Source organism: Clostridium sp. LS (assembly GCF_002760435.1).
GTDB lineage: Bacteria > Bacillota > Clostridia > Clostridiales > Clostridiaceae > Clostridium.
In genome coordinates this window covers 57,672-115,342 of record NZ_AUUU01000028.1, presented here as the reverse complement: position 1 = coordinate 115,342, position 57,671 = coordinate 57,672, and the positions used below count along the sequence as shown (strand labels likewise).

General features: G+C 29.8%; 47 protein-coding genes, 2 tRNA genes and 1 riboswitch (2 of these 50 cut by a window edge). Of the genes, 39 read left to right on the top strand and 10 right to left on the bottom strand.

What is annotated here, in order from left to right; all coding sequences use genetic code 11:
• Positions 1 to 456, bottom strand: the 5' end (the start) of a protein-coding gene (locus tag COL3_RS07485) for a sigma-54-dependent transcriptional regulator (protein ID WP_008418769.1). It extends 2,343 nt beyond the left edge of the window; 456 of the gene's 2,799 nt are visible here — the first part of the coding sequence; the start codon lies at positions 454 to 456; the stop codon falls past the left edge of the window.
• Positions 457 to 728: 272 nt separating this feature from the next.
• Between COL3_RS07485 and COL3_RS07480 the strand changes: the two genes are divergently transcribed.
• The gene (locus tag COL3_RS07480; protein WP_008418771.1) at positions 729 to 1,244 is read left to right on the top strand and encodes an Hsp20/alpha crystallin family protein; all 516 of its coding nucleotides are present in this window, start codon (positions 729 to 731) and stop codon (positions 1,242 to 1,244) included.
• Positions 1,245 to 1,398: 154 nt separating this feature from the next.
• On the opposite strand, the gene COL3_RS07475 is transcribed toward COL3_RS07480, so the two are convergent.
• Positions 1,399 to 2,979, bottom strand: a complete 1,581-nt coding sequence (locus COL3_RS07475; protein WP_008418773.1) for a DEAD/DEAH box helicase — start codon at positions 2,977 to 2,979, stop codon at positions 1,399 to 1,401.
• 227 nt (positions 2,980 to 3,206) lie between these two features.
• Positions 3,207 to 3,920, bottom strand: coding sequence for a lysophospholipid acyltransferase family protein (locus tag COL3_RS07470; protein ID WP_008418776.1), 714 nt, complete (start codon positions 3,918 to 3,920; stop codon positions 3,207 to 3,209).
• Positions 3,921 to 4,152: 232 nt separating this feature from the next.
• On the opposite strand from COL3_RS07470, the gene COL3_RS07465 reads away from it, so the two are divergent.
• The 9 genes from COL3_RS07465 to COL3_RS07430 all read left to right on the top strand — a co-directional run bounded on the left by COL3_RS07465 (position 4,153) and on the right by COL3_RS07430 (position 13,406).
• Positions 4,153 to 6,540: a cation-translocating P-type ATPase gene (locus COL3_RS07465; protein ID WP_008418779.1), complete on the top strand. Its 2,388-nt coding sequence runs from the start codon at positions 4,153 to 4,155 to the stop codon at positions 6,538 to 6,540.
• Between the two features lie 188 nt (positions 6,541 to 6,728).
• Positions 6,729 to 6,875 (top strand): hypothetical protein, encoded by a 147-nt coding sequence (locus COL3_RS28625; protein ID WP_008418781.1) that lies wholly within the window; start codon positions 6,729 to 6,731, stop codon positions 6,873 to 6,875.
• Between the two features lie 323 nt (positions 6,876 to 7,198).
• Complete coding sequence (locus tag COL3_RS07460) at positions 7,199 to 8,431, top strand: MFS transporter (protein ID WP_008418783.1); 1,233 nt, start codon at positions 7,199 to 7,201, stop codon at positions 8,429 to 8,431.
• Positions 8,409 to 10,310, top strand: a complete 1,902-nt coding sequence (gene abc-f, locus COL3_RS07455) for a ribosomal protection-like ABC-F family protein (protein WP_008418785.1) — start codon at positions 8,409 to 8,411, stop codon at positions 10,308 to 10,310. Before COL3_RS07460 ends, abc-f begins: the two co-directional genes overlap by 23 nt.
• A gap of 204 nt (positions 10,311 to 10,514) precedes the next feature.
• A tRNA-Arg gene (locus tag COL3_RS07450) sits at positions 10,515 to 10,589 on the top strand.
• A gap of 302 nt (positions 10,590 to 10,891) precedes the next feature.
• Entirely contained in the window at positions 10,892 to 11,560 is a 669-nt protein-coding gene (locus tag COL3_RS07445; RefSeq protein WP_008418787.1) for an accessory gene regulator B family protein, read from the top strand.
• 283 nt (positions 11,561 to 11,843) lie between these two features.
• Positions 11,844 to 12,038 (top strand): DUF1778 domain-containing protein, encoded by a 195-nt coding sequence (locus COL3_RS07440; protein WP_008418788.1) that lies wholly within the window; start codon positions 11,844 to 11,846, stop codon positions 12,036 to 12,038.
• Between the two features lie 215 nt (positions 12,039 to 12,253).
• Positions 12,254 to 13,147 carry a ParM/StbA family protein gene (locus COL3_RS07435; RefSeq protein ID WP_008418790.1) on the top strand — a complete coding sequence of 298 codons (894 nt, stop codon included), beginning with the start codon at positions 12,254 to 12,256 and terminating at the stop codon, positions 13,145 to 13,147.
• Positions 13,140 to 13,406: a hypothetical protein gene (locus COL3_RS07430; protein WP_008418792.1), complete on the top strand. Its 267-nt coding sequence runs from the start codon at positions 13,140 to 13,142 to the stop codon at positions 13,404 to 13,406. The genes COL3_RS07435 and COL3_RS07430 overlap by 8 nt, the downstream gene beginning before the upstream one ends.
• 35 nt (positions 13,407 to 13,441) lie before the next feature.
• Here the strand turns inward: COL3_RS07430 and COL3_RS07425 are convergent, their stop codons facing one another.
• Positions 13,442 to 14,014, bottom strand: coding sequence for a hypothetical protein (locus COL3_RS07425; RefSeq protein WP_008418795.1), 573 nt, complete (start codon positions 14,012 to 14,014; stop codon positions 13,442 to 13,444).
• Positions 14,015 to 14,192: 178 nt separating this feature from the next.
• Between COL3_RS07425 and hcp the strand changes: the two genes are divergently transcribed.
• From hcp to COL3_RS07390, 7 genes are all read left to right on the top strand, one after another.
• Positions 14,193 to 15,896, top strand: coding sequence for a hydroxylamine reductase (gene hcp / locus COL3_RS07420; RefSeq protein ID WP_008418797.1), 1,704 nt, complete (start codon positions 14,193 to 14,195; stop codon positions 15,894 to 15,896).
• A gap of 361 nt (positions 15,897 to 16,257) precedes the next feature.
• Positions 16,258 to 16,731, top strand: a complete 474-nt coding sequence (locus tag COL3_RS07415; protein WP_008418800.1) for a hypothetical protein — start codon at positions 16,258 to 16,260, stop codon at positions 16,729 to 16,731.
• Positions 16,732 to 17,077: 346 nt separating this feature from the next.
• Positions 17,078 to 18,433 (top strand): sucrose-specific PTS transporter subunit IIBC, encoded by a 1,356-nt coding sequence (locus tag COL3_RS07410; RefSeq protein ID WP_008418802.1) that lies wholly within the window; start codon positions 17,078 to 17,080, stop codon positions 18,431 to 18,433.
• Positions 18,434 to 18,681: 248 nt separating this feature from the next.
• Positions 18,682 to 19,674, top strand: a complete 993-nt coding sequence (locus COL3_RS07405) for a LacI family DNA-binding transcriptional regulator (RefSeq protein WP_008418804.1) — start codon at positions 18,682 to 18,684, stop codon at positions 19,672 to 19,674.
• Between the two features lie 18 nt (positions 19,675 to 19,692).
• Entirely contained in the window at positions 19,693 to 21,150 is a 1,458-nt protein-coding gene (locus tag COL3_RS07400; protein WP_008418805.1) for a sucrose-6-phosphate hydrolase, read from the top strand.
• Positions 21,143 to 22,084: a carbohydrate kinase gene (locus tag COL3_RS07395; RefSeq protein WP_008418807.1), complete on the top strand. Its 942-nt coding sequence runs from the start codon at positions 21,143 to 21,145 to the stop codon at positions 22,082 to 22,084. The genes COL3_RS07400 and COL3_RS07395 overlap by 8 nt, the downstream gene beginning before the upstream one ends.
• Positions 22,085 to 22,306: 222 nt before the next feature.
• The gene (locus COL3_RS07390) at positions 22,307 to 22,762 is read left to right on the top strand and encodes a nucleoside deaminase (protein ID WP_008418809.1); all 456 of its coding nucleotides are present in this window, start codon (positions 22,307 to 22,309) and stop codon (positions 22,760 to 22,762) included.
• Positions 22,763 to 22,894: 132 nt separating this feature from the next.
• Here the strand turns inward: COL3_RS07390 and COL3_RS07385 are convergent, their stop codons facing one another.
• The 4 genes from COL3_RS07385 to rodA all read right to left on the bottom strand — a co-directional run bounded on the left by COL3_RS07385 (position 22,895) and on the right by rodA (position 25,460).
• Positions 22,895 to 23,452, bottom strand: coding sequence for a hypothetical protein (locus tag COL3_RS07385; RefSeq protein ID WP_008418811.1), 558 nt, complete (start codon positions 23,450 to 23,452; stop codon positions 22,895 to 22,897).
• Positions 23,453 to 23,494: 42 nt separating this feature from the next.
• Entirely contained in the window at positions 23,495 to 24,013 is a 519-nt protein-coding gene (locus COL3_RS07380; RefSeq protein WP_008418813.1) for a flavodoxin domain-containing protein, read from the bottom strand.
• A gap of 52 nt (positions 24,014 to 24,065) precedes the next feature.
• Complete coding sequence (locus COL3_RS28395; protein ID WP_143327528.1) at positions 24,066 to 24,269, bottom strand: hypothetical protein; 204 nt, start codon at positions 24,267 to 24,269, stop codon at positions 24,066 to 24,068.
• A 78-nt stretch (positions 24,270 to 24,347) separates the two neighbouring features.
• Complete coding sequence (rodA, locus tag COL3_RS07375; protein WP_008418815.1) at positions 24,348 to 25,460, bottom strand: rod shape-determining protein RodA; 1,113 nt, start codon at positions 25,458 to 25,460, stop codon at positions 24,348 to 24,350.
• 277 nt (positions 25,461 to 25,737) lie between these two features.
• A riboswitch (M-box (ykoK) riboswitch) is annotated at positions 25,738 to 25,909 on the top strand.
• Positions 25,910 to 26,142: 233 nt separating this feature from the next.
• On the opposite strand from rodA, the gene COL3_RS07370 reads away from it, so the two are divergent.
• The 7 genes from COL3_RS07370 to COL3_RS07345 all read left to right on the top strand — a co-directional run bounded on the left by COL3_RS07370 (position 26,143) and on the right by COL3_RS07345 (position 33,595).
• The gene (locus COL3_RS07370) at positions 26,143 to 27,399 is read left to right on the top strand and encodes a CBS domain-containing protein (RefSeq protein ID WP_008418819.1); all 1,257 of its coding nucleotides are present in this window, start codon (positions 26,143 to 26,145) and stop codon (positions 27,397 to 27,399) included.
• Positions 27,396 to 28,637 (top strand): Nramp family divalent metal transporter, encoded by a 1,242-nt coding sequence (locus tag COL3_RS07365; RefSeq protein WP_008418821.1) that lies wholly within the window; start codon positions 27,396 to 27,398, stop codon positions 28,635 to 28,637. The genes COL3_RS07370 and COL3_RS07365 overlap by 4 nt, the downstream gene beginning before the upstream one ends.
• 257 nt (positions 28,638 to 28,894) lie before the next feature.
• Positions 28,895 to 28,984, top strand: a tRNA-Ser gene (locus tag COL3_RS07360).
• Positions 28,985 to 29,103: 119 nt separating this feature from the next.
• Entirely contained in the window at positions 29,104 to 29,982 is an 879-nt protein-coding gene (locus tag COL3_RS07355; RefSeq protein WP_008418823.1) for a tyrosine-type recombinase/integrase, read from the top strand.
• 231 nt (positions 29,983 to 30,213) lie between these two features.
• Complete coding sequence (locus COL3_RS07350; RefSeq protein WP_008418825.1) at positions 30,214 to 30,468, top strand: hypothetical protein; 255 nt, start codon at positions 30,214 to 30,216, stop codon at positions 30,466 to 30,468.
• A gap of 372 nt (positions 30,469 to 30,840) precedes the next feature.
• Positions 30,841 to 30,999, top strand: coding sequence for a hypothetical protein (locus tag COL3_RS28620; RefSeq protein WP_008418826.1), 159 nt, complete (start codon positions 30,841 to 30,843; stop codon positions 30,997 to 30,999).
• Positions 31,000 to 31,828: 829 nt separating this feature from the next.
• Entirely contained in the window at positions 31,829 to 33,595 is a 1,767-nt protein-coding gene (locus tag COL3_RS07345; protein ID WP_008418828.1) for a methyl-accepting chemotaxis protein, read from the top strand.
• A 120-nt stretch (positions 33,596 to 33,715) separates the two neighbouring features.
• Here the strand turns inward: COL3_RS07345 and COL3_RS07340 are convergent, their stop codons facing one another.
• Entirely contained in the window at positions 33,716 to 34,486 is a 771-nt protein-coding gene (locus COL3_RS07340) for an AraC family transcriptional regulator (RefSeq protein WP_008418830.1), read from the bottom strand.
• 150 nt (positions 34,487 to 34,636) lie between these two features.
• On the opposite strand from COL3_RS07340, the gene COL3_RS07335 reads away from it, so the two are divergent.
• The 9 genes from COL3_RS07335 to COL3_RS07295 all read left to right on the top strand — a co-directional run bounded on the left by COL3_RS07335 (position 34,637) and on the right by COL3_RS07295 (position 47,718).
• On the top strand, positions 34,637 to 36,766 hold the full coding sequence (locus tag COL3_RS07335) for a glycoside hydrolase family 3 C-terminal domain-containing protein (protein ID WP_008418832.1): 2,130 nt from the start codon (positions 34,637 to 34,639) through the stop codon (positions 36,764 to 36,766).
• A 46-nt stretch (positions 36,767 to 36,812) separates the two neighbouring features.
• The gene (locus COL3_RS07330; protein ID WP_008418834.1) at positions 36,813 to 37,793 is read left to right on the top strand and encodes a glycoside hydrolase family 43 protein; all 981 of its coding nucleotides are present in this window, start codon (positions 36,813 to 36,815) and stop codon (positions 37,791 to 37,793) included.
• Between the two features lie 213 nt (positions 37,794 to 38,006).
• A complete protein-coding gene (locus COL3_RS07325; RefSeq protein WP_008418836.1) occupies positions 38,007 to 39,518 on the top strand; it encodes a sugar ABC transporter ATP-binding protein in 1,512 nt (503 codons plus the stop codon).
• Entirely contained in the window at positions 39,502 to 40,518 is a 1,017-nt protein-coding gene (locus tag COL3_RS07320; RefSeq protein WP_008418839.1) for an ABC transporter permease, read from the top strand. Before COL3_RS07325 ends, COL3_RS07320 begins: the two co-directional genes overlap by 17 nt.
• 126 nt (positions 40,519 to 40,644) lie before the next feature.
• Positions 40,645 to 41,670, top strand: a complete 1,026-nt coding sequence (locus tag COL3_RS07315; RefSeq protein WP_008418841.1) for a sugar ABC transporter substrate-binding protein — start codon at positions 40,645 to 40,647, stop codon at positions 41,668 to 41,670.
• Between the two features lie 312 nt (positions 41,671 to 41,982).
• Positions 41,983 to 43,695 carry a methyl-accepting chemotaxis protein gene (locus COL3_RS07310; protein ID WP_008418843.1) on the top strand — a complete coding sequence of 571 codons (1,713 nt, stop codon included), beginning with the start codon at positions 41,983 to 41,985 and terminating at the stop codon, positions 43,693 to 43,695.
• 152 nt (positions 43,696 to 43,847) lie between these two features.
• Entirely contained in the window at positions 43,848 to 45,086 is a 1,239-nt protein-coding gene (locus COL3_RS07305; RefSeq protein WP_242982114.1) for an extracellular solute-binding protein, read from the top strand.
• 168 nt (positions 45,087 to 45,254) lie between these two features.
• The gene (locus COL3_RS07300; RefSeq protein WP_242982113.1) at positions 45,255 to 46,871 is read left to right on the top strand and encodes a sensor histidine kinase; all 1,617 of its coding nucleotides are present in this window, start codon (positions 45,255 to 45,257) and stop codon (positions 46,869 to 46,871) included.
• Between the two features lie 43 nt (positions 46,872 to 46,914).
• Entirely contained in the window at positions 46,915 to 47,718 is an 804-nt protein-coding gene (locus COL3_RS07295; RefSeq protein ID WP_008418848.1) for a response regulator, read from the top strand.
• 69 nt (positions 47,719 to 47,787) lie between these two features.
• On the opposite strand, the gene COL3_RS07290 is transcribed toward COL3_RS07295, so the two are convergent.
• Positions 47,788 to 48,471 (bottom strand): AraC family transcriptional regulator, encoded by a 684-nt coding sequence (locus tag COL3_RS07290; RefSeq protein ID WP_008418850.1) that lies wholly within the window; start codon positions 48,469 to 48,471, stop codon positions 47,788 to 47,790.
• 197 nt (positions 48,472 to 48,668) lie between these two features.
• Here COL3_RS07290 and COL3_RS07285 point away from each other — a divergent pair, with 197 nt between their 5' ends.
• The 6 genes from COL3_RS07285 to COL3_RS07260 all read left to right on the top strand — a co-directional run.
• Positions 48,669 to 49,892, top strand: coding sequence for a maltose ABC transporter substrate-binding protein (locus COL3_RS07285; RefSeq protein ID WP_008418852.1), 1,224 nt, complete (start codon positions 48,669 to 48,671; stop codon positions 49,890 to 49,892).
• A 101-nt stretch (positions 49,893 to 49,993) separates the two neighbouring features.
• Positions 49,994 to 50,953 (top strand): sugar ABC transporter permease, encoded by a 960-nt coding sequence (locus COL3_RS07280; protein ID WP_008418854.1) that lies wholly within the window; start codon positions 49,994 to 49,996, stop codon positions 50,951 to 50,953.
• Positions 50,953 to 51,855, top strand: a complete 903-nt coding sequence (locus tag COL3_RS07275; protein WP_008418856.1) for an ABC transporter permease subunit — start codon at positions 50,953 to 50,955, stop codon at positions 51,853 to 51,855. Before COL3_RS07280 ends, COL3_RS07275 begins: the two co-directional genes overlap by 1 nt.
• Before the next feature lie 40 nt (positions 51,856 to 51,895).
• Positions 51,896 to 53,626: a glycoside hydrolase family 13 protein gene (locus COL3_RS07270; RefSeq protein WP_008418858.1), complete on the top strand. Its 1,731-nt coding sequence runs from the start codon at positions 51,896 to 51,898 to the stop codon at positions 53,624 to 53,626.
• 225 nt (positions 53,627 to 53,851) lie between these two features.
• The gene (gene mscL, locus COL3_RS07265) at positions 53,852 to 54,286 is read left to right on the top strand and encodes a large conductance mechanosensitive channel protein MscL (protein ID WP_008418860.1); all 435 of its coding nucleotides are present in this window, start codon (positions 53,852 to 53,854) and stop codon (positions 54,284 to 54,286) included.
• A 314-nt stretch (positions 54,287 to 54,600) separates the two neighbouring features.
• Positions 54,601 to 57,671 carry the 5' portion of a pyruvate carboxylase gene (locus tag COL3_RS07260; RefSeq protein ID WP_008418863.1) on the top strand. Its footprint extends 370 nt past the window's final position, so the window shows 3,071 of its 3,441 coding nt (coding positions 1–3,071); it begins with the start codon at positions 54,601 to 54,603; its stop codon lies beyond the right edge, outside the window.

The window sequence follows — 57,671 nt, the reverse complement described above, 5'->3', positions numbered from 1 at the left end:
TAAACTCTTACCAACACCAGTACTACCAATTATTAACGTGTGTAGACCATTTGGCGGATACATTAATGCGGCTTTGGCTTGTTCGATTTGATTTTTTAAGCCTGTATTAGCACCTATCAAGTAATCAAACGGCGATTGATCTTCAGTAATTACCTTTGATGATGTTGAAATTAAAGAATTTACATCGTTTATCTCATCTAAATCTTCAGGTAATTTTACTGAGAGTAAGTCTTCAAGGCATTTTCTATCAAAATACATAACAGGCCTGTTTTTTATTTTAACTATTTTCTTTTCTCTACAAAGTGTATTAAGTTCTTTTGAAACATTATTCCTTAAAATATCTAAAGTTTCTCCAATTTCTTGAGCACTGAATCCTTTTTGTTCTAAAAATTGATTTTTATTAAAACTTTTAGAATTTTCAAGGATATAATTATAAATTCTATCTATACGCTTCATGATAAATCCCTTCCTTTCAATTAATATTGTAAGGCCAAAAGAAAATATGTTCAATAGTGTATTGATACACTTGTTGATTATAATAATCAACTTAGAAAAAAGTGTATTAAAATATTGATAAGATAATATTGCAATTTAGCTTGAGTATTGCTCAGTGCTGATACACTAATCCTAACTACTCAAAAGATATAGTAAATTAAGATAATTATTTTAAACAAATTAAGATTTTAGAAATATTATATAAGTGTTAAGAAATGTATTAGGGAGATAATATGATTAAAATTTTTTCTTTTGGGTTTGGGGATATATTCAATGCTAAAAATATTGAGAAGGTAAGCGGAGTAATGCAAACTTTTCTAGATATTATTGATATAAATGAACTTTCCCAAAACAACGAAAATATTTTTCAGGGAGAATATTCTGAAGAAAACTTGGAAGGAGATAAAGAAAGTTTTATTAAGTTTGAACAATATGAAGAGATGTATTTATTATCTATAGATTTAAAAGGGATAGACCTAAGAGAATTAAGTATACGATACGATCCGGGGATTATAGAAATAAATTTAATTAGATCAGAAATACAAAGAAGTAGTTTTGGAATCTTATCAAATAACACAATTGTAAGAAGAGCATATAATAAAAAATTTGAAAATATAGAGGATATTGATACAGACCAAGTACTTAAAAGTATTGATAATGGAGTTCTCAGCATGAGAATGCCGAAAAAGTATGCATTTATTGATACTATAATAGAAGTAGATTCTTATGAGGATAATGTAGATAGTTAGGCGGCAGCTATAGATGATATGTAATATGCGTTTACGGGAAAATTTAAATTACAAGCTTGAATTTTAGAAAATAAAAAAGGGAGGATAAGCTCTAGGTGTGCACCTAAAAATAAATCTTCCCTTAAATTAAGAACAATAAAACTTTTATATTTTATTACTTCTTACGCTTATTAGCAACTTCAACATTCACTTTTTTTCTATTAATCTTTCCGCCTGGACATTTTTCTAATATTTTGGCAGATACAGTTTCATCAACTGTTACAAATGAGAAGTTTTCCATAAGGTCTATTTGACCAATCGCTGAAGCTTTAACTCGTGTCATATCTTTAATGTAGTTAATTAAAACTTTTGGTGTTAAGCCATCTTTTTTACCGACAGAGAAGAATAAACGAATATCTTCTTTTTTACTTGGTGCATCTAATTTGTTTGAACTGTAATCAAATACACTTTCATTTTCAAATTTAATTTTCATTAAAGCTGCAATAATTGAGATTGGATCGTTAGACTCAGCAAGTTCTATTGCACTTGGAATAAATTTAGTAAGTTCTCCAGTATTAATAGCTTCTTGAACTTCTGAAATCATATCTTTAAATTTTTTATTATTAATTTCTTCTGCTGTTGGAATTGGTTTTTGTGTAATGGAACTTTTAGTTACATTCTGAATTTGTTTAAGCATAGAAAAATATTTTGGAGTTACTAACGAATATGCAGTTCCACTTTTATCTGCTCTACCAGTTCTGCCAATTCTATGAACATATGATTCAACATCTTGAGGTAAATCGTAATTAAATACGTGAGTTACTCCCTCTACATCAATACCTCTAGCAGCAACATCAGTAGCAATTAATAAATTAAGGGTACCTTCCTTAAATTTATTTAAAGTAGTTAACCTATGAGCTTGTGTCATGTCTCCATGCATTCCTTCAACCATATAGCCTTTAGATTGTAACTCTTGCACTAATTCATCAACGCCTCTTTTAGTTCTACAGAATATTATGGCTGAACTTGGGTTATCTAAATCTAACAATCTGCAGAGAGCCTCAAGTCTATGCTTATTATTAATCATAAAATAGCTTTGCTCGATTTTAGATACAGTTAGCGAGCTTTTCTTTATACTAACAAGTTTAGCATCAGGCTTCATGTATCTTTTTGCAAGTTTTGCTATTGGGTCAGGCATTGTTGCTGAAAATAACAAAGTCTGTCTCTCAGAAGGTGTGTGACTTAAAATTTCTTCCATATCGTCAATGAATCCCATGTTAAGCATTTCGTCAGCTTCATCTAGTACTAAAAATTCTATACTATCTAAATGAAGGCATTTTCTCTTTATAAGGTCTAGGATTCTTCCTGGTGTACCAACAACTATATCTACAGTACCCTTTTTTAGCGCTCTAATTTGTCTGTCGATTGAATCTCCACCGTAAATAGCTAGTACTTCAGTTTTCTCGTATTTAGAGAGTCTTTCTATTTCTTCCTTAACCTGAACAGCAAGTTCTCTTGTTGGTGCTAAAATAAGCGCCTTTATTCCTTTGCTATCACTCATTTTGGTGATGATTGGAAGGCTGTAAGCAGCAGTTTTTCCAGTACCAGTTTGCGCTTGACCTATTAAGTCAGCACCGCTTAATGTTACGGGAATACTTTGCTCTTGTATTTGAGATGGTTTCGTAAAACCAAGGTCTGATATTGCTTTAACAATACTCTCTTTAAGACCTAATGTAGCAAATTGATTATCATTCATTAAATATCCTCGTTTCTTTATTCTAAAATTAATTAAATTTTATTTTAATAACTAATAGTAAAGTTTTATCTATAAGTCAAATGAGTTAATTATAACACAGAAGATAAAACTATGTCAAAAATATTATATTTATATATTATGAATATTATTCAAAAACAATTATGTAAAATAATACATGAAATGAGCTGCCTATGATTTAAAGGCAGCTCATTTTATATTAGCAAGCGTTATAATGCGTTAATTATAGTGGAATGAACAGTATTAGGAAGGTTGTCTAGTTCTTCCTTGTTTAAATTGGAAACATTTATCGGAGTATGTATTATTAATTCTATAGTTGCTCCCTTAATTCTATTATTATTTTCTTCTAATAATTTATATGTTCCATTTATAGTTATTGGAACTATTGGACATTTTGATTTTGTAGCAAGTTTAAAGCTGCCACCTTTAAATTCATCTATGGATTTACCTTTACTTCTATGTCCCGATGGAAAAATTACCATTGAATAACCAGATTTTAATAAGTTTACACCTTCTACTATTGATTCGGCAGATTTTCTTAAGTTATCTCTGTCCATAAAAATACAATTAATATACTTCATCCAAGTACTAATAATAGGCCAATTTTCAAGTTCTTTTTTGGCAATGAATCCTTTTGGAACATCAATAACACCTAATAGTAGTGGAATATCAAAGTTACTTTGATGATTAGAAACAAATAATACCGTTTGATTTTTTGGAATATTCTCTAGTCCTATAATATTAATTTTTGCACCGGCTGCTTTCATTATGAATTTAGCCCAAGAGTGGCTTACCTTATGAATATACTCTGTTCTTTTTTTTATATCGCCTTTATTAGTTAATATCCTTATTTTAATTCTATATATAGAAGAAAAAAGTAAGCTTAATACAAAGCAGAGATAAAAATATATAGTCCTTATCATTAAAAATTACACATCCTTAATATATTAATTTTTACACTAACCAGTATAATACAAAATTTACTATATTAAAAGAATAAAAAGATTAGGTGCAGATTAAAATTTGGATAAAATTAATTTAAAATTAAGAAAAATAAATGGGGAAAATAATATTAAAATATGTATAATATATATTATACTAATTAATTCTATGAAGTAGCATATATACACAATTTACATAGGTGGGAGAATTTTAATGAATTTAAACAATAAATTAAACATTCAGGAGAAGAAGGATGATCAAATAGTAGGCTTAACATCCGATGAAGTTAAGAAAAGAGTCAAAGAAGGAAAAGTAAATCACATTCCTAAAACACCTTCAAGAACTATACCTCAGATAATCAGGGCAAATTTATTTACAAAATTTAATGCAATAAATTTCATGCTTGCAGCAGTAATTATTTTAGCTGGATCTTTTAAAAACGCTATATTTGTTGGTGTAATAATAGTAAATACATTAATTGGTGTTATTCAAGAGGTCAAGGCTAAGCGCACATTAGAAAGATTATCTGTTATAAGTATGGCTCATGCAAAAGTCCTTAGGGATAGGGAGATAAAAGATATTTCAGTTGAGGAAATTGTACTTGATGATGTGATTTATTTGGAAACCGGAATGCAGATATTAGCTGATGGAGAAGTATTGCATAGTAATGGGTTAGAAGTAGATGAGTCAATGCTGACTGGAGAAGCTGATGCAATTTCAAAACATTCTGGAGAAGACTTAATGTCTGGAAGTTTTGTTGTATCTGGAGACGGTTATGCAGTAGTTACTAAGGTTGGTAAAGAGACATACTCTTCAACTTTAGCTGAAGAAGCAAGACAATTTAAAATAATTAATTCTGAGTTACAATCAGCTATTGATAAAATATTTAAAGTAATAATATGGATTGTGCCACCTTTATCGTTACTATTAATAGTAACTCAATTGAGAATTCCAGGATATACATGGCAAGAGGCATCTATTGGCGCAGTATCAGGTATTGTGGGAATGATACCTGAAGGATTAGTGTTATTAACGAGTGCGACATTTATAGTTTCAATTATAAAACTATCAAAGTACGATACTTTAGTACAAGAATTATGTGCTACAGAAGTTTTGGCAAGAGTTGATGTACTTTGCTTAGATAAAACAGGTACGTTAACGCAAGGTGATTTACGATTATCTGAAGTTAAAAGTATTAGTTCAAGAGATTCAAAAGAAATAGACAACATATTAGCTGCACTAATTAATAATCTTCCAAGTAACAATCCAACACAAAAGGCTATATTAGCAAAGTATACAGAATATGATAAAAGTATAAAGGTTATAGATAAAATTGCTTTTTCATCAAAAAGAAAATGGAGTGGGATTACTTTCGAAGAACTTGGGACATGGATTCTTGGTGCACCAGAAATAATATTAAATAAAGAATACCATTTTATTGAGGGATTAGTTAAAGAAGAAGCTAAAAAAGGGAAAAGAGTTTTATTACTAGCAAAACTTAATAATAGGTTAAATGAAAAATTAAATGGCAGTATAGAAAGCGTCGCATTAATATTAATTGAGGATATTATAAGGGAAGCAGCTCCAGAAGTGTTAGAATATTTTGATAGCCAGGGAGTAAATGTAAAAATTATTTCTGGAGATAGTCCAGTTACAGTTTCGGAAGTTGCAAGGAGAGCAGGAGTTAAGAACTGGGAAAAATACATTGATGCAAGAGAATTGCCAGAAGATGATGAAAAATTAAAGGATCTAATTAATAATACTACTATTTTTGGAAGAGTAACTCCACACCAAAAGAAGAAGATAGTTACATCACTTCAAGAAATGGGTCATACTGTAGCAATGACAGGTGATGGGGTAAATGATGTACTTGCATTAAAATCATCAGACTGTGGAATAGCAATGGCAAATGGATCTGACGCAACTAAAGCTGTAGCACAGCTGGTATTAATGAAGTCGGATTTTGCAGCACTTCCTAAGGTTCTTGAAGAGGGTAGAAAACAAATTAATAATCTAGAGAGAGTTTCAGAATTATTTCTATCCAAAACAGTTTTTTGTATAATTCTTTCATTTGTATGTTCAATATTGTTTATAGAATTTCCTATACTTCCAATACAATTATCATTAGTGGGAAGCTGTGCTATAGGAATTCCATCATTCTTTCTAGCTTTACTGCCTAGTACGGGAGGAGTTAAGAAAGGATTTCTAACTAGAATACTAACAGTAAGTATTCCAAATGGGATACTAATTGCTTTGTTTACGCTTATGACATTTATAGCATCAATGCAATTGAACTTACCAATGGAGTACAGCAGAACTTTAGCGGTACTAATGTTTGCAGGTATTAGTATGGTAGTACTATTTAGAGTTGCAAGACCATTAACTAGCTTTAAAACTGGATTATGTTTTATGATGTTTGGTGTTATAGTGCTTGCATTCTTAACTCCTATTGGAAGATATATATTCAATTTATCAGTAATACCACTTAAAGATTGGGCAATATCTTTAGCTGTAATAGTATTATCAAGCCCTTTAATCACTAAAATAGTAGATATTTTTAGAATTAAAGTTAACAAAAAATATAAGATCAAAACTATTTAAAAATGAGAAGCTATTTGTAGTGTTATTGTTTAAAATGAATTTTAAATATCATTTTAGGGAAAGTATTATTGCAATTGATGATACTAAAGTAAGAATATAATTGTACTTTAGTATCATCTATTTTTTATTGTAATTTTCCAGAGATTAGGGTATAATTAAATTAATATTTTATTAAAGGAGGGTAGATTATGGCTAATATAGTTGGTACTATTGAATTTATTTTAAATAAGCAATGGATATCTAGCAGTTCTTTTACAAAAACAGCTATTTCAGCTTTTAACGGGAGAAGTGCGTCCTTTTTTAGAATAAATACCGACTATGGTATAAATCCATGATCTATATCTTTGAGTTAGTTAATTTATAATATTTAAATTCTAATAAATAAAGATTTTATAGGATTCAAGGTTTATACTTGAATCCTTTTTTGCTGTGTTTATTCTATATTGATTAGTTTTAATATTTGATTTACTTAAATATATTATAAAGTATATGAAAACTTCTAATGTATAATAAATTTAAATATTAACAAAATAATGACGCCTTTCTTCCATAAGTCTTTCTCTAATAATTTTCTAGTTATTTAGTACTAAAAAATTATTAGAAAAGGCTTATTTTATTTGCAAAAAATTAAGAGTAGAGATTTTGGAGGATTTAAAAAATGAATATTAATGAAAAATTAAAACGAAATATTTCAGTTAGTTATATATATAGCTTCTTGTTGCAACTGAATATTACTTCAGCTATATGGGTTTTATATTTAGGCTTTAAAGGAATGTCATTGGTTGAAATAGGGATCATAGAATCTATATATCATGTAGCTAGTGTACTTTTTGAATTACCTACGGGTGCTATTGCAGATTTGTATGGAAAGAAATTTAGCGTAATTGTCGGAAGAATTATGAGTATAATTTCTTGTATTCTTATGATTATATCAAACAGCTTTTGGGGATTTGCCTTTGCCTTTGTATTAAGTGCTGCGGCCATGAACTTAAACTCAGGAGCTGGAGAGGCTTTGGTTTATGATAGTCTCAAAGAGCTGGGAGAAGACGGAAGATATAAAAAGGTATGGGGGAATTTAGCTTCTGTTATGTCAATTGGACAGGGAATAGCAGTTTTAATTGGAGGAATTTTAGCAGATGTAAAGTTTTTATATGCATATATATTTGGAACAATCATACAGGTAGCCGCTTTAATTTCAGGATTTGGCTTTAGTGAACCGCCGGTCCCAAAAGAACATGAAGAAAAGCGGCAGGGAAATTTAATATTATCTCAATTATTTGTTAGTGGGAAGGTACTAAAAAAGAAAAAAGTGGTACTATATTTAATTTTATTTTCATCTTTGTTGGCAAGTCTTCAGACAACAGTATTTTTCTATAGCCAACAATATTTTTCAGATATGAACTATTCAAAAACTATTATTGCAATAATATGTGCAGTGAGCAGTTTAATTGAAGCAGTAAGTTCAAAATATGCTTATAGGCTCGAAGGAATATTAAATATAAAAGGAACTTTGATATGTGTATCACTAATAAATATATTTTCGTTAATGGGATTAGCTTTTAAGAAAGAATTATCTATAGTATTTTTCCTCTTAATTTCAATGACAGGAGGTCTAGCTTATACCATTTTTAGTGATTATATAAATTCAAGGATACCATCAGAATATAGGGCAACAATACTATCCTTTGATAGTTTGTGTTTCAGTATATTTATGATAAGTATATTTCCTTTGTTTGGATTATTAGCAGAAAAGATAGGATTTTCAATGACATTTGGAATTATAGCATTACTATATATTCCAGCAATAATGTTTCTAATGCTAAAGCTTGCAAAGCACAAAAATAAAGAGAATATTGGGGGAATGAAAAATGATAGAATTAGCTTTGAATAAATTACAAAAATATTATGGAGCAAATATGGTTTTAGAGGATATAACTTTTGAAGTACAGACCTCTGAAAAGGTAGGAATTGTAGGAGAAAATGGATGCGGTAAAAGTACTCTATTGAAAATAATAATGGAACTTGAGAGTTATGAAAATGGTACTATATCCATTAAAAAGAATTCTACGTTAGGATATCTTGAGCAGATGCCAGCATATCCAAGTAACTTTAAGGTAATAGATGTATTAAATACAGCTTTTGAAAAGGTAGATAGTCTACAAAAAGAATTAGAATATTTAGAAGCACAACTTTCAAAAGCAAATGAGGGTAATACGGAAAAGCTCTTAAGCAACTATTCTAAGGTACAAATCCTTTATGAAGGTTTAGGTGGATATGAAAAAGAGGAAAAATTAAGTAAAGTTTGTGCTGGGCTTAAAATTAGTGAGGGATTTAGAAGCAAGCTATTTTCGGAATTAAGCGGAGGCGAAAAAACTACAGTAGTTTTAGGAAAAATACTGCTCCAAAATCCAGATATATTACTATTGGATGAGCCTTCTAACCATTTGGATTTAGAAACTATGGAATGGCTTGAAGCATACCTTAAAGCGTATAAAGGCATAGTTATAATAGTATCTCATGATAGATACTTTCTAGATATTGTTGTTACAAAGATTATTGAGATAAAAGATATGGTTTCAAAAACCTATGCTGGAAACTATACAGCATTTGTTACCGAAAAAGAAAAACAGCTTAAACTTCAAATGGATGCGTATATACAACAACAGAAAAAAATTAAAACTATAGAGCAATCTATTGCACGGTTAAGAGATTGGGGAGCAAGAGGTGATAATGAGAAATTCTTTACAAGAGCAGTAAGTATGCAAAAGCTGTTGGATAGACTTGAAAGAATAGATAAGCCAGTTTTGGAAAGAGCTAATATGAGCATAAATGCAAATTTAGGAGAAAGATCAGGGGATAATGTGGTTATAGTTAAAGGATTATATAAAAGCTACGGTGAAAAAGTTCTTTTTAATAAAGTTGATTTATTAGTAAGAAATAAAGAAAGTGTAGCATTGATAGGGCAAAATGGTTGCGGGAAATCCACATTAATTAAGATTTTGCTTGAAGAAATTAATGCAGACAGCGGAACGGCAACTCTCGGAACTTCTGTAAAACTCGGATATCTTCCTCAAAATATAAACTTTAAAGATGAAAATAAGACTATACTAGATTACTTTGGAGAAGATATAGTAATGACGGAAGGAAAAGTTAGAGAATATCTAGCAAAATACATGTTCTTCGGAGAAATGGTATTTAAAAAGGTTAGAACTCTTTCTGGAGGGGAAAGAAGCAGGCTTAAGCTGGCTATGCTTATGTGTAATGAAATAAACTTCTTAATTTTAGATGAACCGACAAATCATTTAGATATAGATTCAAGAGAAGAATTAGAAGAAGTTTTAAAGGAATTTGAAGGTACACTTTTATTTGTATCCCATGATAGATACTTTATAAATAGTATAGCAGGAAGAGTTGTAGAATTATCTCAAGGAAACTTGATTTCTTATGATGGTAACTATGAATATTATAAAGAAAAATCAACTCAATTAAAAAGTACAATGACGGTACTGAAATCCATTAATGCTAATAAAGAAAAGAAGGTAGAAAAAGCTAAAAAAGAAAAATCATCTAAGCCTGAAAAAGCAAATAAGAATGAATTTAAACAGCAAAGATTGGAAAAGGGAATAGAAGAATTAGAACAAAGATTAAAAGGAATAGAAGAGGCAATTAATGAGAATTGTAATGATTATGAGAAAGTGAATATTTTGTACAATGATAAATTAACAATGCAACAGTTGCTTGAGCAGTTGATGGAGGAATATTTTAACTAAAACTATTAATGCACCTTGAGAGCATAATAAATTCGTCAAAATGCAAAGGTTTGACGAATTTATTTCTTACTCCATTTTAGCAACTAATAGATAAATTTACGAAAGTACTCTTAATAAAATAAATATTAATTTGACAATAATAAATAATTATAATAAAATTTATGAGTAACCCATGCAAGGATTACATTAAATTATTAAATATATGCTCCTATAGTTAAATGGATAGAACAATCCCCTCCTAAGGGATAGATGTGAGTTCGATTCTCGCTGGGAGTACCAAATTAAACTACAACCAATTTAAATAGTTGGTTGTAGTTTTTGTTGCTCTAAAGAACTATTCTTATAATGGATTAGAATATGATAGAGATATTCTTGGCTGCTTGAATTAATCAAAATAAAAAATAGGGTGCAAAATTTACCTTTTGAGATTAATTGTAATATGTAAAAAAATAAGTAAATAAAGTTTTAAAAAGGAGGAATTATAAAATAAATGAAGAATAATAAACTAGATTAGGAGTAAATAAAATCTTGTATGGGGTATAATTTGTAGAAATAAATTTTTTGTTGGGAGGGGTTAAAAAATGTTTCTTACTGAAAAAATAGCAATGAAAATAGGCAAAAATGCTAAAGTATTATTAAATGTTGATGAAGATAACGAACAAATTATTATATATGGAGCAATTAATTTACTGCAAATTATATCAGCTATTTTATGGGTGATAATTGCTGGTTTTTTACTTGGAGTAGTTTATGAAGCCTTGATATTTTCAATTACCGTAAGTGTTTTCAGAAAATATTCTGGGGGTGTACATGCTTCCTCGCCAAGTCGTTGCATTATAATAGGAACAGTTGTAGCTTCGGCAGCAGGAATTGTAACTAACAAGATATTATGTAAGCTTAATATTGCTACTATAATATCCATAAGCGTGGCAGTAATAATATTGGCTTTGATAATCGTTATAAAGAAGGCTCCCGTAGATAGTGTTAAGAAGCCAATTACAAATATTGAGATGAAGAAGCAATTTAAAAAGAAATCTATTATTACAATAGTTATTTATTCAGCTATAATTTTGGTTTTATTTATGCTAAATCAAAAGATTACAGAGATTTACTATATTAATGCAATAGAATGTATTAGTCTTGGTATACTATGGCAAACAGTTACCCTTACAAAAGGTGGAATAAGCTTATTAAACAAAGTTGACTTTGTTTTAACATATATAATTGAACGAGGTGAGAAATCAAATTAATAAAGTATTTATTGCATGATATATATTCGATACAAGATTAAATGAATTGCATATGAAGAAAGGAAATTTGTAGAGAAAATGAATATAAAGATCAATGTTATTAAATAACCTAGAGTGTGAAGAAAACTCTAGGTTATTTTAATTGATACGAAAGAAGTCGAAAGATTTTATAATTATTATACCATATTATTACAAATTATACAAATGAAGTATGATAATGTATGTGATGTATATATTGTAATTACATTATATACATTATGTGAATTATACGAGGAGGTATATAATGAAGGATGCGACGATAATGCTTAGAGTTACAATGGAACAGAAACAGGCGATTAAAAGAATGGCACGAAAGCAAGGAATGACAATTACAGAATTTGTACTTTTTAATATAATGAAATCTATAAGTAAATCAGAACTATCAGAGTTAAAGGGGGAAATTGATTTAGATCTAGAATTAAAAGAAATACAGGAGTAAGTGTTTTGTGGATAGAATGCGTGGACAAGCAATACAATATACACAACTACTTCGGTATTAACATTTGATCTATAAGGCAATGGCAGTATAAATAATATACAGAAGAATAAAAAGGTATACATTTAATTGGAGAAAATAATATTTAAGAAAACTGTGGTATAAACGCCATATAAAAGTATTCGAACAGAATATACAAAGAAAAGGGGGATTAGAAAATGAGAATTAGTGCAGATATAGGGTATAATACAACTAACTTTATCGGGCACGGTATGGAAGGGTCTTTTTCATCTACTGTAAAGGAGAAAGTACATGAATTAGAAACTGCAAAATATACGGTAGAATATAATAGTAAAACGTATTTAATAGGCAATGATGATGGATTTACTAGCATTGAGCATTCTAGAGATAAGGACATAATTTTTCATATTTGCTTATATACAGCTATAGCAGCTACAATGACTTCAACAATAGATAATAATGTTAGAGTTATAACTGGACTTCCTGCTCAGTTTTTTGCTGAGCAAAAGAATTCATTGATAAAAGCTCTTGAAAATAGGCGAGTATTTATGAAACTTAATGGAGAAAATAGAACTTTTACTATTACAAAAGTAGTTGTATTTCCTCAATCGGCTGGATTATTTTTGTATGATAAATCTTTGGTAGAAAGGGACACTTTGGTGGCAGATATCGGAGGTGGCACATTAGATATAGCATACATGAGCAATGGTCAGTTTAAGGAAGGAAGAACATATCCGTTAGGAGTAAATTCTACTTATGATATTCTTCTTCAGGAATTATGTAAGTATGGAGTAAACTATTCAAATCGTATGAAGGCAGAACAAATAATTGCAGATAAAACTATATTCGCAGACGGCAGAGAAATAGATGTAAGTAAAGATATAGATAATGTACTAAGTCTTAGAGCAGGAGAAATAATAAATGCTATAAAGCAGGCATTTCCAGAGCAATCAAAATATTCGAGGTTCGTTTTTATAGGTGGAGGGGCTTTACTTCTTAAAAATTATTTGGGGGATTACAAGGTGTTAGATGATGCACAAATGGTTAATGTAAAAACCTATGACATAATAGGTAAGAGTAAGAATGTGTAAAAAATTAAAAACTACAATAACATTAGCCCCCCATATAAAGGAATATGCATCAAAAGAGGCTAGTTCTCTTGGTTTGGATTTTTCGGCATACATAACAGTATTGATAGCTGAAAAAATGAGAGGAAGTATGCTTACTTCACCTATAAAAAATGTTTCTAGTGATGAAATTAATGATATACCTAACGAAAAAGAGAGTAAAGAAATTATAAAGATAGATAGTGAGCAGGAGAATGAAATAGATAGGCTTTTACAATGGTAGAATAGATGAAGTTTTTCATCTATTCTTTTTTTCAATTACTCTTCTAAGTTATTAATAGGGTGCAATTCATTATTAAGAGGATTAATAGCGATTTCTTTTTCAAAAGTTGCCTTGGGAGTCTCAATAACTATTCTGTAATTTTTGGTTTCATTAATTAGCTCAATATTTTCGAAAACTGCATAGCCATCCAATATACTATGTGGTGAAATTTCTGTATTTTCAAGAATATTTTCAGATGAAATATTTATATTAATGAATTCAGATTCGTCTTCGTTTATCAATGAAATTCCATTCTCATTATATTCATCTCTTATTTTAAGATTAGCTGCTAAATATGATTTATCCTTATCAATTAATTGTATTCTGGAAATATTGATAGATTTAGTTGATGTGTTCTCTATGGATAAGTTTACAATTGCTAAGTTATAATCCCTATCCTTGAAAAAACCAAAGCAGTAACTTTTGTGAATGTTATAAGATATTTTTAAATTAGGAAGAGCTTCTAGAGTATTTTTTAGTTTTATAGCTAATAAAAAAACATCTACCATGAAAAATAATAGCAGTATAAAAATAAAAATATTTGAATTTTCTTTTATAAATGAAATCATTAATAATCACCTCCTAATAGAATTTTATCACAATATTTGATTAAAAATTCAATTTAAATTAGTAACAGATGTTACAGAATTGTTGAAGAGAATATAGTAAACTCTTAATTGTCAAAGGCGAGAAATAGAAACAAGAAAATTAATATAAATATAAAGAAAAAATAGGGGGAAATTAAATATGTCAATGTTTTGTTATCAATGTCAAGAAACAGCTGGATGCAAAGGATGTACTAAAGTTGGAGTTTGCGGTAAAGATGAATATGTGGCAAAAGCTCAAGATTTATTAATATATGTAACTAAAGGATTAGCTATTGTAAGCAATGAAGGAAGAAAAGTTGGAGTTAAGGATAGTAAAGTTGATAAATTTATAGTAGAAAACTTATTTACAACAATTACAAATGCTAACTTTGATAGAGATTCTATTTTAGATAGAGTAAAGGAAACTTTAAAAGTAAGAGAAGAAATAAAAGCTAAAGTAATTAATGCTGGTGGTAAAGTTGGCGAAGTAAAAGTAAGTGGTGGTTTCTTCAAAAAAGTATTTGGAATGCAAACTACAGAAATGATTATGCCAGATGCTGCGGCTTGGACTGCTGATAATATAATAGAATTTGATAATAAGGCTGAAACTGTTGGTGTACTTGCAACTGAAAATGAAGATATAAGGAGTTTAAGAGAACTTATAACTTATGGATTAAAAGGATTATCAGCTTACATGAAGCATGCGATGAACTTAAAATACAATAATGAAGAAGTTCATGGGTTTATGGCAAAAGCATTAGCTGCTACAATAGATGATACATTAACAGCTGATGACTATGTAGCTTTAGCATTAGAAGCAGGTAAATTTGGTGTAGATGGTATGGCATTACTTGATAAAGCTAATACTGAAAGCTATGGACATCCAGAAATAACAACAGTTGATATCGGGGTTAGAACTAATCCAGGAATATTAATTTCAGGACATGATTTAAGAGATTTAGAAATGTTACTTGAGCAAACAGAAGGAACAGGAGTAGATGTATATACTCATGGAGAAATGCTTGCTGGACAGTACTATCCAAAATTCAAGAAATATAGTCATTTTGCAGGAAACTATGGTAATGCATGGTGGAAGCAAAAAGAAGAATTTGAAAAGTTCAATGGCCCAATACTTATGACTACAAACTGCATAGTTATTCCAAAGGATTCATATAAGGATAGATTATTTACAACAGGTGCTACAGGAATGCCAGGATGTGCTCATATTGAAGCCAAGGCTGATGGTACAAAAGACTTCTCAAAAGTTATAGAAATGGCTAAAAAATGTAAAGCCCCTACTGAAATAGAAAAAGGACAAATAGTTGGTGGATTTGCTCATAACCAAGTTCTAGCTTTAGCTGATAAAGTTGTAGATGCAGTTAAATCTGGTGCTATAAAGAGATTCTTTGTAATGGCAGGTTGTGATGGTAGAGCAAAATCAAGAGATTATTATACTGAATTTGCTGAAAAATTACCACAAGATACAGTTATTTTAACTGCTGGTTGTGCTAAATATAAATATAATAAATTAAACTTAGGTGATATTGGAGGAATTCCAAGAGTATTAGATGCAGGACAATGTAATGATTCATATTCATTAGTTGTTATAGCACTTAAACTTCAAGAAGTATTTGGCTTAAAGAGTGTTAATGAGTTACCTATTTCATATAACATAGCTTGGTATGAACAAAAAGCTGTAATAGTATTATTATCATTGTTACACTTAGGAGTTAAAAACATTCACCTAGGGCCAACACTTCCAGCTTTCCTTTCACCAAATGTTGCAAAAGTATTAGTAGATAACTTTGGAATTGGTGGAATTACTAATGTAGATGATGATATGAAGATGTTTATGGAAGCTTAATATTATTGTATAATTTCATAAAAAATAAAACTAAAAAACATTGGAAATCCTATAATACTAACATAATATTAATCAAATAATATGAAATCCTAGTTATTTAATATAACTAGGATTTATTTTTTGATGAAATATCTCAATATACTTAAATTAAATAATATTGAGATATTGCAATTGGTCTAAACTTAAGTGAGTTTAAAAAATTAGTTCATTATAAATCGATATTTAAACTATGTAATATATCACAAAAAATAATGCAAAGGTTACCAAATAAAATGTATGATATACATAATAGTACTTGATATTATTGCTAAATAATTTAAAATATTTAATATAAGGATAAGAGAAAGAAAGGGGTGGAAATATGGAAGTTGTTTTAGAACAATTTATTCCATCGGACAGACCAAAGAGACTTAGTAACATGCTTAAATATTTATCAATTGCGTTTGGAGTAATTGCATTAATGTTTGTTTTCGCATCACTTATTATTGGAATTGCATTAGGAATAGTAGCTTTAGCATTTTTTGCTGGCAGCTATATGATGTATATTGATTATGAATACGAATTATATAATGGTGATATTACAATAACTAAAGTATATAATGCAAGTAGGAGAAAGATAGCTCAAAAGATTAATAGGGATGACGTTAGAAGAGTTTATTTTACAGAAAGAAAAAATGCTCTTAAAAAAGGTGTGACAGCATATTATAATACTAACTTAAATGGATTAAACATATACACTTTTGAATTAAATAATAATAAAACGATACAGTTAGCGTTAAATGCTGAAATAGAAAAGATAGTGAAGATAATTTATGTTCAAAAAATGACATTATAGAATAAAGATATTGAAAATAGCAATGAATGAGAATTATTCCTTTTATATAAAAGGGGATAATTTTCTTTTTTTATAGAAAAATTTAATTAAGAAAATAAAGTTTAATGAATTCTTATGGAACTGATATCACATGTGTTAGGGTTTTATAATTATTCATTTCTATTTTGAATGTTTCAATTATGGTTTGTTTTAAATTTTTTGCAATAACTAATGGTGTTATCAGTAATAATAAAAACATAATAATTTATCAATATACAAAAAGGTATTGACACCATATATGTGGAACTGATATCATATAAGTATGAAAACGGTTTTCGAATCATTTATTATTCAGGAGGGGATATTTATGAAGGAACAGATTGTAGCAAAAGAAATTCTAGAGAATATTGGTGGAAAAGAAAATATCAAATCAGTAGAACATTGTGCAACAAGGCTTAGACTCATACTTAAAGATAAAGGGAAAATTAATGAAAAGGCAATTGAAAATATTGATGGAGTGAAAGGTCAGTTTTTTGCGGCTGCTCAATATCAAATAATCCTTGGAACAGGATTTGTAAATAAAGTTTATGATGTTATAGTTGGGCAAAATTCAGATTTAGTTACTGGAAATAACAAAGAAGAAGCTTATAGTCAAATGACATTAGTACAAAAGATTTCTAGAACTTTTGGTGATGTATTTGTTCCGATAATCCCAGTGCTAGTTGCAACAGGATTATTTATGGGATTAAGAGGGCTTATACAAAACTTGGGAATACAAATGAATGATAACTTTGTTCTTTTTACTCAGGTACTAACTGATACTGCATTTGCATTTTTACCAGCATTAGTTGCCTGGTCAACAATGAAAAAGTTTGGTGGAACTCCTGTTATCGGAATAGTAATCGGTTTAATGCTTGTATCACCTAGCTTACCGAATGCTTATGCTGTAGCAGCGGGAACAGCAACGCCAATAAATCTTTCAATACTAGGATTAACAGTTCCAGTTGTGGGATACCAGGGGTCTGTATTACCAGCATTAATACTTGGAATTATTGCAGCTAAAACTCAAAAAGCCCTTAAAAAAGTAGTACCAGATGTATTAGATTTAATAGTTACACCATTTATTACGTTATTATTTTCAATGATACTAGGATTATTAATAGTTGGACCAATCATGCATAATGCTGAACAATTGATCTTTGGAGCTATTAGAGCATTCATGGGACTTCCATTTGGAATTGGAGGTTTAATAATTGGAGGAGTTCACCAACTTATAGTAGTTACAGGAGTTCACCATGCATTAAGTGCTTTAGAAGTTCAATTATTAGCAAGTACAGGAAAAGATGCGTTTAATGCGATAATAACTTGTGGTATTGTTTCACAAGGTGCGGCAGCTTTAGCAGTAGCAGTTAAGACAAAAGATAAAAAGAAACGTTCATTATACATTTCATCAGCAATTCCGGCATTTTTAGGGATTACTGAACCTGCAATCTTTGGTGTTAATTTAAGATTTATCAAACCATTTGCCTTTGGCTGTGTAGGTGGAGCCGTTGGAGGTATGGTTGCAGCTATGCTTGGCATGGCGGGTACAGGAATGGGAATTACAGCTATTCCAGGTATGTTGTTATATGTAAATAATTTACCAAGTTATATTTTAATTAATGCTATAGCAATAGCGGTGGCATTCTGCTTAACTTATTTCTTCTTCAAACCAGAAGAATAGAAAAGATTGGTATTGAAAACTTTATATTAATGCAATCTAATTAAAATAGGTAACTCTAATAAATTGTTATAAGTGGATAGATTTAGTGAGAGAAATTTTACTTACTAGATCTTATCTGCTTATATTAAGTAAACGAAAAGCTTTAGGATATATGATTAGAAAGCTATTATGCCTAGAAATAAGTTGTTTTCAATAATATATAATAATGTTATATAATAATATTAACAAAAACTTATTTGGAGGATAATATGGATCGAAAAGTTACAATTCAAGATATTGCTAATATGGCTAATGTATCTAAGAGCAGTGTCTCTAGATATTTAAATAATGGGTATGTAAGTGATGAAAATGCAAAAAAAATAAGAGAGGCAATTGAGAAAACAGGTTTTGAAACCAATTTCTTTGCGAAAAGATTAAAAACTAAAAAAAGTGGATTAATCGGTATTGTAATTCCTAGAATTGATTCAGTTACAGTAGGTAAGTTTTTAACTGGGGTCAATAAGAAGTTAAAAGAAAATGGCTATCAGGGAATTATTTTGATTAGCGAATTGGATATGGAAAAGGAGCTCATTAATATTAGCAGCTTAAGCCAACAAGGAGTTGATGGAATAATTATTAATTCTATGGCGATTACTAAAAAGCACATCGAATTAACAAGTAAACTTAGAATTCCAACAATTTTTTCTGGGCAGAAAAACGAGTTTATTAATTATATAAAAATAGATGACTATGAAGCGGGAAAAATAATGGGAAATTATTTTAAAACTAAAGGTCATAGTAATATAGTATTCCTTGGGGTAAATGAGTGGGATAAAGCAGTAGGTGTTGATCGGAAAAATGGATTTATTGATGCTGTAAAAGAAAATAATCCAAAGTGTAATGTTGAATTTGTTGAAACAGATTTTTCTTTTAGCAGTGCATATAATAAGGCAAGTGAAGTTCTGAAATATAATCCTACAGCTATAGTTTGCGCTACTGATAATATCTGCCTAGGGGTACTTAGATATTTGCATGAAAATAATGTTAAAGTGCCAGATGAAATTTCAGTAGCTGGCTTTGGAGGATATGACATAGGAAGTGTTTTATATCCAACTCTTACAACTGTAGCTTTTGATTATGAATTAATTGGGATGAAGACAGCTCAAGGAATTTTGGATTTAATTGATGGAAAAGAGCTGGCAGAGAATAATGATACCTCTTTAAGATTAATTGAAAGGGAGAGTGTAAGAGAAGTAAATTAATATGAAAAGAGGAAGATGATGTTAAACCCAAAATCGTACCGAGAAATAAACGAAGAATTAAATAATTATTATAGTAATAAAACGAGAAACATATGGAGAAATAATTTTCATATTGAAATGCCTTTTGGGCTGATTAACGATCCAAATGGATTAAGTTATTATGATAATAAATTTCACATATTTTATCAATGGAACCCTTTTGGATGTGAGCACAAAACAAAGCATTGGGGATTAGTGACAACAAGTGACTTTATTAATTTCACTAAGCCCCAAATAATACTAAAACCAGAAGATTGGTTTGATAAGAATGGGTGTTATTCGGGATGTGGATTGGTTAAGGATGATGAACTTAAGTTGTACTATACAGGAAATGTAAAAGGATATAATGATGAAAGGGAATCATATCAGTGTGTAGCTGTATATCATAAGGATGGGACAGTTGAAAAACATGGTGTGATTATCGAGAAGCAGCCTGATGGATATACAGCTCACTTTAGAGATCCATATATATTTATGGAAGATAGTATTTATTATATGATTCTTGGAGTTCAAAATAACGATTTAAAGGGAAAAGCCTTAATCTATAAGTCAAAAGATTCTGTTAGTTGGGCATTGCTTGGGGAGTTAAAAACTAATATGCATAATTTTGGATACATGTGGGAATGCCCAAATGTTATTAAGCTTAACGAAGATAAACATGCATTAATTTTTTCACCACAAGGGCTAAATTGCGAAGAATTTAGAAATCAAAATATATATCAGTCAGGTTATGTAATCGGTGAGTTAAGCTTAAAAGATATTCAATTAAAAAACCATACTGAGTTTAAAGAACTAGATATGGGATTTGATTTTTATGCACCACAAGTATTTAACCATAAAAATAAAAATATAATGTTTGGATGGGTAGGACTTCCCGATAAGGATTTTGAGTATCCAACATCTGATTTTGGATGGATGTATTCATTGACTATGCCTAGAGTTTTAGAATATAAAGATAATGTACTTTATCAAAAACCTTTAGAAGAAATCAAGAATTTAAGACAAGCTCAAGTTTTAGATGTTAATGGATTGATTTTTGATAATTATAATTTGGATTTGGGCTCAAGATGTGCAGAAATAGTATTAAACATAGAAATGTATAAGGCTAACTTTATAGAAATGAAATTTAAGTTTAATGAGGAATATATACTATTAACTTATGATAAAATAAACCAGGTATGCACTATTGATAGAAGTAATATGAATCTTGGCGGAAGAGGAGTAAGAAGGTTTAAACTAAAGGTTTTGGAAGAATTGAAGCTAAATATGTTTATTGATAATTCTATTATGGAAATATATTACCAAGACGGACTTGAAGTAACTACATTAATGTATTTTCCTAATGAGGAACAGTTACAAATTCAAATTAGAAGTGATGACAAGATTAAAGTTAATGAGTTAAGTATGTGGAATTTAAGGAGTGTGAGATATGAGTAATAATGTCTTTTGCATTGGAGAACTTTTAATTGACATGGTTTGTGTTGATAATAAAGGCCTGAAAGATGGAGAAAAATTTGAAAAAAAGGCTGGTGGAGCCCCAGCAAATGTAGCGGCGAGTATATCTAAATTAGAAGGAAATGCTTATTTTTTAGGTCAAGTAGGGAATGATTTCTTCGGGAAACATCTAATTGAATTGTTAATGGATCTAAATATAAATACTGAAATGACTGTGGAAAATGGTAGTACAACTATTGCCTTAGTTGGAATTGATAGTAATGGAGAACGTAATTTTGATTTCCTAAGAGGCAGTGATGGAGAATATTCGTTTAGTAATATTAATTTATCAAGAATAAAAAACGCTGATATAATTCACTTTGGATCAGCTACAGGATTTTTAGAAGGGGAATTAAAAAAGACTTATTTTAAATTATTAGAATATGCAAAATCTAATAGTATCTATATATCGTTTGATCCTAACTATCGTGATGCTTTAATTACAGAAGATAAATTGGATTCATTTATTGAGGATTGTATCAAATTTATAAGAGACAGTGATTTTATTAAGTTAAGTGATGAAGAATTATATTTAATAACTAGAGAAAAGGACATAGAAGCTGGAGCTAATAAATTACATGATTTAGGAGTTAAGGTGGTAACAATTACTCTAGGTGCTAAAGGAACTTACTTAAGTGTCAAAGGTGAAAATAAAGTAATTCCTTCTATAGAAATTAAACAAGTAGATTCAACAGGTGCAGGTGATGCTTTTGTTGGAGCTGTATTAAAACAAGTTTCCGATATTGAAGATAAAAAGAATATAAGTTTTGAGAAATGGATTGATATAGTCTCATTTGCTAATAAAGTAGGTGCAATCACATGTACTAATTATGGGGCAATAGCATCAATGCCTACATTGAGTCAAATAAACAATTAAATTTTGAGAATAAAATATTTTGATAGAAGGGATTATTTCTAAGGAATTAGTAACAACCCTTCTATTTTTTTGTTCAATTTTTCTTGATTTATGATTATAGTTAATAATATAAATGAGTAAAAAGCTTATGATTTAATAATTTATATTATATGTTAACGCATTCTGAAAAGTAACAGTAAATATAAAAGAATTATTGAGAAATGAAATGAAGGGAGCATCGTAATGCATAGTTTTTTGAATATTGCAAAGAATGAGGCACGTATAGCCATGAGTAAAGGAGAAATTCCAGTTGGAGCAGTTATCGTAAAAGATGGAATTATTATAGGGAAAGCTCATAATCTAAAAGAAACTTTGAACGATAGTACAGCACATGCAGAAATTTTGGCAATAAAAGAGGCTGCAAAATATATTGGAGATTGGAGATTAAAAGGAGCCGAAATGTATGTAACTTTGGAACCGTGTCCTATGTGTGCAAGTGCTATTGTTCAAAGTAGAATTTCTAAAGTTTATATAGGAACCTTTAATAAGGATATGGGGGCCTGTGGATCGGTAATAAACTTATTGGAGAGCAGGGAGTTAAATTCTTTTGTAGGTGTCAAATGGATGTATGATAAAGAGTGCTCAGACATACTTAAAAAGTTCTTTGAAAACAGGAGAGTTACACCTAAAGAATTATAGTGTTTATGACATGAGTAACTTTGCGGATTTAACTAATAAGAGATTAAAAATATGCTGATATTAAGACATAAACATACTTTCTAATATAGCTTTATGACAGCCTTAATTTCAACATATTTAAAAAAGAGATTTTTAATTTCCTGCAATTTCCTTACCTAGAGATATTGCATCAGCTTTACTTTCTTCTTTATTAGAATAATCAAATTTTACTTTTTTTATTGGGTCTTTTCTTAAAAGAGAGTTTAGTTTGTCGATTTCAGTTATATTATCTTTATTGGCCCCTGTTGAATATAGAATAATTTTAGCATTACCATAATTTTTTATGCTCTGAGCATAATTTTGCAATGGTTCGCCAACATTTCCAGCTAAAGTGGCACCGCCTAAGATTACAATATCATATTTAGAAATATCATTGGGCAAGAAATCGCCAGCAGTATTAGTAATCACAGTATATCCAGCATCATTTAATCCAGAGGCTAGAGAAGATGCTATTTCTTCTGGAAATTTTGATTCACAATTCTGATAAATGATTAAAGCTTCTTTGCCATTTGTATTATTACTTCTTGCAATAACTTCATTACTGGCGTGTTGCTTGTCTATACTACTTTTAAACACAACTACAGTTGTAATTCCAGATAAAATTATTAGTACAATTATTGAAACAATGCTTAATAATATTTTTTTAAACATAGTTAATTCACTCCTATAAGTAATAGTTAGAATTGATAATTTTTATCGATTTATTATATTTGCAAATTCTAAGATCTTTTCATTTGATATAGTGGAAACATTAGTTTTTCCATCTAATTTAATATCAGACTCTCCTGTTTTGTTTTTAGATTTTCCAATCATTTTAATAATTTGTCTTTCAAAAAAGTTCATTTTAGAAAAATTAAAAACTGAGCCAAATGAATCAATAACAGTTGCATGTTTTATTAATTCACTAGGAAAGGCTTTTTCAACATATGAATTTATCTCTGACTTTTTATCTGTTGAACAGCATAAGAATAAGCTAAAAGGCTTACTCATAAGAGAATTAAGATTATCAGAACAAAATTTTTTTACTTCAGAGCGAACATTTCCTGCATAAATAGATGTGCCTATAATTACCTTGTCATAATCAGAAATAGGTATATTTTTAGTGGCTTTTAAATTAATTATTTTGACATCCCCTTGTAGCTTTTCAGAAAGTAAATTAGCGCATTTTTCTGTACCACCATATTTTGATGCGAATAAAATTAAAATCTTCATAATTAATCACTCCTTAAGTTTGGAATTATAGTAATCGGAATATATCTAGCTTCTAGTTTTTATCTAAGTCTGTTAAATAATTTAGACTGCCATATGGGAATCCGGTTTTTGAAGTATTATCTAGTTCAATAATAGTATTAGAAAGCTTTAAAAAAGCTGTATATACGTTGTTAATGTCTTCCTTAGTTAGATTTTTAAAAAAGTCATTAAGGAATTTATCTTCTGTATTTTTTCTTTTTTCAAAAAAAAATAACAAAACAAATAAGAAATGTTAATGAAAAAATAAGGTTCTTTAAGAGAATATGATTCTTAAAAAACCTTAATGAAAGTAATTTTAAAAGTTAATTTTGCTTTTTCTCATCCCAACATTTAATACAAGGCCTAAGGACATAAAATTTACAAGAATCGAACTTCCGCCATAACTCATAAATGGAAGTGTAATACCTGCAACGGGCATAAGACCTATAGTCATACCTATATTTTGAAAAATGGAAAATAAAAAACCTGATGCAGTGCCAATGCAAATAAGGCGCCCGATAATATCCTTAGATTCTTTTGCTATTTTGATCATTCTATAAATTAAGAGGCCATATAATGTGAGTAAAATAATAGCGCCTAAGAATCCCCATTCTTCTCCAACCACCGCGAATATAAAATCTGTATGAACTTCTGGAATAAAGCCTCCTGATGAATGAACACCTTTTAGGAATCCAGATCCGAATAATCCACCGGCTCCTATACCAGTTATAGATTGCATCAACTGAAAACCTGCGTTTTGTTGATATGATTCTGGATTTAAAAATACAAGAATTCTTTGTCTTTGATATGTTTTCAATATACCACTAAACCATATAATAAGACTCAATGGAATTACGGATGAAAAACCTATAGTAAGAACTCTTAAATCTAAATCTGCAATAAAATACATTCCAAGTGTAATAAATAAGCAAATAAGTGTCATTCCAAGATTGGGTTGAATTACTATTAGAAACATTGGAATTAACGCATAGAAAGATACAATAAGAAAATTTTTAGGGTTGTTTATATTACCATCCATGTCATCTAATTTTTTTGCAAGTATTAATATTAGTCCAAATTTTACAAATTCACCAGGCTCTATAGCTCTATTTCCAAGTCTTATCCATGATGAAGCTCCCTTTACTGATTTACTAGTAATATCATTAAATAGTAAAAGTGCAATTCCTGACCAATAAATTAATTTTGAATATGAGCCTAGAGTATTATAATCAAATACTAAAATAAAATAGACTATAGCTAGTCCGATAATTAGCCATAATATTTGCAATTTACCATAGTAAAGTCCAAAATTTGAATTGGTCACACTATAAATATTTAAAATTCCAAATATACTTATAATAACAGATGTTATAAGCATTGTGAGATCTAATTGCCTGAGAAATCTTCTATTAATCAAAAATTTTTTCATTTGCAAATCCTCCATAAAGTCGAGTAATAAATTTATACAATAATTATCTCTGAATTAATTACAACAAACAATTACTTGTAATGAATCTTAATTTTAACTTAATATTTTTGTAAAACTGTAGAATTCAGTGTTATACAATGTCTATAGCAAATAATTATGTTACCAATTTAACGTTAAAATAAGACTACAAAACAGATGATGATGACGAAATTAAGAAATGATAGTATATTTTCTATTGACGTATTATATTGTATGGTAGTAGAATTAAGAAAGAAAATAAAATCTTTGTTAGGTGAGGCTCCTATATAGATACATGCTGCTGCCCAGAAACGTCGAAAGACGCCAAGGGGTCAACAGGTATTGCCGGATTAAGGTTCTACTTAATGTAGCCGAAGACCAAATGGTTTTCTATGCTATATAGTGCTAAAACTCAACGAGTGAAGGTGGATATCACAATTATGCTTTATCGCTAGTATTAGGTATATTTGTAATGTTATTATTTGGTAGGTAACCCTTCACTATATAAGTGGAGGGTTTTATTATTATTTCAAGGAGGTGCAGCCAATGGATGACTATGATACGGATAATTGTATTATGCATTTTTATTTAAGTTCAAGTAATACTAATTTTAGGGCATTAATTGGATGCATTTTTCATGCCCTAAATTGAGAGGGTGAAACATTTGAAAAAAATAACAAACTTCTTTTTTAGTAAAATTATTCATAAAGAAATCCACAATATCTCGGGACAAATAATTGGTAAATTAAATGACCTTGTTCTTGATTTTAGTCAAGAAAAGCCTACTGTAGTATATATACAAATTACAAATTGGCGAAAATCTTTTTATGTATCTGCGGATGCACTTGATGTATTCAAGGATGAAAAAGAAAAATACTTTATTAAAATTAATAGCGAAAGTCTTGTAACAAAATTACCAAGTGAAGAAGATATTTATTTAGTAAGGGATTTTCTAGATAAACAAATAGTTGATATAAATGGCAGGAAAGTAGAACGTGTTAATGATGTAAGGCTTGGAAATATTAATTCTAAATGGCAGCTTGTTGCTGTTGATATAGGAACTAGGGGATTACTTAGACGACTTGGAATAGAATATCCTTTTATAATATTAACTGAAGCCTTAAAATATAGATTGAGAAATAAACTGATTATATGGAATGATGTACAGACTTTATCTACTGGAGTTAACAATTTACAGCTTCAAATGCCAATAAATAAAATTGAAACTTTGCATGCGGCTGATATTGCGGATATAATTGAGGATCTTGATAGTAAAAGCAGAGATATATTATTTAATAGCTTAAATAATCAAAAAGCTGCTGAGGTTTTTGAGGAAATAGAAACTGATGTTCAAATAAATTTGTTGAAATCTATGTCTGACCAGAGGGCTTCTGATATACTAGAGATTATGCCATCCGATGAAATAGCTGATATTCTTGAGGAAATAGAAGAGGATAGAGCAGAAAAACTTCTTACTCAAATGGATGAAGAAAGCCAAGGCGAAATAAGAGAGCTTATGGAGTATGAAAAAGAGACAGTAGGAAGTATTATGTCAAAAGATTTTATAACTTTCTTGCCAGATATAACAGTAAATGAAGTTTTCACTTGGATTCAAACTAATTCTCCAAGTGAGGAGGAAAGCTATTATATATACATTACTAATGATAAAAATAACCTTATTGGAGTTGTATCTTTATTTTCACTTATTGCGTCTGACAAGGATGCAAAACTTTATAATATCATGACTACTAGGCCTGAAAGTTTAAGAGACACAGATGAGGTAGAAGATGCTATTAGCTTAATGCACAAATATAACCTTATTTGCCTACCTGTTATAGATGAAGATAACGACTTAGTGGGCGTAGTGTCCTTAAACGATAGCATTCATGAGTATACACGATTGAGGAGGGTTGTATTATGAAAAAAGTATTATCTAATAGATTCAAAAAGATACTTTTCATTATGACTATCATCGGACCAGGATTAATTACTGTAAATGCAGGTAATGATGCTGGTGGCATTACAACATATGCTTCAGTCGGAGCTTCATATGGATATAAAATGTTATGGGGATTACTCTTAATTACATTCAGTCTTGCAGTAATACAGGAAATGAATGCAAGAATGGCTGTTGTAACTGGTAAAGGGTTATCTGATTTAATTAGAGAGAAGTTTGGAGTGAAGCTTACTTTCTTTGCTATGACTATTTTGTTAATTGCAAACATGGGAGTTGTTTTGGGAGATTTTGCAGGTATTGCTGCGAGCTTAGAACTTTTTAGCATAAGTAAATATATATCAATACCTATTGTATCAATAATGATATGGTTTCTAGTGACTAAAGGATCGTATAAGAAGGTAGAAAATATTTTCTTATTATTTACTTTTGTATTTTTTACTTATATTATTTCAGCATTTTTAACTAAACCAAGTTGGGAAACTGTTTTTACATCAATGGTTACGCCTACTATTGAATTAAATACAGGCTTTCTCCTTACGTTCATAGGAATGATTGGTACAACAATTACTCCATATATGCAGTTTTATCTACAATCATCAATAGTGGATAAAAAGATAAGTATATCTGACTATAAGTATGAAAAACTTGATGTTTATTTAGGATCTTTTTGGGGGAATGCTGTATCCTTTTTTATAATTGTTTGTACAGCTGCAACCTTATACAAGGCTGGTATAACAATAGATAGTGCAGAAGAAGCTGCAATGTCTTTAAGGCCATTAGCTGGAGAATGGGCGTTTATCCTTTTTGGAGCTGGATTGTTTGGAGCTTCAGTGCTTGCTACAGCTGTTATTCCACTTTCTACTTCTTACGCTATATGTGAGGCTTTTGGCTGGGAGAGTGGTGTGGATAATGATTATAAAGATGCACCAGCTTTCTTTGGAATATACACTGGTATAATTGTTTTGGGAGCATTGTTTATATTACTTCCTGGAATATCTCTTATTCAAATTATACTTATAACACAAGAAATAGCAGGGATATTATCTCCTATTATATTATCCTTTATGATAATTTTGATTAATGATAAGCGTATAATGGGTGAATATGTTAACAATAAAATTCAAAATATTATATCTTGGGCTACTGTTATATTTATTATAACTTTATCTGTAATACTATTTATATCACCACTTTTTTCGTGATTGATCTATAGATGAGTTAAATATATGGATTTTTTAGTATTAAGATATCTAGAGAGTATAATTTAGAAAAGAGTTATACTCTCAATTTTTTAAAGATATTTAAAAATAGAAGTATGGAAGGTATCATCTGCAATGCATTCTTAGTGGTGTATTAAAGTTTCATAGGATTATAAGTCATATAAACCTAAAATATTTAGTTGAATTTAAAAAAATAATATGATATTATAATTTAGCACAAAATTATTAATAAATGATATGGAGAGATGTCCGAGTGGTCGAAGGAGCACGCCTGGAAAGCGTGTATAGGGGCAACTCTATCAGGGGTTCAAATCCCCTTCTCTCCGCCAAACACGCAGAAGACCTATAGTGTCACTTACACACGATACAAGATAGCACACGCTTAGTTATAAAAAATAGCTAGGCGTGTGTTATTTTTTCAAAAAAACGTGTGTTAGGAGTGTTAACTATGAAAAAGATTGAAATGACTAATAAGAAAGCCACTTTAGATGAAGGATATGATGAATTTATATTTGATTGCAAATCTAGAAATTTAAGAGAATATACTTTAAGGTTTTATGACAATAATATGTTAAACGTGTATAAATTTATTGAACCTAAAACACCTATTTCTTCAATTACAAAAGATACAGTTGATAATTTTATATTGTCTTGCAAGAAAGAATTAAATATAAATAGTGTAACGTTAAATACATATGTTAGAGCATTGAAAACAATTCTATATTTCTTTATGAAAAAGAATTACATGAAGGAGTTTAAAATATCTTTGCCTAAGATGGATAAAGAGATTATTGAAACCTATTCACAAAACGAATTAGATTTATTATTGAAAAAGCCTAATATTAAGAAGTGTGATTTTACAGAATACAGAAATTGGGTTATATGTAACTTTCTTTTAGCAGTTGGGTATAGATTAAATTCTTTGATTAATATAAGAGTTGAAGATATAGATTTTACGAATAACATAGTTTATCTAAACATCACAAAGAATAGAAAACCGTTGATAATTCCATTAAGCGAAACAATCATATTAATATTAAAAGAGTATATAGGTATTAGAAAAGGCGAAAATCAGGATTATTTATTTTGTAATGCTTATGGTCAACAATTGAATAGAAATACCTTAAGTGAGAATTTAAGAAGTTACAATAGAAGAAAAGGGGTGAAAACAACTGGTATACATAGATTTAGGCATACATTCGCTAAAAACTGGATTTTAAACGGTGGTGATATATTTAGACTACAGAAAATTTTAGGTCATAGTGATATAGAAGTTGTAAGGAATTATGTTAATATGTTTACTAATGACTTGCAAAAGGGATTTTAACGAGTTTAATCCATTGGAAAATATATTAAATAAGAAGGAAAATAAAAGAACTATAAAAATGCGATAGCTAATAGAAAACATTCAATTAAAAAGATGCAAATTGGTGAAGAAAATAAAAAAATGGTTTATTTTATTGAAATAATGGGTAATAATTATATATGACCAATAATACCAATTAAGTGAAAATAATGGGTTTATAGTCAAAGTATATTAATGTGGGAGAGATTATTAATGAATGTAAGAGAACTTTTTGGTTATGAGTTAACATGTAAGATGTCAATTGGACTAAAAAATAGTCCTGAGTATTCAAAAAAAGAATTTCAAGTAGTATTTAAGGATGACGATGATTATGAGTCTGGATATATGGCTACGGTTAGTGGTTATACTGATGAAGAAGAATTTTTTTCAGATGATTGGGACGGAAAAATAATTGCTAACCATATATTATTTGGAGATTGGGATATAATCAGCAAAAAAAGTATTTAAAGTAGCGAAAATAAACTATGTGATATTGAATTACATAGTTTATTTTATTTAGAAAAACAATTAGATAGATAGAAGAAAATATGTGAAATCAATGAAAGTACCTAATTATAGATGTATATGAATATTAGTATTGAACACTACTGCATAGTATTAGATTTCAGATTATGATTTTTATAGTAATATTTTTGGGGGAGACAAAGATTTACTTATATTCGCTTTGAATTTAAACCGTGATTATTATATTGTTATTCAAGTAAGCATACTATATAATTTACATAATGGACAAAAATTACAATTAGATAAGGCTTAATACATATGAAAGGAATATTTTAATGGGAGCTGAGAATAAATCTAAAAAGGAACATAAATGGAATGTTAATAATATCAATGTTAATATTATTAGTAATACTGATTAATAGAGCTTTAAGAATTAATTCAAAAGGCTGTGAGTTTAATCTCGAAGTTAGCATAAAAGGTTTTAAAATAAATTTTAAGACAACAGAAAAGAACGCCCCATCAGATCAAGATTAAGCGTTCATTTTCTAACATCTAATTAAAATCTAATAGCCCTAAAACTAAAAACGTTCTAGGATTGGCTTAGTAATTCGCAGTTACTAAGCTTTTCTTATTTATATTATATCAGAAATTTTAATAAAATAAACAATATAATAAATAAAATAAAATCATAGTAAGCAGTTTTTTTCATTTTATTTCGTTTATTATGTATAATTTATCTAATACTAGTCACACAGCTTAATCTGGTTAAATGATGAAATATAAGCCTTGAGAATATATTTATAATCGATATTTTAATTAAATTATTAATTTATTTTGTTTGTAGATTAATGGATTTTTGAAGTAAAATGAATTCAATTAAGTAATGTTGATTATATGATTTGCAATTTTTAGAATGAAGCAAACAAGAATTTAGATTATATAACGTTTAAAGACTTATGCATTACGTTTTTTATATTTACATGCAAAATTAAAAGTGGGAAATAATGGACGATTTATCATTGATTAGACGAGTATCTATATTTAATATAGGTGCTTTTGTTGTATATTAAATTGTGTATATCGTATATACAAACAGTACAATATATACAATTATCAATGGTATCAGTATTAAATTGAATTTTTATAAGGTAATAAGAATATAATTGACATATAAATAACATACAAAGGAATATTCATGTAGATATTAAATTTAGATAGGGAATTTTTAAGAGTGTAGTAGTATAATCACCATATAAAATCATTTAATTAGAATATTCAATCTCAATATTTATAAAACAACCCTTGTTTAAGTTAATAAGCCACATTCCGATAATAAAAATAAACATATATTGGAGGAATGCAAATGAGGAAAAATACAGTTAAAAAAACTAGAGGATTACCAATTAAAATGAAGCTTATTTTAGTAATGATACTATTATTAAGTATACCTGTGCTTGTGTTAGGCTTAGTAAGTTACTATGTAGCCAAAGCTGAGCTTGAAAACAGTGGAAAGATTTTATTGAAAAATAGCGTGGAAATGACATTACAAGTAATTGATGAAAATCAAAAACTCGTAGATCAAGGAAAACTAACTGTTGATGAAGCTCAAGAAAAAGTAAGGGAATATATGCTTGGAAAAAAACAGGCAGATGGCACAAGAGCAATTAATAAGAATTTAAGTTTGGGAAAGAGTGGTTATTTATTAGCTTATACTCAAGAAGGAGTTGAAGCAGTTCATCCAACTTTAGAAGGTAAAAATGTATTAGATTCTAAAGATAAAAAAGATGGTTCCTTATTTGTTAAGGATCAAATCAAGATAGCTAATGATGGTGGAGGATATTTGACCTATTGGTGGACACTTCCTAATTCAGACAAGGTTGCAGATAAAATAACTTATCAAAAGACTGACCCTAATTGGGGATGGGTAGTTTGTGCTGGAACTTACATGGATGATTTTAATGTTGGGTCAAATAATATTCTCATTACTACTCTTATTATACTCTTGGCAATACTTATTTTGGGGTCTGCGGTAATTATGTTGTTTGCAAAACATATATCGACTCCAATTAAAGAAATTAGTAATGCTGTAGATATTGTAGCTTCAGGTAATTTGAATATTAAAACTATAAAAATAAAAAATAAAGATGAAATTGGCAGCTTGAGTGATTCCTTCAATATAATGGTCAAGAACGTCAATGAATTCATAAGTTCAGTTAAAAGTTCTGTTAATGTTGTTTTTGACTCTTCTAGATTATTAGATGAAATTGTAGCTGAAAATACAGCTTCTATTAATGAAGTTTCAGCATCAGTTGAGGAGATTGCTAAAGGCTCAAATCAACAGGCAAGAGAAACTGAAAATGGAGTTATTAAAGTTAAAAATTTATCAGAAAAAATAGATTTAGTTACAAAGCTAACTATAAAAACTAACGATGTTGCAGCTGAAACTACTAATATAAGCAACAGAGGTTTAAAGGCGATTGAGATACTTTCAAAAAAATCAAATGAAAACAGCAAAGCTACTGAAAAGACAAGTGATATAATAATGGAAGTTGATAAAAACTCTGTTGAAATTGGAGCTATTACTGAGGCAATAAGCCAAATCTCAGAACAAACAAACTTATTGTCTTTAAATGCTGCTATAGAAGCTGCTAGAGCTGGTGAACAAGGAAAAGGTTTTGCTGTAGTTGCTGAGGAAGTTAGAAAATTAGCTTCACAATCGTCAATATCTGCTGCGAAGGTTAAAGAATTAATTGTTGGAATACAGGATAAATCAAAAGCAGCTGTAAAGGCTATAGAAGATGGAAAGATTATAGCTAAAGAACAAAGTGAGTCAGTGTTGGAAGCTAAAGATGTATTTATTGAAATATTAAGGTCTGTAGAAAAAATTACAGACGATATGAAAAACTTAAAAACTTACAGTCTTGAAATGGAAAATGAAAAAAATGAGATTGTTGATGTCTTAGAAACTCTTTCAGCTTCAACTGAAGAAAACTCTGCTGCTACTGAACAAATTTCAGCTACAAGTGAGCAGCAATTGGCGAATGTTAGTCAAATAGCTAAACATACTCAAGATCTAAATCGACTTGCAGAAAAACTTAGAGAAGCAGTTGATGCCTTTCAAGTTAAATAAAGTATATTAAGATGAATAAATCTAACAGGAAATTATAATCTATCATCTAAAAGTACCTGAAATCTCATGATTATAGAGATTTCAGGTACTTTTTATTTCTAAATTAAGATTAACCGTGAATTAAGAATATCTATAACTTTTAGGAGTCTTATTCATGATCTTTAAAAAATTTCTATTGAATGAACGTATACTAGAGTATCCGCATTTATAAGTAATATCTGTAATTGAATCTTCTGTATTTTTCAACAAATAAGCGGCATAGTTAACTCTATTTTGATTAATAAAATCCACAAAGGATATTCCTAGTACGTTATTTAGGTATTTGGAAAGATAGTTGTAACTATAGCAAAATTCATCGGCAACACTTTTTAATGAGATGTCTTTAGTGAAATTTTCTTGTATATAGTTAAGAATTTTATGTAATAATTCATAATCATTTTTTACACTTACAAGTAATTTTGTATGCTCCATAACTTCAGAGCATAATAAATATAGACAGGATTTCATTTGGAGAACATTAACATTATCTCTGAAAATTTTGTCTAGTATAAGGGCTTGAGCATTATATGATAAATTAAACACGGGATTTTCTAGAAATTTACCATAAATCATGCTATCAAATGTTTTCACATATTCAGGAGAAAATATGCAAATACGAGCATCAGAATATTTCTCAGTTGAAAGAGAATGGATTTCATAAGGCAAAATCAATATACAATCACCTTTTTTTAGGTCAAAGTTTCTATTATTAACAGAAACCTGTAAACTCCCATCCATAATATATATAAACTCAAAGCTTCGATGTAGATGAATAGGGTAATTAAGGCTAACTGGATGGTAGTGAGAAAAAAGAGTATTTTCACCAAAATGATACGACTCGTATTTTAACATAGAATACCTCCAAGAGAGTAAATTTTGTCTACAATTATATAAATACTTTCTTGTTACGTCAACTATAAATTTTATATTATTAAATTATCAAGTGAACAATTTAATATAAATTTTAGGCTCCATAAATATTTAAGGAATAGAGGGATATATATGAATAGCGAACAAGAAAATATTCATGAATTTGCTGTAAATGCAGCAAAGGAATTAGTATCAAAGATGACGTTACAAGAAAGAGCGGAGCAGTTAACGTACCAATCACCAGCAATAAAACATTTAAATGTGCCAGAATACAATTGGTGGAATGAAGGACTTCATGGAGTAGCAAGAGCTGGGACAGCTACTGTGTTTCCACAAGCAATTGGTTTAGCGGCTATATTTGATGAAGAATTTCTAGGGGAAATTGCAGATATAATTTCTACAGAGGGACGTGCAAAATACAATGAATATAGCAAAAAAGATGATCGAGGCATATATAAGGGATTAACCTATTGGTCTCCAAATGTAAATATTTTTAGAGATCCTAGATGGGGACGCGGACATGAAACTTATGGAGAAGATCCATATTTAACATCTAGGTTGGGAGTTGCATTCATAAAAGGATTGCAAGGAGAAGGAAAGTATTTAAAGCTAGCTGCTTGTGCTAAACATTTTGCAGTCCATAGCGGACCAGAAGGGTTAAGGCATGAATTTAATGCTGTTGTAGAAAAGAAAGATTTATATGAAACATATTTACCAGCATTTGAAGCATGTGTAAAAGAAGCAAATGTTGAAAGCGTAATGGGAGCATACAATCGTACAAATGGAGAACCATGCTGCGGTAGTAAGACTTTATTAAAGGATATTTTAAGAGGTAAATGGGGATTTAAGGGGCATGTAGTATCTGACTGTTGGGCTCTTGCAGATTTTCATTTACATCATATGATTACCAGTACAGCAACTGAATCTGTTGCATTAGCAATTGAAAATGGCTGCGATCTTAACTGTGGAAATATGTATCTTAATTTGTTATTAGCGTATAAAGAGGGTTTAGTAACTGAAGAACAAATAACTACAGCAGCAGAAAGATTAATGACAACAAGATTTAAATTAGGTATGTTTGATGAAGACTGTGAATATAACAGGATACCGTATGAGGTAAACGATTGTAAAGAGCATAATGAAATTGCTTTAATAGCTTCTAGAAAATCAATGGTATTGCTAAAAAATGATGGAACTCTTCCATTAGATAAATCAAGTCTAAAGTCAATAGCAGTAATTGGTCCTAATGCAAATAGTGAAATTATGCTAAAGGGAAATTACTCTGGAACAGCATCTAAGTATACTACAATCTTAGAAGGTATTCATAATGCAGTTGGGGACAATATAAGAGTGTATTATTCTGAAGGATGCCACTTATTTAAAGATAAGGTGGAAGACTTAGCAGGACCAGACGATAGATTATCTGAAGCGATTTCAGTTGCCGAAAGGTCTGATGTAGTTATATTGTGTTTAGGATTAGACTCTACTATTGAAGGAGAGCAAGGTGATGCTGGTAATAGCTATGGTGCAGGAGATAAAGAAAGTCTAAACTTACCAGGAAGACAACAAAATTTACTAGAAAAAGTACTTGAAGTAGGAAAACCAGTTATAGTTGTTCTTGGAGCTGGAAGTGCCTTAACATTTAATGGGGCAGAAGAAAAATGTGCGGCTATTTTAAATGCATGGTATCCAGGTAGTCATGGAGGTACTGCTGTGGCAGATATATTATTTGGAAAATGTTCTCCAAGTGGTAAATTGCCAGTAACCTTTTATAAAGATACTGCGAATCTTCCTGAATTTACTGATTACTCAATGAAAGGAAGAACATATAGGTATTTAGAGCATGAAAGCTTGTATCCATTTGGATATGGTTTAACTTATTCAAAAGTAGAATTATCTAATTTACAGGTACCTTTTGTTAAAGCTGATTTTGAAAGTTTCGATATTAGCATAGATATTAGAAACACAGGGAACTATGGTATTGAAGAAGTAGTTCAATGTTATGTAAAAGATTTAAAATCAAAATATGCTGTATTAAATCATAGCTTAGCAGGATTTAAGCGTGTCTCATTGAAAAAAGGTGAAAGTAAAACTGTAACTATAGAATTGAGTAAAAGATCCTTTGAAGCTGTAAATAATGATGGAGAGAGACTACTGGATAGTAAGAGTTTTAAATTATTTGTTGGCATATCACAACCAGATAAGAGAAGTTTTGAACTTACATCAGTAGCGCCCTTAGAAATAAATGTTGAATTAGCATAAATATCTAACTTATAAATAAAGATTAAAAGATATAGGAGAGAATCGTATGAAAAACGTAATAAAACAAAATGAACCTTTAGTAACTAATATTTATACTGCAGATCCATCTGCTCATGTATTTGAAGACAAAATCTATATTTATCCTTCTCACGACCTTGATCAAGTTCAGATTTCAAACGATAATGGTGATCAATATAATATGGAGGACTATCATATTTTATCTATTGATGACATGAATTCGCCTTGTATTGATCATGGTGAAGCTCTTCACTTAAGGGATATTCCATGGGCAAGTCAACAATTATGGGCTCCAGATGCAGCTTATAAAAATGGCACATATTATTTATTTTTCCCAGCTAGAGATAAGGATGGTATTTTTAGACTAGGAGTAGCCACTAGTTCAAACCCTGCTGGACCATTTAAAGCTCAAGAAAATTATATACCTGGCAGCTATAGTATTGACCCTGCTGTTTTAATGGATGATGATAATAGAGTATATGTTTATTTTGGAGGTCTTTGGGGAGGACAACTAGAAAAATGGCAAACTGGGGATTTTAATCCAGACGGTGAAGGCCCTGCTGCTACAGCGCCTGCTATAGGACCAAGAGTAGCTGAATTAAATGATGACATGCTTACTTTTAAATCAGATCCTCAAGAAATATCTATTGTTGATGAAGAAGGTAACCCTATATTAGCAGGTGATGAAGATAAAAGATATTTCGAAGGTCCATGGGTTCATAAGTATAATGGAAATTACTATCTTTCATATTCTACTGGTACAACTCATTCTATCGTATATGCTATGAGTAAAAATCCAAAAGGTCCTTATACTTTTAAAGGTAAAATACTTGATCCTGTAGTAGGGTGGACTACTCATCATTCAATAGTTGAGTTCCAAAATAAATGGTACTTATTCTATCATGATAGTTCTTTATCAGGTGGAGCTGATAACAAACGTTGTGTAAAATTCACTGAATTAAAATACAATGATGATGGTACTATTCAAAAAGTAGAATTACCTAAATAACTCAAGCCATAATTAAATAATATATTTTGAAAGGCAGATATAATACCTCATATATCTGTCTTTTTTTATTTATAACAAAACTTTTTAAAGTTACTTTAAAAAGTAAAGATTTCAAATGTAAACGTAAAGATATTATATATAATTAGTTAATTTATTATTGTAGAATAAGTCATGAAAACGATTAGTAATTAAGAAAGTTGAGGTGGTTAGAACTTGAGTAATGTATTTTTAGAAATGAAGAACATACATAAAAAATTCCCAGGAGTTTATGCTCTTAAAGGAGTACAGCTGGAAATTAGAAAAGGTGAAGTACATGCTTTATTGGGAGAAAACGGTGCTGGAAAATCAACTTTAATGAAAATACTTGGGGGAGTTCATACACAGGATGAAGGTCAAATATTTGTTGAAGGAGTTGACTGTGGAGTAGTTAATCCAACAAAGGCTGCACAATTAGGTATCGGATTTGTTCATCAAGAGTTAAATTTAGCTGAAACATTGACAGTAGCAGAAAATGTCTATATGGGAAGGCTTCCATATAAAAACAAGTCTTTAGGTATTGTTAATTATAAAAAATTACATGAAGACACAAATTCCATAATTAATAAATTAGGGATTGATATAAAACCTACTGACTTAGTTATGCAGCTGCCAACTGCCCAAAAGCAAATGGTGGAAATAGCTAAAGCAATAAGCCTAAATGCAAAAATGATTATTTTTGATGAGCCAACAACATCACTATCTCAGAAAGATGTTGAAAACCTTTTTAAAGTTATAAAGACTTTAAAGAAAGAAGGAGTTTCGGCAATATATATATCACACAGATTGAAAGAAGTTTTTGATATCTGTGATAGAGCAACAGTACTAAGAGATGGTACCTATATTGAAAGCTGTGAGCTAGAAGGAATAACTCAGGAAAGACTTATAAACATGATGGTAGGAAGAGATCTGACAGAATTATTTCCTAAGGAAGTTTTTGAACCAAAGGAATATGTTCTAGAAGTCGAAGGCCTAAGTGATTATGCTGATAGAGTTAAAAATATCAGCTTAAAAGCAAGAAGGGGCGAAATTTTAGGACTAGCTGGTTTAGTTGGTTCAGGAAGAACAGAACTTATGAGACTTGTTTTTGGTGCTGATAGAATTAGTGAAGGTAAGATAAAAGTAAATGGAAAGGAAGTTAAGATTAATTCACCTATAGATGCAATTAATAATGGGATATGTCTTTTAACAGAAGATAGAAAAAGCCAAGGTTTATCATTAGTAATGAGTGTACTTGATAATATAACTATTACTAATTTAAAAGACTTTGTTTTAAATCATAAGAAGTTAAGAGATACTGGAGAGAGATTTAAAAAAGCACTTGAGATTAAAACTGCAAACCTTGACGTTATGGCAGGAACTTTATCTGGTGGAAATCAACAAAAGTTAATATTAGCTAAGTGGTTAAATACAGATTCAGAAATATTTATTTTTGATGAACCAACTAAAGGAATAGATGTTGGTACTAAAGCTGAGATATATCATATAATGAATGATTTAGTTAGAAAAGGCAAAGTGGTTATTATGGTTTCTTCTGAATTACCAGAACTATTAGGTATGTCAGACAGAATATATGTTATGTGTGAAGGCAGAATGACAGGAGAACTTAGCAGAGAAGAAGCGACACAAGAAAAGATTATGAAATTAGCTACGCTTGGAGGGATTAATAAAGATGAGCCAAACAATTAATAATAAAGTTGTTCAAGAGGAAAGTATTAAGACAAAAATGGAAAGGTTTAATATTAAAAACTTATTTCTAAAATACTCAATTTATTTAGTGCTTGTAGTACTTATTTTAACATTTTCAATTGCAAGTCCTGACTTTTTAGGGGCAGCAAATATGTCCAATTTTTTAAGGCAGATTCCGACAGTAGGAATTTTGACTGTTGCAATTACTATGGTAATAGTAACTGGAGGTGTTGATCTTTCAATAGGTGCAATAGCAGCATTTTCAGGATGTACAGTAGCATATTTAGCTGTAAAAGGGGTTAGCTTGCCTATTTCTTTACTTGCTGGGTTACTGGTAGGTGCGCTTTGGGGATTGTTTAATGGGATATTGATTACAAAATTTAAATTAGAATCTTTCATACTTACGATGGGTACAAGTTACTTAATAAGAGGATTAATACTATTTTTCACAAATGGAATTTATATTAAAGGAGTTCCAGACTGGTTTTACAATCTTTCCAACACAGAGGTTGGGATATCAATAATACACACTAACACTATAGTATTTATCATTATAGTTATCGTTATGGCTTATTTAATGAAAAATACAAGGTTTGGTAGGTACTGCTACGTAGTTGGATCAAACAAAGAAGCAGGAAGACTATCAGGAATAAATGTAAACAAGCATGTCATAAAAGTATATGCAATCGAAGGTCTTTTAGCTGCAATAGCTGGAATCCTGCTAATGTCAAGTATTAATGTTGGTGCTCCAAGTGAAATAAACGGTCCAGATTTATTTGCAATGGCAGGTGCAATCATGGGTGGTGTTCAATTTGGAGGAGGAGTAGGAACTATCGGAGGAGCTATGGTTGGAATATTTACAATACAAGTATTCCAAAGTGGATTGGCTATTCTCGGAATTAACTCATTCTTACAACAAGCTGTAACAGGAGCTGTTATAGTACTTGCTATAGTAGTAGATTTCTACAGAAAAGGAAGCATATTTAAGAAAAAAAGTTAACTGAAAAGTGCGATTTAAGCTTAATTCAGCAGATTTATAGTTGATAATTTAAGAATTTACTGAATGAAGCTTTAAATATAACAACATATCTCAAAAATTTGAAATTACGGAAGGGGAAAAAATTTTATGAAGAAGAAAATTATCGCTTTATTATCAACAGTATTTATTGTTGGTAGCTTAGCAGGATGTGGAACAAAAACACAAACAGATGGAACAGCAAGTACAAGTGGAAAAAAGGTTATCTATTTTATTCCAATAGTTGATACAGGGGCTTATTGGTCACCTATGAAGAAGGCAGCTGAGGATGAGGCTAAGGCGTTAGGATATGATTTAGTAGTTAAGACTTCACCTCCAAATGAAACACAAAAAAATGAAAAACATATTGGGTTTTTAGATGAGGCTATAAAAAATAAAGCAGCAGGAATAGCTATTGCACCAATGGATCCAGATATGTTTGATAAGAAAGTTAAGGAAGCAAATGATAAAGGGATTCCAATAGTAACTTTTGATGCTGATGTAAAGACAAAAGAAAATAGAACATCTTATATAGGAACAGATAATAAGCTTGCAGGGGAACAACTTGGAGAAAATGGGGCTAAAGCATTAAAAGAAAAAGGCATCACAAAAGGTAAAATTGCAATGGCAGCAGTAAATTTAACTCAAACAACTATGACATATAGAGAAGATGGAATAAAAGCTGGTTTTGAGAAAATTATGGGTGATGATGCTAAAAATTTCCAATGGTTAGAGCCAATTCAAGATAATGACCAATCAGCAGAATCAAAAAGGCAATTAGAAGGCCAAATAACTTCAAATTCAGACATGGTAGCTGTATTCTCATTAGGATCAGAAGGTCCAGATACTGGTGTAATGGAAGCAATAAAATCTCAAGGCAAGGCAGGAAGTATATATCATTTTGGTTTTGACTATACTCCAACTTGGGAAAATGGTGTAAGTAGCAATTTAATATCAGGAATTGTTGACCAAGATTCTTATTTAATAGGTAAAACAATAATAGATACTTTAGATAAGAAAATAAAAGGCGAAAAAGTTGATGATGTTTATCCAGTGCCAGTTAAATGGGTTACTGCAGATAAAATTGTTGAATACGGAAAAGAAAAACAAAAACAATTCACAACTGAAACAAAGTAATAATTAAATACAGATAAAACTCAAAGTTAATAGGTTAATTCAGATGATTAATATGTATCTGGTAGATGAAATTATTGTAATAATAAATGATAGCATTTATTTTAATATAGTTTGATTGACATAAGATATAAAGAAATTTACTTTCTTATGTTCGCTAAAGTCTACTTTAAATATATTTCTCACTGAGTTATCCTTTTTATTACTTTTTAGTAAATTAGCCGAATAAAAGAGATTGTTTTATAAAGTTGGTTTGAACGGCTGCATATACAGAGGAGAAATTACAGTTAGGAAGAGTCACAGGAGGTTTAGTATATGAAATTTTGGAGTAATTTTAAAGTGGGAAAAAGGTTAATATTTTCATATGCATTATTGTTTATAATTATTGCATTATTGGGTAATATAGGTTTAAAAAGTCTAAATAAAGTTAATATTGCTTCAAATAGTATGTACAATACTGATCTTACATCCATAGATATTTTACACAAACTAAATGAAAATTCACTAGAAGTAAGCAATAATATATTAAGTTTAATTTATGAAAAAGATGAATTGATGATAAAAAAATTGAATGATGATATTATCAATGGATTTGAGCAAGAAGATTCTTACATACGAAGATATAATGAATTAGATTTAGATGATTATCAGAAAAAAGAACTATCAAATTTTACAGATAACTATAAAAATTATAAAGAAAAAAGTAATAATGTGTTACAATTTATTAATAGCAATAAATATGATGCAGCTTTCATGGATCATCAAAATTTAGAGGTATCACGAAGCAAGGTGGCAGCATCATTAACAAAATTAATAGATTACAGTTCCTTTAAGGCTAAAGATGAAAATAATAATAATATAAGTTTACATAAAAATGTTGAGGTACAAATAATTACTTATATAGTAATAGGATTGGCCTTTACATTAATTCTGGGTTTTTCTATGACAAGAAACATACTAATACCATTAAATAGAATTAAAGAGTATGCTAAAAATCTAGCGCAATATAACTTTTCAGAAGAAATTAAAATTATTGGAAAAGATGAATTTGCGCAGACAGGGGCTGCTCTTAATACTGCGTTAGAAAATGTAAAAAAACTCATAAGAATAATTTTAGATAATTCAACTGAGTTATCTGCTTCATCAGAAGAATTAGCAGCTTCAGTTCAGGAAATAAGCTCTAAACTTTTATTTATAAATAAATCTACAGATGAGATAGCATTGGGAGTTCAAGAGACTAATTCTTCCACTGAAGAATTTGTAGCATCAATACAAAAAATAAATGAAAATATAAATAATTTGACTGAGATAGTAAATAAAGAAGTTGAAAAATCTATTGATATAAAAATTAAGTCTAGCAGCATTAAGGAAAAAAGTGAAACGTCCAGACATTTATCGAAAACTATATACATGGAAAAGAACGAAAGGATTAAAGATGCAATAGAAAGAGGTAAAGTAGTTAAAAAAATCGAAGGCTTAAGCGAATCTATAGTAAATATTGCTTCTGAAACTAATCTTTTAGCTCTAAATGCAAGTATAGAGGCTGCAAGGGCTGGAGAAAAGGGAAAAGGGTTCGCAGTAGTTGCAGATGAAGTGGGTAAATTAGCGGAGGAATCCATTTCTACAGTAAGCGGTATTCAGGGGATTGTAGAAGAAATAAAAAATGTATTCGAGTATTTATCAGAAAATTCGAAAGGGATTTTAAACTATATAGAAAGAAACGTTAATGCTGATTATGAATTTATGATAGAATCAAGTAAAAGTTATGAAAATGATGCTAAATTTATTAATGAAATGTCAGAAGAAATTGAAGCTATGGTTAAAATAATAAATTTAAGTATAGATAATGTAAGCAGTGCCATACAAGAGTTCTCAACTAATATAGAGCAATCTAAGAATAATTCAAATGACATATTAAACAGTATAAATGAGGTAACTTACGAAGTGGAGCAAATTTCTTCAAATGCTCAAAGTCAGAGTGAATTGGCTTTAAAATTAAATGAAGTTATCAATAAATTTAACATTTAGCTAAACTGTATTAGTTAATTATATTAAAAATTCTAAAAACAGATAAATCAAGATTGTATTGTGGTAGTATGATAGAATTTGTTCTATGACTATCTAATTATATGTGTTCTCTAGGGGGGATAATTATAAAAAAGGTATTTTTATTTTCTATAATGTTAATATTCATAGCCAATTTAAGTGGTTGTTCATTAAGTGAAAAAAATAATGCAGAAAATCAGGGGAAGATAACGTTAACTATGTGGCATATATGGTCACAAACTACAATTGATGCTAATGGAAAGATTGTACAGGATACCGTAGAAGAGTGGAACAAGGCCAATCCAAACGTTCAAATTAAAGTTGAAGCAGTGGAAAACGAAAGATATAAGGCGAAAATAAAAACAGCTTTTGCCACAAATGAATTACCGGATATATTTTATTCTTGGGGAGGAGGTTTTAGTAAGCCATTTATAGAATCGGGAAAGGTATTAAATCTTAATGAATATTTAGATGAAGAGACAAAAGATAAGATCAATAAAGGAATGCTCAATAATATAACTTATGATAATAGCATATATGGATTACCAATGACCTTATCTGTTGGTACCTTTTATTGTAATACAAAGCTTTTTTCTGAAGCCAATATAAAAATACCAGATAACTATGATGAATTTATAGATGCTGTAAAGGCGTTTAAAAATAAAGGAATAACACCATTATTAGTTGGAGAAAAGGATAATTGGACAGGAATTCTTTACTACGATATGTTAGCACTGCGAGAAGGGGGAATAGGTGGAGTTAGTGACTCTAATACAGGCACAGAAAGAAGTAACTCTATATTAAAGGCAGCATATAAATTAAAAGAATTAGTGGATCTTAAAGCTTTTAATGAGTCAAGTTGGGAGCTTACAAGGGATGAATCTGAAATGCTTTTTAAGCGTGGAGAAATTCCTATGTATTTTACAGGAAATTGGTTTATCGGGGAATTAAAAAATGCAGAACCTTCTGTAAGAGACAATGTAATCGTTAAAACATTTCCCGTAATGAAAGAAGGTAAAGGAACTAGCAAGGAATTCTTAGGCGGAGCAGTAGATCATTTGATGATAAGCAATAATTCAAAATATAAAAAAGAAGCTGTTGCGGCAGCTGAGTTTATAGCAGAAGAAGTATCTAAAAAATACTATGAATTTGGTTCAGGTCTCCCTGCTTGGAATTATACTGATGATGCGAGTAATATAAATAAGCTATCTAAAGAATTAGAAGGACTAACAGAAAACGCATCATATAGCTTATATGGAGATATTTATTTAGGAGAAGAAAAAGGTAATAAGCACAAAGAATTAGTGCTTGAGCTATTTAAAGGTCAAATAAGTCCTGAAGATTTTGCAAAAGAAATGGAGAAAATAGAATGATGAGGATATGATTAAATGCATAAAATATTTCTTGTATTAAAGAATTTAAAGGATAAATATTTGAATTCAAAAATAAGTATGAAGATTATTATATATTTCTCAATAATCTTTATACTCTCAACGGTTATACTTACCTTTGCATATGGAAAGATAAATTCTATATATAACATGGAAAAGATGAAACAAAGTTCAGTTGAAGTTTTAGAAAGCGCTGAAACTAACACCAGTATGATAATCAATAATGTTGATGATATCTCAAAGATGATCATATCAAGTGACAATGTTCAAAGTACATTAAAAAAAGTTCATGAGCAAGGTAAAGAAGGGGATGATTATGATAATATTAGTAATTACTTAATACAGTATACAAACTTTAACTCTAATATATCTTCTATATATATATTAGATGACTTTGGAAATAAATATTATTCTGAAAATGTTTTTTATAAAGATTTTCAACTTGAAAGAATTAAAAATTCTGAATGGTATAATGAGCTACTAGAAGGTAAAGGTAAATATATATTAAAGTTAAATGGTGGAGGATTTTTTGAGGGAAATGGTAATAATTATGTATCTCTTATAAGAGTAATTAATGATATAAATACTGGTGAAAAAATTGGGATATTAATTATTAATATGAACGATAGTGCTTTTTACAATTTAAGCTTGAAATTAAGTAATCAGTATGGAACAAAATTAGTTATAAAAAATGAGAAAAATGAATTAATAACAGGTGCAGACATTGATTCAGAAATGTTAGACGCAATAGAAAAGGACAATTCTACCAATTCCAAAGTGGGATTTCTAGTAGAAAAAATAAAAGGAAAAGATTATATTATATCAAATCTCAAGACTCCAGAGTATAATTGGAAATTAGCCACTATAGCTCAGTATAGTGAATCGCCGCAGCAAACGAAATATACTAATTATTTTCTTCTATGTTTTAGTATCATAAATTTCTTATTAATTATTATTGGATCAATGGTAATATCTAAATTCATTACAAAACCTTTGAAAAAACTCAGTGAATCAATGAAGGATATTGAAAGTGGCGAGTTTAATATTGTTAAAATAAAAACTTATAATGATGAAGTGGGAGAATTAAAAAAGGGATATAATATTGCGATTTCTCAAATTAATTTACTTCTTGATAAAATACGTGAAGATGAAAAAATAAAAAGACAAAATGAACTGAATTTGTTAATGTCACAAATAAAACCTCATTTTCTATATAATACTTTTGATACTATTAACTCTCTAGCGTTATTAGGGAAAAATAGAACTATATACGAAATGATAAAAGCTTTAGGTAAGTTTTATAGAACAAGTTTAAATAATGGAAAGGATATTATTACTGTAAAAGAAGAAATAAATACGGTAAAAAGCTACCTGATCATTCAAAATATAAGGTATGAGAATATGTTTGAGGTTGAATATGATTTGGATCCACGCTGCGATGACTTTAGAATATTAAAATTAGTATTGCAGCCATTGGTTGAAAATTCTATTTATCACGGGATTAGAAGCAGCAAAGATAAAGGAAAGATAAGAATATCAACCTTTCAGGAAGAAGAGAAAGTTATATTGACTTTGGAAGATAACGGAATTGGTATGGATGAATCTCAAGTCAGAAATATAAATGAAAATATGACGACAGGTATTGGAGTAAGAACAACAAAGGAAAGATTAAGGGTATTTTATGGTGATGAATATGAGTTTATTGTTGAAAGTAAAAAAAATGTTGGTACTAAAATAACAATTAAGATGCCTAGAATCAGGAAGTAGATAAAGTTGCCTAACCAGTTATTTTAAAGGGAGGTAAGAGCTTATGAATAACAATATAAAAGTTATGATAATTGATGACGAACATCTTATAAGAGATCTAATAAAAAATTGCATTGATTGGAATGAAATCGGGATGAATATAATTGCTGAAGCCTCCAATGCGGTTGAGGGGTTAAACCTAATAAATAAAGAGAAGCCAGATATTATTTTGACAGATATTAATATGCCCATAACGGATGGTCTAGATATGAGTAAATGCATTTTAGAAAAACATCCTGATATTAAGGTGATTGTTATTACAGGTTACAATGAGTTTGAATATGCTAAAAGGAGCATAAAGATTGGGGTAAGTGATTTTATACTTAAACCTATAGATGAAGAGGAATTAAGGAATTCAGTTTTAAAGGTAAAAAGTGAGATTTTAACTGAGCATTTGAGGAAAAAAGAATATAAAGATATAAAAGAAAAGATGGTTGCGTTTAATAGCATAATAAATTTAAATAACGGTAATGAACCAGAGGATAAAAATTTAAGTATAGAACAAATCAAAAAATTTATAGTAAAAAATATATCTAATCGAGACTTATCCTTAAAGCTTGTAGCTGACTATTTTTATATTAATCCAAGTTATTTAAGCAGAGTTTTTAAGGAGAAAACTGATGAAACTTTTTCGGAATATATTGTAAATGCTAAAATAAAAATAGCTACTGAAATGCTAAAGAACCCAAATGCAAAAGCCTATGAAATCTCTAAAAAAGTTGGAATAGATGATCCTAATTATTTTAGTAACTGGTTTAAAAAATGTACTGGTTTATCCATAAAAGAATATAAAAAACAAAATTCATAGGAGTTAAATTTATAAATAAAAGTGTCTGCAAACTTATTAATAACATAAGGCAGACACTTTTTTATATACCTAATATTTTTCTTTTAGATGATAGGTGTTTCTATACTCCATTGGAGTCATTCCTACTATACCTTTAAAAGCTTTGGAGAAATTTCCTTGATCGCAAAAGCTGAGTTGTGCAGAAATTTCAAGGATGGTCTTGTCTGTGTTCTTTAGCAAAGTTTTAGCTCTATCTATTTTTATATTTTTAAAGTAGGTCATTATTGATACACCCATATTTTTCTTAAAGCATCTAGATATGTATCCTACAGAAACTTTTAGTTCATCAGATATTTCTTTAAGGCTCAAATGATCTTCCAAACGTATATATAAAAAACCAATAATTTTGTTTATGATAAAGTTATCAGTAACTTCAACAAAATTAATTAATATATCAAGATAAGAGGTAGCAATATTAATTTCTAATTTTTGAAGGAGTTCTAAACTATTTAAGGTCTGAATTGTTCTATAATATTTATTATATAAAGTATGAATAAACTGCTTTGACGTTCCCTGCTTAATTATTTCTCTAGCAAATATTACATTCCATATCATTAAATCATTTTTCTTAGTAGTAATAGGAATAAATTCTTTATTTTCATCCTTATGCTTTTGTTCGATTATGTTGAGAATTGCTTGTTTATCTTTTTGTTCCATTAAAAAAGTAATTTCATTGCTAAAAAAATAGCTATCAGAATCATAGGCATCATACATAGCGAATACCTCCCAAAATAAATGATGATTAAATTATAAATAAATTATAACCGAAAATATAGAACTTTGGGCATTTAGAAATAAAAAAGGTTAATTTAAGATAAATTAATAAATGTAAAGTTGTTATAATTAAGCTGTAATGATTGCAATCGTTTAACGAAGGGATTCTATTTATAATAATAATTGGAGGGGTTAAGATGCGTAAAAAATTGAAGATTATGGCTATGTTAGTTACAGGTATTTGTTTTACATCAATGCTTGGCGGATGTGGAAAATCATCTCAAGGCTCGTCTGAAAAGGATAGTAAAGAAATAGTGGTTTGGTCATATTTAATGGATAATGAAGTTGAAGAATTAAATAATATTGCTCAAGAATGGGCAAAAGAAAATGGAAAAAAAGTAAAAGTAATTAAAGATAATTCACCATTTCAGTCTTTTTTGCAAGCTGCAAATTCATCAAAAGGTCCGGATTTAGTTTTTGGATTAACTCATAACAACTTAGGAACATTTCATCAAGCTGGATTACTTGCAGAAGTTCCACAAGATTTTGCAAACAGAGATGATTATGTAAATAGTGCTGTTTGGGATGCTGTATCTTATGATGGAAAGGCATATGGTGTTCCATTGTCTATGGAAACTTATGCTTTATTCTACAACAAAGATAAGGTTAAAGAAGTTCCGAAAACAATTGAAGACTTAGTAAGTCAAGCAAAAGCTTATGGTCCATCTGGATTTCAATTTTCAATGAATGAGTTCTATTATGGTGCGGCTTTTGTTCAATCCTATGGTGGGTATATATTTGGAGGAGACAAAGGAAGTTTAAAAGTTGACGACATAGGGCTTGCAAATGATGGAGCAATTAAAGCTTATAAATTTTTGCAGGATTTAGTACAAAAGGACAAATTCATGCCAGCAGATATAACTGCTGATATAGCTAATAGTTCATTTAAATCAGGAAATGCAATATTTTATATAGGGGGACCTTGGGATATTAGTGGATTTAAAGATGCAGGTGTAAATTTCGGGGTAGTCAAGCTTCCGAAGATAAATGGAGTAGAAGCAAAAACACTAATGGGGGTGCAAGCTGGATTTGTAAGCAGCAAATCACCAATACAAGATGATGCATGGAAGTTAATGAAGTATTTAGCTAATAATTCAGGAGAAAGACTATACAAGATAGGAAATAGAATACCAGTGCTTAAGGCAGAATTAAATAAAGATGAGATAAAGAATAATGAATCTACACAAGGGTTTATATCACAAACAAATTCAGCGATACCAATTCCTAATATACCGGAAATTGAAGCTATATGGAAGCCTATGGATAACATGTCAAGAATATTAAATGGAGAAGATCCAGCTACAGTGGCTAAAGATATAGAAAAAGCAGTTCAGGACAATATTAAGGCTAGTAATAATTAGAGTACTTAAACGATTCCAAGCCTTAGTTTTGAATTATACAAGTAAATTATTAAACTAAGCTTGGAATAATATACATTAAAACATTAAGAGAGGGTGAGAATATGGCTAAAGCAAGAAAGAGTATTACATTAAGAAGTAGCATGCAGGGTTATAGATATCTTTCACCAGCTATAATAAGTATAGCTATATTAAGTGTATTACCAATGTTATATACAATATTTATAGCGTTTACTAATTATACATTAAAAAACCAGAATTATGGTTATGGCACTGCTAGTGGATGGAAAATGGTTGGGCTTTACCAGTTTCAACAGGTATTAGTGGGTCCCTTAAAAAGCGAATTTTTTCCACTGCTTGGATGGACGTTGATTTTTACAATAGTGTCTACATTGGGCGCATTTGCTATAGGACTAATTTTTGCTATGGCATTGTCAGACAAAAATATGAAAGAAGCTTTCATTTATAAAGGATTTTTAGTAATTCCATGGGCATTGCCTGGGGCAATAACAATAATTTCATTTAAAGGACTATTTAATAGTCAATATGGAGCCATTAATAGTATTTTAATGCAATTCCACTTAATTAATGACCCTATTTTATGGTTAACTACTCCAATGGCAGCAAGAGTGGCTGTTATTATAGTAAACTTGTGGTTGGGTTTTCCTTATATGATGAATATTTGTATTGGTGCGTTAACAGCAATACCGGATACTTATTATGAAGCGGCAAATATTGACGGAGCAAGCAGATGGCAAAAATTTAAAAAGATAACATTGCCATCACTAGCAAGTGTCTCATATCCACTTTTGATATCAAATTTTGCATTTAATTTTAACAATTTTAATGCTGCTTATTTGTTAACTGAGGGAGGACCGGCAAAAGCAGGTTCATCTTTCGCTGGATGGACTGATATTATAGGTTCTGCAACTTTTAAAATGTCAGTAGATAAAGGTAATTTTGGCCTTGGAGCAGCTATGTCTATACTATTATTTGTAATAATAGGTACATTATCACTTATTAATATGAAGATTTCAGGACAATTTAAGGAGGTGGAAAACTGATGGAAAAAGTTAATGTAAATACAGATAAACAATCTATATTATTGGAGGAAAAACTAGTATATAAGAAGAGAATTACTAGTACGGAAAGAATAGAGTTATGGGGAAAGCGCATATTTTTAATAGCATCTATAATAATAGTAATATTTCCTGTGTTTGCCATTATATCAGCATCGCTTTCCACCGGAACAAGCTTCATGCAAAAAAACCTTATTCCATCGACTATAACTTTTGAAAATTACAAAAAGGCTTTAGATGATAATGTTGGATTTATTAAGTGGATGGCTAATACTACTTTTGTAGCAGTACTAGTATCGACTATCCAATTGGCAATGACATTACCAGCAGCATTTGCCTTTTCAAGGTTGAAATTTAAAGGTAGAAAAAAAGGATTGATGTTGCTATTAATACTTCAAATGTTTCCAACAGTAATGAGTGTACCTGCAATATTAGCAGTTGCATATAAAGTTTCTTTTGGAATGGATAATTTAATATTTTTATCATTAATACTTTCTGCTGGAAGTGCGTATAATATTTGGCTAATGAAAGGATACATTGATGGTCTTCCTAAAGAATTAGACGAAGCAGCTAGAGTTGATGGTGCTAGTATGTGGAAAGTATTTACCAAAATAATACTACCATTAACTAAATCTATGGCAGTAGTAATCTTTTTCTTTTCGTTCATTGCAGTATACGGAGAATTTGTATTTTCAGCGTCATTACTAAAGGATAAAGATCTTAAAACACTGGTAATAGGATTAAGGTCATTTACAGCAGGAAAACTAACAGATTGGCCTATGTATTCAGCTTGTTCAATAATGGTTTCTGTTCCGCTCGCAATACTTTTTGTAGCTATTCAAAAGTTTATATCTAAAGGTTTAGTTTCAGGTGCAGTAAAAGAATAAGATGTTTTTAGGAATTGCATAATGGAGGAGGAATTTTAAATTGAATAAACATGCAATATACCATATATTAGATACACCATACGCATATGCAAAAGATATCAATACGTTATCAGTCACATTGAGAGCTGCTAAAGATGATATAAAAATATGCAGAATACACTATAAAAACCGATATGATTGGGAAAATGATTTTAATATAGAAGAAATGAAAATTAAAGATACAAATAGTTTATTTGATTTTTTTGCAGCTGATATCTCTGTTAAGAGAAATAGATACAGATATTTCATTGAACTAGTCGACAATGAAGGCAATAGATTCTTTTTGGATGAAAGAGGACTTAGAACAAATGAAATCAAAAGAAAAGAAGCAACGGCTTTTCAGTATCCGTATATAGCAAAACCAGATGTGTATTGTGAGGAAAAGTGGCTTCAAGAATCGGTGGCTTATCAAATTTTTGTAGATCGCTTTTGCAATGGAGATAAAAGTAATGATCCTAAAAATACTGTAGAATGGGGCGGAGATGTAACTGTAACATCGATGTTTGGAGGTGATTTGCAGGGGATTATTAACAAACTGGATTATTTAGAAGATTTAGGAGTAAATTTAATATATTTAACACCAATATTCAAATCTTCTTCAAATCATAAATATAATACTGCTGATTACTATAAGATTGATGCTCAATTTGGCGATGTAGAAAAAGTAAAGGAATTAGTTGAGAAATGTCATGAAAGAAAGATAAAGATAATTTTAGATGCGGTATTTAATCATTCGGGGGCTGACTTTTTTGCTTTTAAAGATGTACTTATAAATCAAGAAAAATCTAAATATAAAGATTGGTATTTCATTGATAGCTTTCCAGTAGACCTACAGAAAGTAAATTATTATACCTTTGCTGAAGATGTTTCAACAATGCCAAAGTTTAATACAGATAATGAAGAGGTAAAAAAGTATTTATTGGATGTAGCTAAATATTGGATAGATGAAATTGGAATAGATGGCTGGAGACTTGATGTATGCGATGAAGTAGACCATGATTTTTGGAGAGAATTTAAAAAAGTTGTAAAGGAACATAAGAAGGAAGCTATAATTATTGGAGAAATTATGCATGAAGCCAGTTCATTTTTAAAGGGAGATCAACTTGATGGAATTATGAATTATCCTTTTAAAGGTGCGTTGATAGACTTTTTTGGTAATAGAACAATAGATGCAGAGCTATTTGATGAGATATTATCTATAAATAGAAATATATATATGGATAGTATAACAAGGCAAATGTGGAATTTAATTGGGAGTCATGATACACAAAGATTTCTAACAGAATGCGATGAAAAAATTGAGCGGATGAAATTAGCAATTGCATTTCAGTTCACATACATAGGAGTTCCATATATATATTATGGAGATGAAGTGGGACTGAATGGCGGTGAGGAGCCTCAGTCAAGAAAATGTATGATATGGGAAGAGAAAAATCAAAATAAAGAATTGCTTAATTTCTATAAAAAGCTTATTTCAATTAGAAAAAATAATCAGATTCTGGTATATGGAACATATAGGACATTATATTGTGAAGGAAATACATTGGTTTTCGAAAGAGAACATAATAATGAAAAAATAATTGTAGCAATTAATAATGATTATAAGGACAACCTAATTCATTTACCTATGAGTGCTAAGGTTGAAGATATATTTATGTCTGAGCTGTTGCGTATTGATAATAAAATATATCTAGAATCTATGGGTTTTAGAATATTTAAAATAATTGAATAAGGAAGTTGTACAGATTAAATAATTTAAGGTATATATCTAATAAAGTTGAGTTAGATATATGCCTTTTTATATACATGTGGAATGAATAAAATAATTATAAAGTGAGTAGGATTCTCATAACTGAGTGGAGATGAATAGTATTATTCAGAATTTAAAATGGAATAAGCAATAAGAATAAAAAAAACAAAGTGACAGATAATAAAATAACAAGGAGGAGATGCTAGTATGTTTAAGGAATTTAAGGAATTTGCTATGAAAGGAAATATGGCAGGCTTAGCAGTTGGTGTTGTTATAGGTGGGGCTTTTAGTAAAATTGTAACTTCTTTAGTTAATGATATTATAATGCCGTTAGCAGGATTACTTATGGGGAAAGTTGATTTCTCTAATTTGTTTATTGCGCTGGGAGGCGGAAATTATAAAACTTTACAAGAAGCCAAAGATGCAGGTGTTCCAACTTTGAATTATGGTATTTTTATAAATAATATAATAGATTTTTTAATTGTAGCTTTTTCGATTTTTATTATTATACAGCAAATAAGTAAGTTATCAAAAAAGAAAGGGGGAAATATTCTTTCTGATAAGAAAAAATGTAAATATTGCTTCACAGAAATAGATCAAAAAGCAACAAAATGTCCTAATTGTACATCAGAACTTAAATAAATTACAGATAATAATAATCTTAACGAATGCAGAAAAATGAAAGAAAAAAAAATAATAATTTCATATTTATCAGAAAAAATAACTTGTAATTATGTTAAAAATCATGTAAAAATTAATAGAAAATATAAATAATATGTGTTAAATAGTAAGAAATGTGTTATAATCTATTGTATTGATTTCAAATAAGGAAAACTTCATTATGACAAAATATGAGTTGTGAAAATTGCAATAATCTATCTCATAGTAATTTGGTTTGCTAAAATATAATTCATATATAGATAAAAATTTAATAAAACAAAGGAGTTGTGTTTTAATTGGGGAAAAAATTTAAAAGAGTACTAGTTGCAAACAGAGGCGAAATAGCAATAAGAATTTTTAGGGCTTGTCATGAACTTGGTATAAGAACAGTGGCTATATATACTGAAGAAGATAAGTTCGCACTTTTCAGAACAAAGGCTCATGAAGCATATCAAATCGGAAAGAATAAGGGGCCGGTTGAAGCTTATTTAAACATTGACGAAATAATAAATCTTGCATTAAAAAAGCATGTGGATGCTATACATCCAGGATATGGATTTTTATCTGAAAATGCTGATTTTGCGAGAAGATGTGAAGAAGTAGGAATTGAATTTATAGGACCAAAATCAGAAATGATGGAAAGTCTAGGGGATAAGATTCAATCAAAAATAGCTGCAAAAAAAGCTGGTGTTCCAGTAATACCAGGTTTAGATAAAGCAATATCGTCAGAAGAGGAAGCAGTTGAAGTTGCCAAAATGTGTGGATATCCTGTTATGGTAAAAGCTGCTGCTGGTGGTGGCGGTAGAGGTATGAGAATAGTAAGAGGTGAAGATGAACTTCTTACAGCTTTTAGAAGTGCTAAAAATGAAGCTAAAAAAGCTTTTGGTATAGATGATATGTTCATTGAAAAATACATAGAAGGGCCTAAGCATATTGAAATCCAAGTATTGGGAGATAAATATGGTAATATAGTGCATCTTTATGAAAGAGATTGTTCTATTCAAAGAAGACATCAAAAGGTTATAGAAATTGCTCCAGCATTATCTTTAACTCAAGAGAAAAGAGAAGAAATATGTGCGGATGCATTAAAAATAGCTAAATCTGTAAGTTACAGAAGTGCAGGAACTTTAGAATTCTTAGTTGATATGCACGGTAATCATTACTTCATAGAAATGAATCCTAGAGTTCAAGTTGAACATACTATAACTGAAATGACTACGGGAATAGATATAGTTCAAAGTCAAATTTTAATAGCAGAAGGCTTTAAATTAGATTCTGAAGAAATAGGTATACATTCTCAAGATGATATAAAACCAAGAGGATATGCAATTCAATGTAGGGTAACTACTGAAGATCCTTCAAACAACTTCTCTCCAGACACAGGAAAGATTGATGTTTATAGAACTGGATCTGGTTTTGGTATAAGACTTGATGGAGGAAACGGATATAGTGGAGCTGTAATTAGTCCATATTATGATAGTTTACTTGTGAAAAGTACTGCATATTCAAGAACTTTTGAGGATGCGGTTAGGAAATCTGTTCGTGCAATTAAAGAATTAACTATTACAGGAGTTAAGACTAATGTAGATTTCTTAATAAACGTATTAAACAATGAAAAGTTTAAAAAAGGTGAATGCGATACTAACTTTATAGCTGATAATCCACAATTGTTTGATATAACAGCAAGAACTGATGAAGAATCTAGAATATTAAAATTCATTGGTGAAAAAGTTGTAAATGAAACTAAAGGAAATAAAAAGGAATATGATGTGCCAGATATTCCGGCTATAACTTCTTTAGATGGATTAAGTGGTACTAAGCAAATCTTAGATGCTGAAGGTCCAGAGGGAGTAGTTAAATGGATAAAGAATCAAAAGAAACTACTTCTTACCGATACAACAATGAGAGATGCTCAACAATCATTAATGGCAACTCGTGTTAGAACTCAAGACATGAAGAACATTGCAAAAGCAACAGCCGTATATGGAAATGATTTATTCTCTCTTGAAATGTGGGGAGGAGCTACTTTTGATACTGCTTACAGATTCTTGAAGGAATCTCCATGGAAGAGACTTGAATCTTTAAGAAAGAGGATTCCAAATGTAATGTTCCAAATGCTTATTAGGGGAGCAAATGCTGTAGGATATAAGAATTATCCTGATAATGTTATAAGAGAGTTTATAAAAGAATCAGCTGACAGTGGAATAGATGTATTTAGAATTTTTGACTCACTTAACTGGTTAAAAGGTATAGAAGTATCTTTAGATGAAGTTTTAAAGTGTAATAAAGTAGCTGAAGTTGCATTATGTTATACTGGTGATATTTTAGATGAAACAAGAGATAAATATAGCTTAAAGTATTATGTAGATAAGGCTAAGGAAATTGAAAAGATGGGTGCACATATACTTGCAATAAAGGATATGTCAGCATTACTTAAACCTTATGCAGCTAAAAAGCTTATAACTGCATTAAAGGATGAAATTTCAATTCCAATACATCTTCATACTCATGATACTACAGGTAATGGTGTTGCTACAGTATTAATGGCAGCAGATGCTGGAGTTGATATAGTTGATACAACTTTCAATAGTATGTCGGGACTTACAAGCCAACCAGCTCTAAACTCAATAGTAGCAGCTCTTGGAAATACAAGTAGAAATACAGGTATAGATTTAAGTGGAATTCAAAAGATATCTGACTACTGGGATACTGTAAGACCAGTTTACAGTCAATTTGAATCAGACTTAAAATCAGGAAGTGCTGAAATTTATAAGTTCGAGATTCCTGGTGGACAATACTCAAACTTAAAACCACAAGTTGAAAGCTTTGGACTTGGTCACAGATTCAATGATGTAAAAAATATGTATAAAGAAGTAAATAATATGCTTGGGGATATTATTAAGGTTACTCCATCATCAAAGATGGTTGGAGATTTGGCGATATTTATGGTACAAAATGATTTGACTAGTGAAAATATAGTTGAAAAAGCTAAGAATATGGCATTCCCAGATTCTGTAGTTTCATATTTTAAAGGAATGATGGGTCAACCAGAAGGCGGGTTCCCTGAAGCGTTACAAGAAATTGTATTAAAGGGAGAAGAACCTATAACTGTTAGACCTGGGGAATTATTACCACCAGAAGATTTTGATAAGATTGAGGCATACTTAAAAGAAAAGTATAGATTTACTCCATGTAAAAAAGATATAATAAGCTATGCGTTATATCCAGATGTATTTGAAGCATATATTAAATCTATTTTAGAGTATGGTGATGTTAGTCGTATGGGTAGTGATGTGTTCTTCCACGGACTTGCTGAAGGAGAAACTAGTGAAATTGAAATTGCAGAAGGGAAGACTATGATTGTCCA

Excerpts from the sequence above, each read along its gene's own strand:
- COL3_RS07380 (WP_008418813.1), bottom strand. The coding sequence starts at position 24,013 with ATGAAGATTTTAATTTTATTCGCATCAAAATATGGTGGTACAGAAAAA.
- mscL (WP_008418860.1), top strand. The coding sequence starts at position 53,852 with ATGTTTAAGGAATTTAAGGAATTTGCTATGAAAGGAAATATGGCAGGC.
- COL3_RS07355 (WP_008418823.1), top strand. The coding sequence starts at position 29,104 with ATGAAAAAGATTGAAATGACTAATAAGAAAGCCACTTTAGATGAAGGA.
- COL3_RS07445 (WP_008418787.1), top strand. The coding sequence starts at position 10,892 with ATGTTTCTTACTGAAAAAATAGCAATGAAAATAGGCAAAAATGCTAAA.
- COL3_RS07310 (WP_008418843.1), top strand. The coding sequence starts at position 41,983 with ATGAAATTTTGGAGTAATTTTAAAGTGGGAAAAAGGTTAATATTTTCA.
- COL3_RS07340 (WP_008418830.1), bottom strand. The coding sequence starts at position 34,486 with ATGTTAAAATACGAGTCGTATCATTTTGGTGAAAATACTCTTTTTTCT.
- COL3_RS07275 (WP_008418856.1), top strand. The coding sequence starts at position 50,953 with ATGGAAAAAGTTAATGTAAATACAGATAAACAATCTATATTATTGGAG.
- rodA (WP_008418815.1), bottom strand. The coding sequence starts at position 25,460 with ATGAAAAAATTTTTGATTAATAGAAGATTTCTCAGGCAATTAGATCTC.
- hcp (WP_008418797.1), top strand. The coding sequence starts at position 14,193 with ATGTCAATGTTTTGTTATCAATGTCAAGAAACAGCTGGATGCAAAGGA.
- COL3_RS07385 (WP_008418811.1), bottom strand. The coding sequence starts at position 23,452 with ATGTTTAAAAAAATATTATTAAGCATTGTTTCAATAATTGTACTAATA.
- COL3_RS07400 (WP_008418805.1), top strand. The coding sequence starts at position 19,693 with ATGTTAAACCCAAAATCGTACCGAGAAATAAACGAAGAATTAAATAAT.
- COL3_RS07305 (WP_242982114.1), top strand. The coding sequence starts at position 43,848 with ATGTTAATATTCATAGCCAATTTAAGTGGTTGTTCATTAAGTGAAAAA.
- COL3_RS07285 (WP_008418852.1), top strand. The coding sequence starts at position 48,669 with ATGCGTAAAAAATTGAAGATTATGGCTATGTTAGTTACAGGTATTTGT.
- COL3_RS07435 (WP_008418790.1), top strand. The coding sequence starts at position 12,254 with ATGAGAATTAGTGCAGATATAGGGTATAATACAACTAACTTTATCGGG.
- COL3_RS07465 (WP_008418779.1), top strand. The coding sequence starts at position 4,153 with ATGAATTTAAACAATAAATTAAACATTCAGGAGAAGAAGGATGATCAA.
- COL3_RS07405 (WP_008418804.1), top strand. The coding sequence starts at position 18,682 with ATGGATCGAAAAGTTACAATTCAAGATATTGCTAATATGGCTAATGTA.
- COL3_RS07430 (WP_008418792.1), top strand. The coding sequence starts at position 13,140 with ATGTGTAAAAAATTAAAAACTACAATAACATTAGCCCCCCATATAAAG.
- COL3_RS07480 (WP_008418771.1), top strand. The coding sequence starts at position 729 with ATGATTAAAATTTTTTCTTTTGGGTTTGGGGATATATTCAATGCTAAA.
- COL3_RS07415 (WP_008418800.1), top strand. The coding sequence starts at position 16,258 with ATGGAAGTTGTTTTAGAACAATTTATTCCATCGGACAGACCAAAGAGA.
- COL3_RS07315 (WP_008418841.1), top strand. The coding sequence starts at position 40,645 with ATGAAGAAGAAAATTATCGCTTTATTATCAACAGTATTTATTGTTGGT.
- COL3_RS07335 (WP_008418832.1), top strand. The coding sequence starts at position 34,637 with ATGAATAGCGAACAAGAAAATATTCATGAATTTGCTGTAAATGCAGCA.
- COL3_RS07440 (WP_008418788.1), top strand. The coding sequence starts at position 11,844 with ATGAAGGATGCGACGATAATGCTTAGAGTTACAATGGAACAGAAACAG.
- abc-f (WP_008418785.1), top strand. The coding sequence starts at position 8,409 with ATGATAGAATTAGCTTTGAATAAATTACAAAAATATTATGGAGCAAAT.
- COL3_RS07390 (WP_008418809.1), top strand. The coding sequence starts at position 22,307 with ATGCATAGTTTTTTGAATATTGCAAAGAATGAGGCACGTATAGCCATG.
- COL3_RS07410 (WP_008418802.1), top strand. The coding sequence starts at position 17,078 with ATGAAGGAACAGATTGTAGCAAAAGAAATTCTAGAGAATATTGGTGGA.
- COL3_RS07425 (WP_008418795.1), bottom strand. The coding sequence starts at position 14,014 with ATGATTTCATTTATAAAAGAAAATTCAAATATTTTTATTTTTATACTG.
- COL3_RS07350 (WP_008418825.1), top strand. The coding sequence starts at position 30,214 with ATGAATGTAAGAGAACTTTTTGGTTATGAGTTAACATGTAAGATGTCA.
- COL3_RS07365 (WP_008418821.1), top strand. The coding sequence starts at position 27,396 with ATGAAAAAAGTATTATCTAATAGATTCAAAAAGATACTTTTCATTATG.
- COL3_RS28620 (WP_008418826.1), top strand. The coding sequence starts at position 30,841 with ATGTTAATAATATCAATGTTAATATTATTAGTAATACTGATTAATAGA.
- COL3_RS07345 (WP_008418828.1), top strand. The coding sequence starts at position 31,829 with ATGAGGAAAAATACAGTTAAAAAAACTAGAGGATTACCAATTAAAATG.
- COL3_RS07295 (WP_008418848.1), top strand. The coding sequence starts at position 46,915 with ATGAATAACAATATAAAAGTTATGATAATTGATGACGAACATCTTATA.
- COL3_RS07470 (WP_008418776.1), bottom strand. The coding sequence starts at position 3,920 with ATGATAAGGACTATATATTTTTATCTCTGCTTTGTATTAAGCTTACTT.
- COL3_RS07280 (WP_008418854.1), top strand. The coding sequence starts at position 49,994 with ATGGCTAAAGCAAGAAAGAGTATTACATTAAGAAGTAGCATGCAGGGT.
- COL3_RS07460 (WP_008418783.1), top strand. The coding sequence starts at position 7,199 with ATGAATATTAATGAAAAATTAAAACGAAATATTTCAGTTAGTTATATA.
- COL3_RS07300 (WP_242982113.1), top strand. The coding sequence starts at position 45,255 with ATGGAAAAGATGAAACAAAGTTCAGTTGAAGTTTTAGAAAGCGCTGAA.
- COL3_RS07475 (WP_008418773.1), bottom strand. The coding sequence starts at position 2,979 with ATGAATGATAATCAATTTGCTACATTAGGTCTTAAAGAGAGTATTGTT.
- COL3_RS07330 (WP_008418834.1), top strand. The coding sequence starts at position 36,813 with ATGAAAAACGTAATAAAACAAAATGAACCTTTAGTAACTAATATTTAT.
- COL3_RS07290 (WP_008418850.1), bottom strand. The coding sequence starts at position 48,471 with ATGTATGATGCCTATGATTCTGATAGCTATTTTTTTAGCAATGAAATT.
- COL3_RS28625 (WP_008418781.1), top strand. The coding sequence starts at position 6,729 with ATGGCTAATATAGTTGGTACTATTGAATTTATTTTAAATAAGCAATGG.
- COL3_RS07320 (WP_008418839.1), top strand. The coding sequence starts at position 39,502 with ATGAGCCAAACAATTAATAATAAAGTTGTTCAAGAGGAAAGTATTAAG.
- COL3_RS07395 (WP_008418807.1), top strand. The coding sequence starts at position 21,143 with ATGAGTAATAATGTCTTTTGCATTGGAGAACTTTTAATTGACATGGTT.